This window comes from Flavobacterium sp. RSP15 (assembly GCF_003968755.1).
Taxonomy (GTDB): domain Bacteria; phylum Bacteroidota; class Bacteroidia; order Flavobacteriales; family Flavobacteriaceae; genus Flavobacterium.
The window spans coordinates 115,343-173,013 of the sequence record NZ_RYDL01000004.1 but is presented as its reverse complement, the minus strand read 5'-3'; the positions used below and the strand labels follow the sequence as shown (position 1 = coordinate 173,013).

Here is a 57,671-nt window from a genome sequence, read left to right as displayed (position 1 = left end):
CAGACATTAAATCATCATCTACCTCAACAAAACTTCGTTTGTTGTTGATGCTGTTTGCTTTTGCCTCTTGTTCCGTAGCTTTTGATTTCCCTTCGTTAATTTCAGCAATTAGCAGTTCAATGTTGAGTCCTTCGGTTAGGTAAAATAGATTTTCAAAAGCATCTGTTGGGATATATTTTTCACTATCACCTAATTCATTAAGGTCTTTTAGACTACGAACTAAACTTAATGTTAGGGATGGCACACCAATTTGTACTAGCTGTTCGTTTGAAAAACCATCAAATAAACGTGGTGTTTGTAAAGCATCAGTTAGTGTGTTAATTGTAATTTCTGCTTCAGGAGCCGTAAATATTTGAGCTGTATCGGTATTGTCATTCCAATGAAAGACTTTGTTTTTAGCCCAATCCATTGCTTCGTCGTGATTGTCAACCCATAGCAAATAGTAATTATCTCCTGATACCGGAGCTTTTACGATTGCTCTGTACTTATCATCAATTCTTGCCGTTCTTAATTGTTGGTCCTTGAAAGTAGAAATGGACTCGAAATTAATAGCACTTGATTTTGAGTTTTCTCTAAATTTTCTTTGAAATTCAAGCACCTTTTTTTGGGTGGATTTTGGCAATTCAAATAATTGCTCCATACATTTATCGTGAATGAAAAGCTTCATCATATTATTTGATTTATATTAAATTCATTAGTATTTATTTCTTGGTAACCAGCCTTTTTAAAAATTTTTCTGTCTTCATCGGAAAGTGGTTGTATTACTATTTTTATATTTTCAAAGCCGAGCATTGCTTCGGCATAAATGCCTTCATATTCTATATAAAATCCGCCTTCTTCATTAAATGGAATATTGTTGTCTATCAATTGTATCACAATTTGATGCAATTCCTTTTCGTGGTATTTTAGACAATTGTATTTATCTATTGTTTCATCCGTATTAGTTGGTAAAATAGTAGTATCAATAGTTTCATTTACCAATACGCAATCCTCTTGAATTAAATTGTAAAGTTGCCAAAACAGCTCCCAATTTTGTTTTTCAAGATTTTCTTGCAATTCGGTTACGCTACAGGCTGCTTTTATTGATAAATCATTTAATCGAATACCAAAAACTAGACTTGCAAAATCATATTTTAACTGGTTGTCAGGAAGGTTATAAAAATTCCCTTGGTTTTTATTTGTAGCCTGTACTGTTGGGTTAATAACAATCGAAGGCTTATTTAAAACTTCAATTAATTCGATAGCTTCCATAGATGGAATTGCAAATTTGGTTTGTTGTATTGCTAATGCTAACCCTATTTTTTGTTTTGGAAATTGCTCTTGCAGTGGATTAGACAACAGCCAGCATAATCGATCCATTGCGTTTTTTGTTTGCATAAAATCACTATTGTAATTATTCCAATAAGGTATTTTTTTGAAAAACTCAATCGTTGTTTTGTATTTGATGCTATCCACTGCTAAGGCATCTTTTTTAAATTGTTTTGAAACCTGATCGCTTTCTTTTTCAATAGCATCGAATTTTTCAATATCTGACCACGAAAGTGACCAGGTAATTTTATCACCCGATTCTACTATTGCATTTCGTTTTTGCAAATCATTATAAAAACGGCAATTTTCTTTAGTAGCGTGGTAGGTATATCCATCGAGATATACTGCAATATTCTTTACGCTTGTAATTTTGTCATCGCTTAAGGTAACGCCTTCTTTCTCAGCGCTTGTTAATGAAATGTAAAAGTCTGAACGTGTTTTGTATTTCACGTTTTCCGCAGGTCCTAGTTCCAATTGGGGTCTTATTACATAGTAAAAAGTATAATCCCCGTTAACTGTTTTTAATTTATAATTAATGATAGCATCTTCTACATAACTTTCGAAAATGAATCCTTGTTCTGCGTTTTTAGCACAATAATTCCGTAGGCTCCTGATAAAGCGATCTTCCAGTTCACTTTCTTCAATTTGACCGTTACCTGACAATGAACCTAAACCTGAGGAATAGGGTTCCCATCCACTTGAATTATCTACAATTTTTTTGAATAAAATTTCTGCTTTATTTCTGCTTAAATCTTCTTGAATGTATTGATTGGAGTAGGTATAAATGCAACGATAACAACCATCTTTTCCGTTGTGCTGGCAATTACATTCTTTGATTGCTTCATAAGCTTTTTTAATTACTTCGGTAAATTCAGATGGATTGAAAAGTTTTTCTAAATATCCTGTACCGCCCGGAATGTTATCGAGTATTACCAAGTATTTATCAAATCGGCTGTTTTGCTTATTGAATTCGGAATAGTTTACAATATTGAGGTGTTGCGGATTTCCTTTGTAATATTTTTTTAATCCCAGTTCTAAACCCGCTTTAAACATATTTACTTGGGCTTCGCTTTCCAAATCTTGAACAGGTAACAATACTTTGAGCGCTTCTGTTTTTATTTCTCGAAATAAGAAAACTTCTTCAAAAACGGCATCGGTTTTACCCTGGTAATCATAGTCTTTATTTTTGCAATAGCCGTAATGGAATTTGAAATTATTATTCTCTTTATTTTTTGCTTTGTGTGGTGTTGAGCTGCTTTTTCCACAATGTTTGCAGGTTACAAAGCCGTGATTTGGAATGTCTTCTAAATTATTGATAGTAATTTTATTTGCATCCGTAACTGATGATAATCCTAAATTAACTTCTGTTATATCTACATTTTTCACATATTCTATACCGAATGGAATATTTTTCATCCCCCAAGCACCTTGAAAGGTATTGTAATCGAATTTTATATGTTTTGAAATTCTATATGTAATTACATCTCTATCATCACTACTATCGTCTAATGTTGCATTTTCTCGGGTATTGATTGATTTTACGCCACTTATTTTCACAAAAGTGTGTTGATTTTTTGCTGAAGACCAAGAGTTGTCACCACATTTGGGACAATTCGTCTCCGTAGTGGTCGCATTATTTTCTATGTGGTCACAATTGGAACAAAAACGTTTTTTAATTAAAACATCAGCATCTTTCCAATCGAAAGTATTTAATCCTGAAATGGCTAATTTATAACCCTGTGAATAAAATACATTGTCAGGTGCTAATTCTCTTATAGCTACATTGGAAGACCTGATTATCTCAAATTGTTTGTTTGTTGGTAAACCAGTACTTGCTTTAGGTTTGTTAGCATTTACCCAAGCATTTAATGTAACTCCTGTTTCTGGAAAAGCATAGTTAGGCAATAAACCAACATTAGTTAAATGTTCTAATATTGCCCTTTTTTCTATTATTTTTCGTAATCCTGATAGTGCTTTTTTATCTCCTTCTAAATTTTTTCTCTCCTCATCAGTTTCAGGTAAATTGTTTTTCTTGATGATTTCATCAATCTCTTTTCTCTTCTTTTGAATGCTGATCAATTCTTCTTTTACTTTTTTGAATACTCTTTTTATTCTTTCGTAAAACACATCTTCTGCTAAAAATAATTTCAGTTCTTCTAATACTCTGCTTTCGTTATTGAGGTCTGGTTTATAAAAATCGATAAATCGATTTACTAATATCAGTTCATTTGATTTGATGTATGAAATAATTCGGTTGACAATAAATTCGGCAGCGTTAAGATCAGTATTAGACAACCGTAATGCAATAATTTTTCCGGGGATGGTATTGTTTTTAGGGTCTGCTGTAGCCCAATTGTCCAAACAATAAGCCAAAAAGTGTCTGTATAAAATTTCTTTGGCTTCAAGATAACAACCGGGTGTCGCTATTTCACCTTCCATCATATCAGAGGGCTCTTCAAAATAAAAAAGATCGTGTGCTTTGCTTTGGGCAAATGTAGCTATCATAGCCGTTCCAGAAGAACGCCCAGCACGTCCCACTCTTTGCAGAAAATTAGATGTTAGTGGTGGTACGGAATTATTGATAGCAGTATTCAATGTTCCAATATCAATACCCATCTCCAAAGTGGAGGTGGCTACAATAGTATTTAAGGAGTTGAAATTAGGTCGTTCTTTGAAATCAATTTCTTTGTTCTCTCGGTCTTTTCGTTCTAAAATTCCTGTATGCTCGGCTGCATAAATTCTAGGAGACCGATTTCGATTGTAAACTAACTGATAATAATTTGGTTTTTGCTTTGTATCCGGTTCATAAACACCATTTACACAGGTGTAATCTAAGCATCTGGTATTCCTAGTTGAAGTATCCGAAGCGGCTACATTTAAAAAGGAGCCACAGTTGTTGCATACGTGTTTTTTAACTTTGTTCTCTATTATGATGGCGTTGGCAAGAATAGCATAGTTATTATTGCCTTCTAATACCACTTTATCCAAGATTTTCACTTCTTCCAAGCTTTCCAATAATCGGCTGTAGAAGTCATTAATGATAGCTTGATGAGCTGATGCCATTGGGAAGGATTTTATAAAATAACTTCTGTACCAATTGTTTGTATTGGTAAAAGTAGTATCAATAATTTCTCCTGATTGTTTACTTGCACTTATTACTTTTGGAAATCTCGATCTACTTCCAAACATTTTATTCAAGAAATGTCTGTTGTCTTTGTACCAGTTCAGATCAAATCTAGTTAATCTTCCCGTTCTGGATTTATTTAAATATTCGTGATTCACTCCACCACGAATTCTTATACGATGCAAAATTCCATTGATAAACGGCAGTAAGTCGGTTTCGGTTATGGAGATTAAATTGTTTTGGCTTAACCAATCTTGGAGTATTGGAAAAATAGATTTGATTTTTTCTTCATCAAATTTTACTGCTGAAGCACCCGATTTTTCAAGAGTTCGTCCAATTAGGGCATTGTATCCGTACTCGGAAACAATTTCCCAACGTATTCGTTCATCAAATTCTTTTTTGAAATCCTCTGTAAACTGGCTTCCAATTCGATAATCTTTATCCAATTCGATTTTGCCTTTGTAGTCCTCCGGAAAAAATCGATAATAATAAGCCAGTTCATTATTTTGTTTAGTTTCATCGGAATTCATTTTCCAATAGCCAATAAATTCCTTTTGAAGTTCTTCTAAAGTTACCGGTCTGTCCAGTTTATTTATCACTTTTTGAAGTGAGGAACGAAAAGTAAAACGATAGTTCCTTGCTTCCACGAAACCAGCTTGGTGTGCAGCATCTTGCACACTATTGGTAAACGCTAATATTTTACGGTACTTGTCCTCTCTTGGGTCAAGATCTGATGACAGTACTTGGCTTACAGTAATGGATGATAATGTGGCTATCTTAGTTCCAATAATGCTTAATGTATTTTCAGAATTGCACTCCGGACAAATGTGTTTTGCTCTTGTTTCGTTTAATTTTCTAACTGCTTGAATTTTGAAGGTATTGGTTCCTTCTTTTTCTTGCAGTTGTAATGTTTTTGTTCCAATATAATCGTTTATGGTATTGGTTGGTTCGTATTCCTCAATGTGTTTGTGATTGGTTGTATTGATGAAATAGATGTTTTTATGGTTCTCAAAATAGTATTCGTACACTTTTTGAGGATCGGTATCAAAATGATTTTTATTATCATCCTTAATTCCTAACCATCCACTGGAGCCACAATCCCTACAGAAGTAAGCGGGTAATGCTCTTGGGTCATTCTCGCCAGCTACTTTATCTTTCCAAGTAAATTTAGGTGTTTCACTCATTTCTCTCAACACACCGCTTAGTTCTCGTATCCAAATTTGTATTTGAATAAACAAGAGGGGAAACTTTTCTTTTCCTGTTTTGGCTGCACTTATTAAAGCCACAATTGAATTCACCACTTCTTCGCGAGGGTTTAACTCATTTGCTTCATCCCATTCAGCAAGGGTTTTGAATTCTGAATTTCTATCGGAGAGTTCGTATAATAATTGATGTAAAGATTTAATGTTCGTACTGGTAAGTGCTATTAAATCTTTAACAATTTTGAGTTTCTTCAATTCATTTCCTAATGCAACAGTATCAATAGTTTCGGGGATTTGCCATAGTCTTTTTTGACGATTGATGTAGTTTTCGTAGGTTTCATTTTCCTGTAATCTACTTTCCAAAAGCCCAATTTGTCTTGGTATAAATCGTTCCAGATTTTCTTCATCTCCTTCAAAAAAATCGTCGACCGTAAGTCTGTTTTCGGTAATAATTGCCTCTTCTTTGAACTCTTCTCCAAAAACTTTCTCGGCATATTCACAAAGTAATTTTTTCGATTCCTCACCAGAACCAATTGTTGCCGATGTCCCAATGGCACATATTTGTCCTTTGGGAATGTCTAATTTTAGTTTTAAACGTCTTATTAAATTGGCCACATCTGTTCCTTGTGCACCATCGTAAGTATGTAATTCATCCAATACCAAGAATTGCAATAAGGAAGGGTCTTCCAAATTATAGCTCCAAAGGTTATGAAATTTTGCACGCATCAAAGCATAATCCAACATTTTGAAGTTGGTTAACAAAATGTCCGGTGGACTATCCAAGATACTATCTCTATTTTCGATGATATGGTTTTCGCCCATATCTGTAGGGTATTTGGCTTTGTCTTTTCCTTCTCCAATAAATAAACCTGCGGCTATTTTTCCTTTTAATAATGGCTCATTCCAAATGGCTTCTGCCAAACGTTTTGCCTGATCCGTTGCCAAGGCATTCATTGGATATAATATAACCACTTTTATTCCGGGACGGTGGTTGTTTTTATGGCAAAAGTCAAGAATAGGATATAAAAAACATTCCGTCTTACCCGATGAGGTTCCCGTGGTTATTAATGTAGATTTTGGGATATTGTTGTTTGTTGTATTCAGCCTTTTAAACGATTTGTATTGATGATCGTAAGGCGGAAAACTAGGTTTTATTTCCAATGGCATTATATCGGCACTATTAGCCGTTACAAAAGGTAATTTTATGGACACATAAGGGCCTTTGAAAATCCCTTCTTCTTCCTGTGTAATGAAATCATAAAATGCTTTGTGTACCACTTTGTCCTTAAAGCTAAAAGTAGCTTTAAGGTATTCCAGTATAGAATGTTTTACTTCGTAAGCTTGTTGTAGTGGTAACATAAAGGATTATTTTTTGGCATTTATTTTTTGTTGAATCTCTGTAATTCTTTCCATCAGGTTTTCGAATGAAAGCGAGTTGCCGTAAATCATATTCTGCTGCATTATTTCGTAATCTTTTTGCCATTCCTTTAGGATACTTGCTGGTGGAATAATGCTGATTTTTGAGGGAGTATGATTGGCATAATTAATGCCTCTAATGGGAGTAACGGTACTTCTATGATCCACAATTCCTTGATACAAAACATTATCTGTAATTGCTATTTGAAAATAAGGCGTATCCATTAATTTTTCTAGGTCATACAAATGTCGGCTCAATCGATCCGTACGAATTTTATCTGGCTTTTTTTGAAATTCTTCGTGTAAAAGAAATACTTTTTCCAGAAAGGTACGTTCCGGATTTACGGTTGCTACCGTAATGGGTTTGTCTGCAAAGGATTGGTCGGGATAGTGTTCTCCTACCAATGAAGAGAATACTCTGGGTGAACAGGGCTCTCGTAAGGAGCGACTACCGATTTCGACTAAAATTCGTGGTTTTAGGTACTCTGATGTTGGACTTACTTCTGGATAGTAGATTTCAATAATTAACGGGTCTTGGTCAGTATCTTTAACGGCAGCCAATTGTATTTTTAAATCGGTGAAACCTGCTTTTTCAAATTGCTCTTTTAGTTGGGAGAAGAAAATAGTGGAGATGAATTGGAAGGACGCTTTACGCAATTTACTGACTTGGGATTTGCTCATTTCGGTATCAAAACCTAAATATCTTCTGTCCAGTGCCAAGTCGATATCTTCGGAGAAACGTTCAATAACATTCCAAGCTTTGCTTAATGAAGTGCCCCCTTTAAAAACAATGTGCGGTGCGCAATCCATTGCAAAAATTAATCCTAATGTTTGTGTTACCCACCAATCCTTTTCAATGGCTTGAATGGGAAGTCCTGTTTTGGTTCTGATTTGTTCAAAAATTACTGTTTTCTCTTCTTTATCGAGTTGTAAAAATGTTTTCATCCGATTATACTATTTGCTTTTTATTGGAAGATGGAACACCTATAATCATATCCCTGTGTATCAATGATAATTTTCGTGGGCGTTTCATTCGGTTGGTATTGCTTTTTTCAGAATAGTTGCAATCCAGGCTGGTGCTAGTTTGCTATCGTGAAGGATGTTTTCTGGTTTTTCTTTTTTTAATTGTTCCAAGATAATCGTTTCGCTTTTTTCCTCTAGTTTGTCTTTTCCTATGGTTTTTAAGGCCTGAATTACCAAACCACTAATTTCTCCTTTGGCAATCAGATTTTTGGGTATTGTTTTTTTTAAGTTAATGGTTTGTTTTCCAATATGTATTGTTCTTGGAGCACCATCCGTAAGATAGACCAATCTCATAGGTACTTGTGTGCTCAATCCCAATAAATGTTGTGCTTGTATGCCTGTAGGTACTATTCGGAATCGGTCTTTTTTGGCAATGGCAGCCATTACTTCTTCGGCACCGGGTATTATTTTACCCACGAGTTCGCTTTCTTTTGGGATTACATAAATACCTTGTGCCACTCGTACTATTTTTTCGTTTTCTTTTAGGCGTTGTAACGCCTTACGAATAGCGGTTTTTTCGGCTAATTTGCTAAATTGTTCAATAAAATACAAAGTGCCCGGCTTGGTTCTTTTCATTTTATTGAATACTTTTTGTTCTATATTTTGTGGTTCTTTTTTCATATGCTGATATTTATTGTTTTTTATCGGTCATATGTAATTCACATATAATCATTCGTGTTTATGACTAATTTATCGGTTATGCTCATTTCATGATCTTGTCACAAATATAGTAAATATTTGTGACGAAATATTTTTTAAGCATAAACAATTACAAACGGAACAATCTCTTATTTTATATAGCTTTACTCTAAATTAATTGTCGCACATTTAGGCAATATTTGCGACAAAAATTAAAACGTTTTTTGAAATTACTGTTTTTGTTAGAAAGCAATTTTAGACACAAATACTATCCTAATTTATCCTCACCCCCAGCCCCTCTCCAAAGGAGAGGGGAGTTATTGGGCTAAATTATATTTCGTTTGGTTGTAGTAAAACCTTTCGAACTTTACGCTTCAAAAACCTCTTCAAAATGCTCCCAAGCCAGTTTATAATCTTCCACCCTATCACACTTATCAAATGGCGCGAAATACGTCATTTTTTGACCTCTGTACAGTTCGCTTTTTTCAATGGTGTGTTCGTAAGTTTCTCCAGATTTTAGGTTTTTGATGGTGTCCCAAACTGGGCGGTCTAGACCAACACCAGTTAATCCTTTGCTGCACGTAAACACAATATTTCCTTTGGTATCGTACCAAGTGTCGTCTTCGTTTTGTTGCAGTACCGGGAATTGCACGTTGTAAATTAAGCTTAATTCCTCTAGCGTTAAACCCAATGCCATAGCAGTAATTACATCTATTTCTACCAAGGCTTGGCGGCGCTCAAACCAGTTGCGCAAGGGTGTGCTCCATTGCCATTCTTTGCTTAAGGTGGCAAACGGTTTTAAACGAGTATCGTTTTTACTCCAACTATCTTGGGTAAAACTCTCCTGCCAGTTGTCTTGCCATAAAGGAGCGTAATATTTGTTTAAACAATTGAGTTGCAAAGTACGATTGAACAATTGCGATTTGTATTTTTCTTCGATACCTAGTGGAAAAGCGGAAATTCTGCTATCTGCAAGGTTTGATGCACCAACCGTTTTAATGAAAAAATCGAGAGTGATAGACGATGTTAAACCCATTAATTCAATTAAATGGGCATTATCTTTAAAAATTATAGTAATTATTCCGTGTATGTGGCTTGTTTTTGGAGGAAGAATTGCCCCACTTAATGTTCTTTCTCCTGCCTGATTTAGCATTTTTCTGAAACCCACTTTGTAATAATTAATCCAATTGTCATACACATCATTTCCGACTTCGTCCTTTTTACCTGTCTTAAAACCTTTTATCAATTTTGGAAAAAGCTCAGTATGTTGGTCTGGAACGTAATTAGTTCGGGCAATAAAATCTTCTGATATTAAATGCCCATATATGGTGTCAAAATGATCTTTTTGTGTGCAAATTTCTCTGGGTGTTTTGTACAATGGGTTTGAAACAAAAATATGTGGACCACTATAGACCATCTCATATTTAGCAATGTCAGGAAATTTTGTTTCTCTTAACAAAATTCCATCTCTAGGTGCATTTGTTTCATTGAAAGCATCTGTTATTTTTGATTCGAAATTATTAATTGAAGACTTAAAATCACTTAATTTCTCCAAAACAGTAATTATCGATGATGAATGAATTGAAACTAACTTGGCTGTTTTTCCTTCCTCTGAATTTTCAAAAGTTTTGGATAAAACTTGTAACCGACTTTCTGTGAAATTCACAATCCGTTCTTTATGAGGCTTGACATTCCAAATAAAGCCATCTTCTCCTTCTCCTTTTATTTTAATTCCTCCACATAATCCCTTCCCATCGTGAATAAAACAACCATCAATGGTAGAAGGATGAAATAAATTATTAATCGAAAAGAATGAAATATCCATTTTTTGTCCACCGTAAATATGAGAACCATATTTTTCGCGATGTGCTACTTCGGCAAATAAGTTGAAAGCATTTTGAAACTGAAAATGATATTTTAATCTTGGGTAGATTTCTTGACGTAAAGCTTGCCCGTTTGGATCATCATAAACTGTTTCAGGATGAATTAAACCCATAAAACCTTGTTTCCGCATCAAATCAAACCCATTTTGAAGAACACATTTGTACAAATTATTTTTCTGTCCTAATAAAAGAGGGTAATTTTGAATTGAACATAAGAATCCCTTTGTAGAATCTGCCCATATCATTTCATTGATATAATCTCTTTTTAAATTTGTATTATCGTTTAGAATTGTTTCAACTTTATTTTTAATCTGTTGTGCAGAAAAATTACGAATATCAATTTCTGGATGAATTTCAGACATTATACCTGCTTCATCCATTTCAATATTTACCCACGGTGGGTTTCCGGCAATCAAATCAAAACCTCCACGTTCCCAAAACACTTCCAGAAACTCCAGTTGCGGGTGAAAGAAAAAGTATTGTTTGGCGAGTTGGCTTACCAAAACTAGTCGTTGGTTTTTGTCAAACAAATCCTGTTGTTGGGTGCTGTCAACCACCACATCGGTAAAAGCTTGATTTTCTACAGCGGAGGTTCCAGGTTCTAACACCATACTCATTTGCACACCAGTTTCAAACATAGATTGTTGTCCTCGGCGGTCTTCGATACCCTCAATGGCTTTGTTTACATCAAGCTTCAGGATTTCTTCAATGTCTTGCCAGTATTGTCTGCGGTTGGGTATTGCAGCTGCTTCACGCACATCCCAAAACCATAAACTGCACCAATAATCCATCACCATTTTTAGTTTGAAATAGGGTGCGTTGTGGCGGTTGCGTTGATCAGCAAGGCGTTCTTTTTCGTCATAACTGCGCATTTCGGCCGTAATTTGTTTTACGGGCACGCCAAAAATATGTTGTTTGGTAGCAGTTGCTTGGTTTATGGAGCGTTGAAATTTGTAATACTCCGTGAGCAGTTCGTCTATTTTGGTGCTAATGGTTCTTAGTTTTTCTACTTCGGTTTTGGAGAGTGGCTTGCACCATTCTTTTTTCCAGTTGGTAACTGCTTTGTTTTCGTTTTCAAAGGCCGCTTTCAGCATTTTAATCCCTGCAGAGGCCAACATATTTTTATCAGGCAACAAGAAATGATAGATTTCGTCCTGCTTGCGGTTGTGTTTTATTTTGTCGTAATCAGTAGAAGGTTTGAATTCCAATAGACGAGGAGCTTTGTCCCACCATTCTTTTTTGGATTGTTTTGTAGCTACAGTACCATTTTTGTCTAAATCTACCATTAAATCTTTAGCATCATAGACTTTCAACCAAGCACCCACCACGGCATTACCTACCGCCAAACGGTTGCTAAAGAAAGGCGTTTCCATATCTTTATGAATCACGTTGAGCCACAAAGAGAGTTTACCCAACTCAATAGCCGTTGGGTTTAAATCGACCCCGTAGGTATTGTTGGTAGCGATGTAAGCTTTTACACGTTGCAGTTCTTCGAGGTATTTGTCCGGAGCTACACGCCATTCGTTTTTGCCACTGTCACGGAGTTCTTTTTGGCGGTAGTTCAAATAGGCATCGGCTACCTGATTGATCATTTCGTTGTGAAAGGCAGCAGCACCCATTGCCGGTTCCAATAGTTTTAGTTCCAGTAATTCAACGGCTTTCATTTCGCCTTTTTCCAACTTTTCCAAGATGGGTTTTAGGGTGTATTTTACGGTACACTTGGTTAATACCTCAGGTGTATAATAGGAAGCTGATTTTTGTCGGTCACGACCACTCAGGCGATAGACAAAAGTTCCTTTTTTTGTAATGATGTCTTGATCCTTATTGTCTTTCAGGATTTCGTTTTCTTTGAAATCGTCTCTGCGGGAACGTGGCACCATATACGTTCCTTCATGCGGTTTCCCTGCTTTGTGAACTTCGATATAATCTTGTTCGGCATAAAAACCTCGGAAAGCCAATAAACTTTCGTACACGCTACCCAACTGGTTAATTCCCAGATTGGCATACGAAATACGCCCACGAGTTTTGTTTTTTTGTTGTCTGGAAAGTGACAATTGACAAATGATATCTTGCCAGGTTTTATTACGGAATTTTACTTTGTGCAAATGATAGAGTTTGCGGTCGTCAAAAATTGGGGAGTCGATGTGGCGCACGCGGAAACTTTTGTTGTTGCCGTTTTCACTTTCACGATAACCGGAACTCAACACATAGAATAATTTACTCAAGGATTCGTGAAAAAAATAGCCATTGATACTACTTTCGGAATACAAAGGAACTTGTTCGAGTTCACGCAACATTTCGAGCGAATAACCTTTATTATAAATAGGGTCATTGCTTGGCAGAATGTCTAACTCTTCTCGGCTTTCGGCATAGAAGATAAAGAGTAAACGGTAGATAATGCGCAAACAGTCGTCCTTGATTTCCTGTTCGAAGGTATCGTCTGTTTCGTCTAGGTCTTGTTCTAAAGCTTTGATATTATTATGATACCATATCGCTTCGTTAGCCAAAGCTTCGACCGCATTGATGATACCTGTTTTTAAATCTTTGGTAACTTCATAGGCGCTTTTGTGGCTGTCTTCATCCAATTGGTCCAGCAAAACCATATTGCTGTCGGGAGCCAAGGTTTCTTTTCCCAAAAGGAAATAAAACAGTGCATAATTATTGGCATTCCGGTTTGCAGTTGCTTCGGTGAATAATTCTTCCAAGTCAATTTCTAAATAACTACCACGGAACCATTTTTCCTGCTCTAAAAGAAAAACTATGTTTCCAGCCAAAAGCATAATGTATTTCGGGCGGTTGTGTTGTTCCAACAGAAACAATTCAGAAATGGCTTTATTGATAATTACCGGAGAAATGCTAACACCAGTTGGCGTAGTGAAAACCTTATCCCATTGACTGCGGTGGTAGCGTTGCGGGGGATTGGACAGTTCTTCTTCGGCTACATTGTATTGTTGTTCGAATAGACCATCGGGTTCGGTATCATCTTCACGGATTAGAGCTTGCATTTCCATTATCATCACGTGTGGTTGGTCTCCACGATACAAAATATGACGCACCGGAATCACATCCTTTTCGGTTAGATGGAACAGATTTTTATATTGCGGATAGTCGCCATCATATCCCAACACATTTAGTAGGAAAGAATGAAACTTATGGGTTTCTTCAATTTTATCTTTGACACGTAGTTTTCCCTCAATAAACAATTGTTTGAATCGGAAGAAACGGTCTTTTAAAGACGTAATTTTTTTATTGAATTCTTTGATATCCTCTGCCGCATAACCCGTTTTAGACAACACTTTAGAAGTGAAATCTTCATCAAAATAATTGGTAGAGAAATAATCTCCGGTATTTTTTAGAAATTTAAGCATATCTGATTATGAATTATAAAAAACAGCAATTACTTTTAAATAAGGTTGTCCTTGCAAGGAAGTTAAGTCTTGAAAGTATTGGCTGGAACTGCTTAAAATCGTTTCTATTTCCCGCTGTTTATTGTCTTTCATCTTTGCCCAATAATTACCCAAGGATTTATCTGTAAAATCAATTTCTAATTGTTCTATTGCTGCTGCGTGCCAACTTTCGATCTTGGTTTGGTAAGTGGCCATTTTGGTCTCCATATTACCTTCCAACAATTGTTGTTCTTCCTGCATACGGCTGTGTGCCCATTCTACGGCATCGGGCAAAATGCTTTGCAAGTTTGCAAGATCTTCTTCTGTTATGGTTTCCGTAAACAACTTTTCTGACAATTTAAACTCTGAAATGAACTGATTTAAATCGAGTGTTTTTCGATGAATAGTTCCGTCGTCATTCAATCCTACCACATAAAAATCGGACAATACCGGTTGTCCAAGATTATTGGCAATTTGTCCTTGAAAAATATACCAAGAAGTTTGAGCGGGAAATATTTTAGATTTGGCAACTAATGCCACATCTTTATCCACGCTGGCTTCTAATTTGGTCATAAAATACCGTACGACAGGATGTAAATCATAGAGCACCTGAAATTCAGCCCAAGCTCCTTTTTTCTTTCGGGCATCTTCAATGGATTTTTGGACTAAATCTTTATCCAATGATAATTTGTATAAACTGCCAATAGCCGGTTTAGATTCTGGTGGCAAATCGAATAAGATTTGGTTAAGGTCTTTGGTGTTAACAATTTCAATATAATCTTCGGCTACCGTAACTTCCTTGTGTTGTAATTGTTTTGCTGAGTCTAATTGCTCGAACAAAGCCTCGTAATATTTAAAATCAGAAGAGTAGATAGAGGTTGGTTGTTCATAAGGATTGTCAGTAACCAATACGGCTGTTTTATCATCCTCATTGTTAAAAAGCGTGGAGAAGTCAAAATCGACCATTGCTTTGGCGGTGCTGTCCAGAAAATTTTCATTTTGTTTTAAAAATGCCTGTTCTATAAACTTTTCTTCTTTATCGGTATCGTATAACTTCATTACAGAACCAGCATCCCCTAATGTTTTATAGACTTCTTCTTCTTTTTTGGTCAATCGATCTACAATGTGTAAATCGGTTTTCAATCCATCAATATCGGATTCGGCAATAATGTAATGAATAAAAGGAGTCTTCTTTTGCCCATAGCGATCAATACGACCGTTTCGTTGTTCTAGAGTAATCAAGGACCAAGGAATGTCATAATTGAACATACGGTTACAGAAATAATGTAAGTTAACCCCCTGAGATCCTGAATCAGAACACAATAGAATTTTTACTGTACTATCTTGTTTTCCAAAATCTTCCACGATGTTTTGTTGTTCACTATCCGAAAGACCACCGTGAAAATAGGCAATAGCCTCATCCGTAATTTTGAAATCATTTTTAAGATTGTCTCTCAAATATTCCAGCGTTTTGATGCGTTCCGCAAAAATAACGTATCGGTCGTCCTGCTTTTTGCCAGACCATCCTAAACCTAGTAGCGTTTCTTTTAATTTTTTGTATTTTGTATCTGATTTTGCAGATAGAATTTTTTCGATTTTGGTTTTTAAGGTCTCCAAGATTTCTACGTTATCCTCAAAACTATCATCAGAATTGTTTTTAACTTTGACTTTTTCCAATCTTCGTTTTACACTTTCTAAAGCAGCAAGAGGCGATGACATAAACCCCTTGAATAAACCTATAGAAAACAGAAAATCGTTTTTGGATTTTTGTTCGTTTCCTTCTTTTATTTTCTCAATAGCCAGAAATTTAAGTTCTTGTTGGTATTGTAAAAAATCATTTTCATCAACACTTAAGGAAGCAGAGGAACGGACAATTTTTCGTTCCTGAAAGTTGGCTCTAACTGTTTCATCTGCAATATCATTTTTGAATCTACGCACATAGTATGGCTCCACGTGACTTTTATCGTACTCGCCATTTTTTGGAATGGCAGTTGGTTCAATCATATTGATGAGGTTGGCAAAATTTTCTTTTTTACCATTGTGTGGTGTCGCAGAAGTAAGAATCAATGATTCGCATTTTTTCGCAATGAATTGTGCCAAATCTCCTTTTTGGCTTCTATCATTAGCCACTGTATGACATTCATCAATAACCACAACATCCCATCTCGATTTTTCTAAATAATGACGAAACTTTGCGTTTTGCTTCAAGGTGTCAATTGAAATGATAGTTTTATCGTAGTATTCAAAAGGATTCTTGTTGGCTGGTAATTGTGATTTAATTTTCGCAATTCCATCAGAATCTAATCGTACCAAAGGAATAGCAAAACGGTTCCACAGTTCTTGTTGGAATTGTGCTAGTATTGATTTTGGAGCCAATACCATAATGCGTTTTCCTTTGCCTCTTTTGATCATTTCAGCTAGAAAAATACCCACTTCGATTGTTTTTCCTAATCCAACACCGTCTGCGATTAATAGGCGAGGTCTTGGTAATTGGAGTGCTTTTAGGGTAGGAGTTAATTGGTATTCTGCTGCATTTATAGCAGCTTTTGTAGCAATCGTTATTTTATCTGAAAATATAGCTGAGTTCCGGATTTGGGTTTCTAGGAATAATTTTGTTTTTCTGTAACCACTGTCGGTATCAGGAATAAGTGTCGTGAAATTGGGGTCAATAGGTTTTATGTCGGTATCTAAATTGGTATCAAAAGAAAATCGTTTTCCTTTCACCAATTCACTAATGCCCTCAGCTTCCAATAATTGTGAACCATCGTGATTTGTGTTAGTGCCCGTAACAATAAAATCTTCTCCTCTAGTAGATATTCTTTGTCCTATGGTTAGATTATGATTTAGAGTAGTGGTTTTTTCTGAATTCATTTAGTGCTAGATTGCTTATTTTTTCTGAATACAATTAAAATTTGATTTGAAGCCTAATCCAAGATTTTTCAGTTCTAAAATCAAATTCATTATTGGTTACTTAAATATTTTCTAATTCCTTTGGGTCATTTAAAAGCAATGGCAACCTCTTGTATATCAAATGATAATCAGGGATACTTCCAATGATGTTTATGTCTGTATTGTAATACATAAATTATTAATCAGATAATTTTTTAGCCATTATAAACTCTTTATGAAAATCTAAACCTAAATGCTGTACTTGTTCAGGTATTGCTAATGCCCAGGAAACATAATAAAATGCCAAGACTTGATTTCCGGAAAAGCGTTTGTTTTTGATGCTTGAAATGATATAGTCTTTTTTGTTGGGATCAATACCTTGTGTTCCTAACATTGCCAATTCGAAAGCGGCTTGTTTTATGAGTTCAGCATCTTTTTCTTTGAAATGTTTTAGGGCTTCGACCATAAACATCACGATTGCCATATTGGTTCCAATCTCTTCTTGGTGTTTTTGGAATTTTTCCATTTCTCTTTTTTGAAATGGGTCTTCTGTTTCCTCCAGTCCGAAAGGGTCTTGCTGCAATTTGTTTAGGAAATCATCGATGTTGTTTTTATTCTCGAATTTGGCTTCGCTTTCGAGTTCGAAAAAGGTGTCTAAACCAAGGTCTTGTGCCCAGTGCTTTATCAATTCGTATTCTTCTCCTGGTTTGCGATCCTCACGGTATTCGATAAATTCTTTGTAAAATGCATCTGCGAGATCTAGTTCCGCCCGAGTTGGTTTGAATTCTTGAATGGTATCGATGCCAAATAATTCCTTGAATTGCATAGCATTAACTAAGCTGAACGTTCTTGTTTTTGAGATAACACTCTGTGGTGCAATGTCTAGGATTCGTTCATCAGTCACTGCTTTTATAGCTTCTTGAAGCAAACCGAATAAGGATAGGAATTGGAACGGTCTTAGTTCTGCATATTCTTTGTACAGAAAATCTTCAATGAATACATCGATAGGAGTATTGTAGGTTTGCAAGTTTAAGCCAGAGAATACACTTTCTATAAAAAAGTCTATTGTGGACTGGTCTTGTATTTTTGATTTTAAATTATTGATTGCAGGAAGGATGGTTTCAATAAAATTGTTTTTGTTTTGTTGGGTTGAAATGAATACTTGGTTAAGGTTTTCTTTTCGGGCTTGGTTGACAAAATCTAAATGCACCAATTCGTGCATCACTAAATGCTCAACTGCAGGATATGTACTTTTGTATTTTACTATGTGTTTGTTACGGTTGTATCTTTCTGCAATTTCTACTTTGGCAGCTGTTTTGATTTCGTCATCGGCATAAATTTCTATTTCTGTTCCACCTTCACCTTCCAGTTGGCTTCTGTAAGCAGAAAATATTTTTTCACCATCAAGATCTCCTGTAATTTTATTTGCTGTGTCAAAGGCTTGTTTTACCGCGTTGTGGTATAATGCGTCTTTTTGTTTAGAAAATTTAATTGCTTGTAAAGCACTATAGAAAGCAGAATGTAAATCGTTTTTTGATTGGGCGATTAACGAAAGGATAAAATGCGCATTCGGGTATTTGTCATTTAATTTTAATGTTTCATATGCGTATTTTTTAGCGTCTTCGAATTTGTTTTCTTGAAAAAGTAAATAGGCAATATTCGCCAAAGTAATGTGATCTGCAGTATTGGCCACTATCGCTTGGTCATAATATTTCATCGCTGTTGCACTATCTTTTTTATGTCTTGCGAAAATATTTCCCATCATCATTAACGCCCAACCGTTAAATGAATTCCAGCGCAAGGCATCAATTAAAGCATTTATTGCTTCATCCTGATCCCCTTGCTCTGAAAGTACTTGCCCAAGTATTCTGTGGTATTCTGAATTTGAAGGGTTTTTAAGGATGAGTTTCTCCAGGATAATCTTTGCTTCATCAAACTTTCCTTTTTCGCACAAAGCGATTGTTTTATTGTAATCGGCATCCTGCGTGGCAATGATTTCTGTATCTACTTCAACAGTAACACTGCCATTATCTATCGTAACTTTCGGCACAAAAGGGCCATACGTGTAGTATTTTTGAATTGCATTGAAGATTTCCATTTCATTGGCATTTTCCAATTCTGGAAAAATGATGAACAGAAAATCATTTATTTTATGGACTATTTGCATTATTGTGGTGGTAAAATGAAAACGTAAATCTATTAATTTTAATAATACTAACCTATTCAAATAATGAACAGGTTCGTATGGTTTTTTTTATAAATGACAGCTCAACATTTATAATCAGCCATTTGTACTCAATAAAATCAAAAATAAACTTTGGGTTTTGTTTTACCTTACGGTTTCCCACATTTTGAGAAAATAATTATTTAAATCTACACCGTTTAGATTGTCCAGAAACAATTGAAAATCGTATAATTGAATCAATCCCTCCTTGTTATCCGGTACTTGTGCCAACTGCACAAAATTGATGTTTTGGTACAGGGATTTTTCTCCTACAATGTCTTGCATGATGATAAAAATTGCTTGCTGTAACGTCTTTGTATCGCAATACAAATTATAGTTTTTTAGAAAAACTACAATGTCTACCTTATGCGATAATTCATGATACTCAACAGGTAAAAATTTGAGTTCGCTTGCTTTTAATGTAATCTCATGAAAGATATAAGGCTCGTCAAATCCATCAATAATTTTGTCAATTCTTTCGGTTGGTTGTATGAACGCGGTAAATTTCCAGTTCTTCAATTGTGGTGCATTATCGATTAAATCAATTACCGGGTTAAAGTATTCCGGGTTGCCATTGGCAGTTATGATGAGTTCGGATTTGGTATTGCCATTTTTTGGAAATACAATTATGAAGTCAATTTCCTTGCAATAGTAGCTGAGGTTTTTGTTTATCCAAAAGCATATGTGTTTTTGATTTTTAGGGATTTCATTTATAAGGTTTTGGATGGTTTTGTTGTTGTCTTGGAACCAGTTCCAGAAGGTGTTGATTTTTTTCATGATAGAAAAGTTTAAAGTTTAAGGTTTGAAAAGTTTAAAAGTTGCTTCTCGATACAATTTTTACGCAAAGTGATAAGATTGCTTTGCTTCGTGTCTCGCAACTCCTCGCAATGACTTTAGCGTTTGTCTTTCGTTCTACTATCAAATGTTATTAAATTGAACATTTGTCGCATTCTGGAGCGGAGTCGGTTGCCGTAGTTGTTTTCGATTTCGGAGGCGGAAAGGTTGGTGGTGATGTGCGTGACGGATTTGTTTTCAACAAACTGTTCATAACGACTGATGAGTACTTCAGCCATTACGTTGCAGTCGTTACCGAAGTGTTTGATTTGCTGTTCGGCACCCAAATCGTCAAAGCAATAACCGGTTAGTTTTGATTGATTGGATTGCTTTAGCGTGTAGCAGTTGATGGCCTCAAAGCCATTTTTGGCAAATTCAAACGAGACTTCCCTACATGTTTTGATTTTGTACTCAGACGCATGATAGGCAAATGGACGTACTAAGTTCATTAGGGATGTTTTTCCGCAACCTATTGAACCTGATACTAAAATGCCTTTTGTTAAGTCTATATTTTGGTTTATGGCAGCTTTCTCATCTTTTATCATATATATCATCAATTTGTAGATGGTGGGGTGATCCATTTCGCTGATTTGAAACGAACTTCCATAGGTTGTTTTTCCTTGGTTCTCTAGGTATTCGAGACATTTTTGAAAATTATACACTTTGAAACCTTTGTGGACCAAGAAGGTTTCATGGACTGATTTACAATGGTTCGTCATAGTTTTTCTGGGTTGCTGTGTGCAAGTGCATAGGTTTTGGTTGGGCGTTGTAATCGGTTTTTTGGGTGTTAGCAGCAAACTTAGCTGTGTTGAGCATCCAGTTTCTTGCTGCAGCTTTCCAATCTTTCATTTTTGTTTTTCCGCCTATGAGCCAACCAATGCTGGAGTAGTAATTGAAAAATTTATTGGCTTCTATTTGGGAGCTTTCCTTGAAAGAGAAGTATTCCAGTATCATTTCGAGTGATGGCACTGTGGTTTCAAAAAATAAATCGAGTTCAACCACTTTTTCTTTTTTGGCGCAACTTTTTTCTTTTTGCTGCCCGGTCTTCGTTTTTATTTCTATCTCTTTTGGAATTATTATAGGATTCAAATTTTGAACTGGTTGATTTATTAAATTTTTTTCTATATCTATTTTTGTATTGTTTAAATTGTTTTTAACTGTTTGTTTTTTATTATATATATAGAGCTGTTCATTTACCTGTTCAATGACATGTTCATTTTTTGATTCGGTCAAATTGTGAACGGGTTCATTTTTTGAATGGGTTGAGTGTGGTATTTTTGAAATTGTTTTTTCTTTTTCAGAAAAATTGGTCATAATGATGTTGGAGCAAGCGTGTGGATTGAATGTTGGATTGTATACCATAAACCCTAAAAGTTCTAATTCTTTCATGCATTTATGATACGTTGCTTTTGAATTGATCTTGCTGGCTTTCATTATTTCTTCCCTTGAAATGCCTGTTGGATTCTTGAATCGATTTACGTTCCAACATTGGAAAAGTGCCAAATAGAGCGAAATGTGTGTTGGATTTAGGTTGGGTTCATAATTAATTTTATTGAAAAATCCGGTGAGGTGTTTGATGTAGTTCATTTTTGTAGTGAAAAGTGAGTTGTGAATAGTGTCTCTCGACTGCGCTCGAGATGACTGTGAGAAGTGAGTAGTGTCCTTCGACAAGCTCAGGATGACAGTGAGTGGTGAGTAGTAAAAAGTGTCTCTCGACTGCGCTCGAGATGACGAGAAATGATAATTTGATTGCTTCGTTCCTACCAATTATTTTACTTGAAAAGTGTAGGGAGGGCATTTACTTTATTTCCGTTTAAAAGTTTTTCTATATCAGTTTGGTCGTAATACATAATTCCACCGATTTTGGTATAGGTCAGTGTGCCGTTAATGCGAAGGTTTTGTAAAGTACCTGGTGAAATATTTAGCAGTTTCCGGACCTCGTTGGATTTGAGCCATTGTTTCTGCTGGAGTGGTTTGGATTGTATGATTCCTTTTAAATCATTGAGAAGAAGACTTCGAAATTCGTTTAAGTCTTCCATTGTAATTAATTGCTCGCGGTAGATTCTGTTTTTAGTAGCGTTGGTGGAGCTGTTGCTTTCAAGTGCCATAACTTATGTTTTAGGTTGTTATGGTACAAAAGTGTTGGTATTGGTTGATTTTATATCACAAGTGGTTCACAAGTTGTGAAAGAAAAAAGGAGCATTTATTTTGAAATGGTTGTGGTTATTGACTTTTTTTAATAAAAATATAAGAGCGGATATAAGAAGTACGTTTACGTAAGTACTGATTTTTTGTTTGAAGAAATCTTTACTTTTTTCCTTGATGAAAAAAGTAACAAAAAAATCAAGCCTGCCTACCCCTGTCGGTCAAATTAGTTTTCGAGTGCTAAAAGAGGCAGCACTCGCTGCGCTCAAACAGCTTTTCTTTTTGCGCATTCTTCAAACATTTGACACTCGACTGCATATGCTAATGACGTTTGGGTCTGGTAAATATTAGCGAGTTGGCTAAACATATTTAAAATCTTAAACGTCATTTTATATTGCTTTTTTTGAAATAAAATTTATGCCTTGAACTGACGTTTTGAATAATTATACCCAGCGGGTTATATGAGTGAGTAGAGCTAATTTTTTCTAGTGTTTTTTGAGTGTATAAAAATCATACCAAAAAAATATTTTTAATTGTTTACTGCTATTGATTTGTTTAATTCCGTACAGAAGTAGCTAGGGGATATTCCTGTACGGGATTTAAATGCTCTTGTGAAGTTTTGAGTAGAACCAAATCCAGCTTCTTCTGCTAGAGATTTGTTTTTGTAAATACGGTATTTATTCTCACTTTTAAGCAATTCTATGATATGATCAATCTTAAGATCAGTGATATATTCAATGATTCCTTTGTTACGGTATTTTGCAATTATTTTTGAAGCATATTTGGTATTTGTATTCAATAAAGAAGCCAATTTCAATAAATTCATCTCTTTTTCGAGATACTTTTTACTGATTTCGAATTTTTCCAATTTTTTTAGGATTGCAGCAACTACTTCAGGATTGATATCGAGTTCCTTACTTCCGTTTGCTACAAATAATTTCGATGTTGCCGGTTGGCGGTTCATCAGCTCTTGGAATAATTTTTTAGATCTAAAATGTCTGTAAACAAGGAATGAAATTATTGACATCAAGACTGCTGTGGTACTAATGGCAATAATAGTTATGGAATTATTGGAGTTTTCTAAATTACGTTGCGTTTGCAGTAGTTTTTCAGTATCGTATACTTTAGTTATTTTTCCTGAAAGGTATTTGTAATTGTGTTCTAATAATTGATCGATTTTTAAGAGTTGATCTACGTAAATTAAATGTGCTTTTTTATCATTTTTAATTAGAGAATAATCAATTAGCAGTTCATAAGCCTCCCTTAATTCCGGACTTATATAGTTTTGCTGTTGGAAAATTATATCTACTTTTTTGAAATAGGCTACGGCTTTTTCTTTTTGATTTTGAGACCAATAATTTTTACCGATATAAAAATAAGCAAGAGTTTCATTGGCAAAATCTTTATTACTCTTAATATCCGGTAATGCCAACGATAATTTTTTTATAGCATCGACATAGTTGTGTTTAAAAGATTGGTTTATACCTTCAGAAAATAGAAAGTATGATTTCATTCTGAAAATTTCAAATTGAATTGCCGCTTTTATTCCTATTTGATTTATTTGACTGCTTAATTGGTATTTATTAACTCTGCTGTAGCATTGACCTAATGAATATAATGAATTGACATAGGCGTGATCATTTTGCTCTTTAAAATAAGTAACGCACTCTTTGAATAAACTTATTGCTTCGTGATAAAATCCAAGATAATATTTAGTTAGCGCTTTGCAGTATTTTAATTTGTAAATAAGATATTCGTCGTTTGTCTTGGAAATATAATCATCGGCAATGAGGTAATTGTCCAGTGCTTTCATCATCTTTTTATCATCATAATATACTATTCCTTTTGTCATATAAGCGGATCCAATCAATTCAGCACTGTTTGTTCTTTTAGCAGCAATAACCAAACTGTCAGCATATAGGTGTCGGAGTTTTTTATCGAATTTATATATTAAGGATTTATAGGCGAGAGCTATTTGCTTATCGTTTCTTTCGGATTTGGCTTTAGCTAACCAAGACTGTGCATATAAGCGTTCTTTTAAACTATCACTTTCCTTATAATTTATTTTTTCATTGAAGTAGTTACAGTCTTTATTTGAGAGACTATCTGGAATTATAAACTTTTTTTGAGCGTTTAAGCTGATAAAAAAACAAAGTAAAAGTAAGATTAAGTAGTTTTTTTTCATGTTCTAAAATGGGGATTATAGCGTTTTAAAAACAAAATAGAGGAGTTGGGTCTCTATTTATCAGGAATAAATGTAGCTAAAAAACTTCAATAATTAAGACAATTAACCTGAGGGACCCTAAATGTATTTTTTGAATGTTAAGTTGTTGGTTATGTACTAATTGTTTATGAATTGACTGTTGTCAATTCAGGAATTACACCTATTAAATTCCCGAATTGAACAGCAGTTGTGTTGTGTGTTACGGAGTACACATTTAGTTTTGCCCTGAATTCGAATGGTTTTGTTATGAGCAAAATCGCCACTGTTCCCATTACCCCGGGTGAAAAGAACTGATGAAAAAAGTAATCAGTAACATTTAAAACATTTACAAAAATGAAAAAAGTATTTTTATTCCTAGCCATTTTAATGTGCTATTCCATTTCGCTTATTCTGCAGTCTTGTAGTACTGATTCTGAATCAACTATTGACAATGCACCCAATAGTTTTGAAAAGAGAACGCACTACACTAAAGACAAATCAATAAGTAGTCGTATCATTCCAGCTAATAGTGCTAATCCTTATGATGAGGCAGGAAGAAGACTTTATAAGCAAAAGGCTTATGTCTTTCTTCAAAATCTACAAAAAGGTAGTGTAATTAGCAGCATGAAGAGTAGTGATACCAATTCTTTATCATCAGGAAAAGTATCGCCTATTCTTTTGGCTAGTCTGTCTGAATTAGTTGCTAATTGGGATTTATCAGTAGAAGCCAAATTAAGTTTTAGTCGGTTTGTTAATTCCTTGCTGCTTCTTTCAAAAACGGAAGAACGATATGAAGTTCTATATGATTTTATAGTTGCTTATGAAGCGAGTGTTTTGATAAATGAGACGTTTACGGAAAATGATAAAGAGGTTGTTTTAACGAATTCATCTGTTGTTCGGTATGAAACTTATGAGGAGTCAATAACACCTCCAAAGAATAAAGATCCTGATTGGACTATTCTTTTTAGAGAAGTTAGTTCATCAAAAAAGTACTAGCTGTTGATTTGTAATAGAAATTTTATTTTTAAATAATTAGGTTGATAGGGCTGTCCAGATGGGCAGCCTTTTTTTAGTTTGTCAAATTTTTATTTTAAATGGTGTTCGCAGGATCTTTGATTTGTATTTTCAATAATGAATGGTCTCTGATTATAGATTTTACTTTTTTACATGATGAAAAAAGTAACAAAAAACTATTCATGGTTTATTATTGTTTTTTGGTATTCATGACCCGAGCCTGAAAGGCGAACGGATGAAATAATCTTCGATTTCACTGCCTGAAAATTCAAAACGTAAAAACTACCTGAAAACTCCATTCCGCGCCCCTAGCCGTTCGCCTTTCAGGCTCAGCTTGCGGAGCACTGCCATTCCGTTTTTCGTTGTTTTTTGATGTTTTTAATTTAAGGGCGGATTTAAAAGCCCAAATTTAATTCTCATCTGCATCATCCATGCGGATTGTGAGTTTGTTTTTGAGGGTATTGAGGAATTTAGTTCTTTCCGTTTTTCTGTTTCGGATTTCGAGAAAGACGCGGTGGAATTGCCCTAAATCAATATTAAAAGATGACTCGAAAAAGGTTGTGACTTCTTTTAGTCCTGAGGTTCCGTTATTAAAAACGCCTTCTGTATGGAGCGCATAAATCAATTCTATCAGATCTACTTTTGATCCCGTCCATTTTGGGCCTTTAGAGAGTTGAGAAGGTGATTGTGTTGTTATTGGCTTTCTTTCTAGTTTTTCCATTTGCTCCACCAGAAAATTTTTTATTTCTTCGTTCGCTATTATGCGAGCCATCTTATAGTCGTGAGAGGTCGCGAATCGATGGTCTATTTGAAAATAAACACTGTCCATCATTAATTTAAGGTCGTATTTTTCGCGTATATAATATTTGCTATCGAGACAGCTGTTAGCCGTGCGACAGTAACGATAAAATTCCTGGTTTTGTTTGAAGAAAACTTTTAATTTAAGAAGTTCTGAGTTATAATATTTAGCTATTGTTTTATGGGAACCCAATGGCTTGTTGGTTTCTATAGTATAGATTTCGCTATAGTAAATCAGTTTAGCCGCAAACTTTGGTTTGATATCGCGAAAGAATTCTATTTCTTCTTTCTTGTTCAACGATTTGTATTTTATGAAAGAGGATTTTAGTCTCTCTAAGGCAGTAACGCTACTTTTAATGGCTAATTCGGCCGATTGAATTGGATTTTCTGTTTGCAGATGGATTACTTTTAATTGCTGCTCTAATTGAGACATCAAGGATTCAGAAAATAATTTCATTGAAGCGGTTTAAGATTTACAAATTGACTTGTTTGGTAATTGGATAGGGCTGTAAATCTATTTGATGGTCGCTAAGCGTGCAAATGGTGTGGTGTTCGATTCCCGAATTGAATAGTGAAATTCCCGAATTGCATACTTTGTTTTTTGTACTACTACGGTAAACCAGCTTTATATTTACCGCAAAAATGCGGTGATAAATAGGAATAATCACCGCATATTTTTTTTATTTGCTGTATTTCGGATAAATGGGAGTTGTTCGAGGGCGGGAGACTCGTTGAGCTGGGTCACGGAATGTAATTTCGCCATCGCGTTTTAGTTATCCTCGTTAAAAACGCTCTGTTTTTAACTTCTAATAGTACTCGATGCAAACGAGCGGCAGAGCTATGGAGAAACGGGTATCAGAGGAATTTATTTCTCAAGGGATCTATATATTTACGAACCATTTCTGCAGGATTTGAATAAATTGATGATATTTTAAAAAAAGTTTAAATCGGAATCTCACTTTTATAAAAAAATAATATAAAGAAAATTGACAATATGAAAAAATCCCCTTACTAATTAATATCTTTATTTTTCAAACACATTTTATAGATATGCAACCTTTATTTACACAAGATTTTCTTTCAAATTACATTCCAAATTTCAAATTATCCAATGTGCCTAATATAAGGTTAGCTAGAAATATTATTGACGGTTTAATAAAGGAACTAAATTCAGGAAAAATAGGAAGTTTAAAAGAAGAAGAATTTAAATCAAGATTTTTAAACGAATTTTTTGGTGATATTTTAGGGTTTAATTACGGAAACTCAAACTATTGGACTTTAAGAGAAGAAGCAAAAACAATAGTAGACGGAACTAAACCAGATGGTGTATTAGGTTTTTTTTCTAAAAGTAAGGATCTTAATGATGTTAGAGCAGTAATTGAAATTAAAGATGCTAGTATTGACCTTGATAAAAAACAAAATAGAATCGAATCCAAATCGTCCGTTGCGCAAGCATTTGAGTATGCAACCAAAATGGGAGAAAATTGTAAGTGGGTAATTGTCTCAAATTTTAAGGAAATAAGGTTTTATTCTTCAAAGTTTCAAGGAAAATATCAAGTATTTTTTCTTGAAGATTTAATAAATGAAGAGAAGCTTAAAGAAATTTTATTTGTATTTCATAAAGACCGATTTATTACTAAAGGAGAAAGGTCTAGTACAGATAAACTTTATGAAATTAGCCTTAAAAAATTAAAAGAGAATGAAAAACCTAGACACATTCTTGATGAAATATATTCTTCATTGATTCAGTTTAAAGGATTAAATTATATTGATCCTAATTACTTGGCAAGTATAAAACCTTTTAATATTTTAAATGAGAATATATGGCATTATAGAGATGGTAATTTACTTACCATAAATCCAAAAATTCACGAATTATTTAAAGGTTTAGATTTTAATGATGGTTTTGTAATTATTTCAGATAAATTAAAGACAGAATTAGAAGATAGTAAAGTAATTGATTATCAGGGTAAAATAAATGAATTTATAAAAACTCTAAACCATTCACAAATAACAGAAGTAAGCTGTATTCAAGATTACAAAAAAATAATTGTATCAAGATCAAATGGAATAGGCTTTTCACATAAGCACCATTTTCATTTTTCTAAAGAAGAAGGTTATACCAAAAGTATTGATATATTAAAATATACTTCTTGTGATTGTGTTTCATGCAATTTTGACACCCTTGATTTTAAACATCTTTTAAGAAAGCTTAAAGTTGCAAAGAATAAAGAAGAGCATTTAACATTAGAATATGCGTATGGTAATTATCTTGTTTCTGCAAACAACTATAAGGATGCTTTTAATATTTATAAGACTTTGAGTGAGAAAATCCAAGGAAAAGAGGGTTTTGAGGTTGAATATTTTTTAGCAAAACTAAACATGAAATATTTGCTAAATTTAGTTTGGGAAGATGAGAGTTTACAAGATAGTTTTGAAATTAAAGAAGAAATACGAAATATTGATTTAAATAAAATTCTTTATGAAGAAATAGAATATAGTATAAGTGATGATGTTAGAAATTATCTTCATAACATAAAAGATAATAAGTTATTTTTATCTGTAAACAATGAAGTTGATAAATTATTAGAGCAGATAGTTAATTTAAAAAAATTATATGATAGAGGGGACGATCATAGTCGTTTTGGTTCAAATTATATTTATGAATTAGCAATTGAATATAATCGACTTCAATTACATCTAAACAAAAATAGAATTATTTATAATGTATTCCATGATTATAAATTACTTATTGGCAAAATTTTTAAAGGCTTTTTAGAAAGTTATCTAACAAAGGGAGAAGGATTAAATTCTTTCAATTCATCCACCTTGATAGAGTTTCTCGTCAATGTAGATTCTACTGAATTTAAAAAACTATTTTCAAAAATTGAATTAATAAAAATTGATGAAGACAGCGAAATAAAATTAGTAAATACTATAACAAACCTATTAAAATCATACTATGACAACGGTATTTTTGCAAATTCTCCTCATAAAAACAGAATATTTGAGGAGTATTTAATTGATTTACAGTTCAGTGAAAGGTACACAGGTTTAGTTTCTAATTCATTCACTCTTTTATCAAAAATAAATATTTCAGAAAAAATGTTTAGCTTATTTTCTAAAGTTATTATTGATTTTTTAAGTGTTGAAGATAATTTAGCGTGGTATCATCTACAAGAATTAGGGTATTTTATTAAGAAAAAAGGATGTTTTTTTTCACCTGAACAATTAATAAAAATATTGGAAATAGCTATTGATAGAGATAAACCAAATAATAATAAATATGAGGGATTAATTAAAGATACATCTTTAGCATTAAGTAAGTTCTTTCCAAATACAAAAATTAATAACAAACGATTAATAAATAAAGTAATTGGTAATATTGATGGTATTCATAAATGGAGGTCCGTATCATTTTTATTGAATATTGTTGATGATCAGTGTAAACAAATTTTAAACACTGAAATTGAAGAAATGTTGGATCAAGAATTTCATTATGAAATTTATGACGATTTGATTAGAAAGAAATTATATGATTATAGAAAGAAAGATTATTTTAAAAAATATATAGCAATAATAAAACTTAACAGAGAAAAAGGTTTTGAAAATGAGTTTAAAGAAGGAAAACCTGTTTTTGAAGGATATAGGTTTTATAACTTTATAATTTTATTAAACATTCTAAAAATTGATAGAAAATCAGAACTATTAGAGGGGCTCGATCATATTTCTGAATATGAAAAATGGTTATTAAATCCTAATGAATATGATTACACAAACTTTAATGCGAAATGGATATTAGCTGCCGATAATGTCTATATACTAAAAAGTCTTAAAGGAATTAAACCTTTAATTAATTCAGTGGACATTGAACTTAAAAGAGAATTCAACTCTAAAATTTCAGAGATATTTTATAAAAATTTATTGTGATTAATTATTATAAAAATTAACAATATATGCAAATTATAAGTAAACTAAATCCCTATGTTGTTATATAATCAAATATCTATTAATAGACACATTAGAATAAACAGTAATACTCAAAGACGGGAGGTACTTTGCATCATTTTAAAAACATATTTTGTGGAGCTGGGAGATACACACCAAACATATCTCATGAATACATACAAAACTCAAGTTCACTATAGTTTGGATAAAGTTCAAGTAAAGTATCAGCTCAAACAATTTCACTATTATGAATAATTCTAGCTTTATTCATAGTTCAAAAGATTAAACTTTTTTGTTTAAACTCCAATTGTTAGCAATAAACTTTGATACTTACAGTTAATGTCACTTACCACAGCTGGTTTGGAATTAACTTAAGTTTTTTTTAGGTTAAACACAAATTTTACAAATACAAAATCAAATCTAAATTAAGCCAAAAAAATCAATTGCTACAAACGTGTGCTACCATCAGTATTTTATTCAAATATTTTCAATAAACTCATTCTGTCTTTGTCAGAATTAAATTCAAACATTTTTTGATGATGATGTTTTCTTCCAGTTTTTTCGGTATAAATTTTTCTAATTATTTCTGAAGTGTCTAATTCTATTATAAGTGCTTTAATGTCTAAATTATAACATTCGGAATATGATTTGTGCTTTAAGGAAGGAAAATTGTCTTTAAATTCAATGTTGTACTTTGGTTCAAAGTATTTTATTAGCGCAGCTTCCGTAAAGTTTATTTTTTGTTTATCAGAAAGTAATAATCCATCATTTTCAAAAAGATGTTCAATTTTTTCATTTTCTAACTTTGAATCTTCTTCACTTACTTTTATTAAATCAAATCCCGCAGCAACCATCAAAGTCTGTTGAGTGAAATTTGTTAACATAATCCATATGTCTGAATCTGGATGTTGGTTTGAAGTGTGTGTATAAATTTTTTGTACTGTTTCATGTGAAGATAATCTATCTAAAGCAGTTCTTTTACCGTCTTTCCCGTAAGCTTGACCTATGTATAAAATTTCATAATCCAAATCTTCAGTTTTGATATTGTCAATTACTAAATTACTATCCAAGAGTGTACTTGGTCTAGCGACCATAAGTGCTTGTTTTTGGTCTCGAAAGGCAAGAATATTGTATGGATATTTAGTGAAATATTCTATTTTTGATTTTGCTTTAGGGAATTCACAACACAAATCTACTTCGCTAATTTGTTCTTTAACGTGTATCAGTAACTTGAAACGTGCTCTTTTTTTTTCAATTTTAATAGAGGTTGGGTCAACAGTTACTTTTGGTCTTCTCAATACAAAATAAATATTACAAGGATTTTCGTCATTAAATAACTCTTGATTATTAGCATAATCTTCTAAATCAGCACCCAAAACTAATTGGTATTGATTTAAGTACATCAATAGAAAGGTCTCAATTCCGTATCGATAGTCGTTATTTTCAAAGATATTTTTCATATTGCCTGTAACGTCAGTAAGTCTAAAACCTCCAAATGAACTTTGTTTTGTTAATTAAAAAGTAAATATACAGGGATGTAAACTTTAACTATTTCTCTTTTTAAACTCCTCTGGTTCCATTCATCAAAACTCTCATTATTAGTACTACACATGCAACGAAAAATTTAGTTGTTTGTATATGTTTATAGAGATTCTAGCCAGTTATTTAATCTTTTTATTCTGTCTAGATCATCAATATAATTTACAGCTTTGATGTTTTCTGGAAATGCACTTAAACGTATTTCGCCGATTTTTTGTTTTTTATTAAATATTTTTTCTAAAGTCTCTCCATAATTCCTATTTTTAATGGGTAAAAATACACAAAAATTTCTTGAACTTTTGTCGGTTTTTGCGGTAAAGATTACTAAAATTATTTCTAAACCTTTTTCACAAATGAAATGAACTCCATCATTCATAAAAGGTTTGTGAGAAAAAAAATAAAAGTTTTTTGGGAGCAATCTAACTTCTGGATTTAAAATTTGATTTCGAATAATATCGTAATCTTCGGTCAATATGATTTTATAACCTATATATTGAAAAAGAATAATATAAGCAGTTTTCAATACTGCAAAATCTAAATTATCAGGGATTATATTTTTGGTAACAAAACTATAATCAACAATCTTATCTTTTTTAAGTTCAGAAATGTTTTCCGCAAGTATGATTGGATTGTTATTCTTTTTTAAATGTGTAATTTTCATTATTGGATATTCCGGGTCAAACTGAACACCCCATTCCGGTTTAAACTGTACAGGTGATTCCGGAGCAAAGTGAACACCCCATTCCGGAGCAAAGTGAACACCTGATTCCGGTTCAAACTGGACAGTTTTGATGATGATTTTTTATCCTACTTTGTGATCTAATCACATCAGTATGGCCAATAAATCAATAGGATCAATTATGATACGAGAAATCATCAGAATGAAAGCCAATGGTCTTTCTAATAGTCAAATTTCCAAAAGCATTGGAAAATCAAGAACAACCATCGTCAAATATCTTGGTGTGATTGAAACTTCTGGGATTTGCTTAAAGGAACTCCTTGAACTCAAAGAGAACTATTTATCGGAACTTTTTGAAGTTTCCAATGAGTTAAATCCTGCCAATAGAGAGCAGATTCATAAGGATTTATACTCCTTTTTTCCTTATCTCGAAAAGGAATTAAAACGTGTTGGAGTTACCCGCCATATACTCTGGGGCGAATACAAAACAAAGCATCCACAAGGGGTTATGTACAGCCAATTCTGTGAACATTACAAAAAATGGAACCAGAAATCGCAGGGTTATATGCCCACTACCCATAAGGCTGGGGAAAAACTTTTCATTGATTATGCCGGTAAGAAACTCCATATCATTGACAGGGAAACAGGAGAAATAAAGCCCGTGGAAGTCTTTGTTGCCACCCTTGGCGCAAGCCAATATACTTACGTAGAAGCCTCTTTTTCTCAACAAATACCTGATTTTATAGGTAGTGTTCAAAATTGTCTGCATTATCTGGGAGGTGTTCCAGCCTGTATTATTCCCAACAACCTGAAATCAGCAGTAACAAAATCCAATAAATATGAACCCCATATAAACGAACAGTTCGCCTGTTTTGCTTCGCATTATGATACTTCCATCATGCCGGCCAGAGCCCTGAAACCCAAGGACAAATCCTTGGTTGAAGGTGCCGTAAATATCACTTACACTCGCATCCATGCAGTTCTCAGGGATAAAGAATTTTATGGTATTGCTGAATTAAATTTGGCTATAAAGGAGCTTCTTTTGATTTACAATCAAACCCCTTTTCAGAAAAAACAACACAGTCGTACCGCTCTTTTTTTAGAAATAGAGAAAGATGCTTTAAAGCCATTGCCTTTGGAGAAATATGAACTCAGAGACTACAAAATGGCAACGGTACAGAAGAATTGCCATGTCTATTATTCATCCGACAAAAACTATTACAGCGTTCCCAATGCCTACATTGGAAAGAAAGTAAAAATGATCCTTACTCAAAGTGTCGTGGAAATCTATCACAATCAATCCCGCATTGCGCTTCATCCGCGCAGTCGTAAAAGGTATCATTATGTGACACTAAAGGAGCACATGCCTGTGAATCATACCTACAATGCCGATTGGAGTTCAGAATATTTTATCTCTTGGGCGCAAAAGATAGGCGCTTCGACAAAGGAATACATCGAGAAAATATTGGATAAAAAACAGTATCCAGAACAGAGTTATAAGAGTTGCATGGGCATATTGGCCATGGCTACCAAAACAGGAAAAGAACGCCTGAACAATGCCTGCAAACGCGCCCTGAGCTACGATGCCGTAAGCTACAATTCTATCAAAAATATTTTAGAGAGAGGCCTTGATAAAGAAGAAGAACAGCTGGATTTATTCAACGTCTCGATCTCTAATCATGACAATATCAGAGGATCAAAATATTATGCTTAACATTTTAAATCAAATCAAAATATGAACACCAATGCCACTATCGAAAAGATGCAGAAAATGCGTCTAAAGGGAATGAAACGAGCGTATGAATCCTCATTCGAAACCAGAAATCAAGACACTTTTAGCAACGATGAATTTATTGCCTGGCTCATTGAATCCGAGGACAATCAGCGCAACAACAGCCGAACCGAGCGGTTACTCAAAAATGCAAAGTTCCATTATCAGGCATCTTTAGAGGAGATAAGCTATACCGATGACCGGAATCTCGACCGGAATCTGCTGAGCCGTTTATCGGACTGCTCTTTTATTGACCGAAATGAAAATGTTATTATTACAGGTTGTACTGGAACCGGAAAGAGTTTTTTGGCAACGGCCTTGGGACACCAAAGCTGCATCAAAGGATATAAAGTACTTTATTACAATTTGGGCAAACTCTTCCAAAAATTAATGATGGCAAAAGCTGATGGTTCCTACATTAGAGAACTCATAAAAATTGAGAATCACGATCTGTTAATTATCGATGACTTTGGATTGCAAGCCATCAGCAATGAAAAGCAAATGATATTGATGGATTTGGTAGAGGATAGAAATCAAAAAAGAGCCACAATTTTCTGCTCACAACTACCGGTGAAAAACTGGTATGATCTCATTGAAGAAAAGACAATTGCCGATGCTATTTTGGATCGAATTATACACTCGGCAATACGCTTTGAACTCAAAGGAGAATCCATGAGAAAAAAAATGAAAAAATAGTAAAAAAATTATCTAATTTTAACCCAAGAAATCATCAGCAAAACAACTGTCCACTTTGCTCCGGAATAGGGTGTCCACTTTCATCGGAATAGTCAATTATGCCATTGTCGTCAATATTCAACGAAGCATTAAAAATTTTGCCATCAATATAGGTCTTAATAGGGACATTAGTATTTGGTGAAAATTTTGAATTATCCAATTCATTCAATCTATTTACCAGATGATGATCGATTTTAATTCCTGCTTCATTATTACATTTCTTGCAGGTTAATGTGTTTTTTCGTCCTCCAATTGATTTTTGGGGAGCATCTTCCAATGTTAATGTAATTTCACCTTCAATGTTTTTGTATTTTTTCAGACAAATAGGACATAAATAATGGTTCTTTAAATCATTATATTTGGGATCTATCAGAAAATTATCAATTAGAAGATTTAGATTATCACGATATTTTTCAAAGATTGTATTGGATTTCATCAGTATTTTTCGTTGCTGTGATTAAATGCCTGCTAACGTCAGTTTGTCTAAAAACCTTAAATACTTCTCTTAGAATTACATATTTGAGATTTTTAAAAGATAGGAGTCCGAGAACAAAAACTCAAAATGGAGGTTTTTAGACAGTTTGACGTTTTGCTGCTTTGAGATGGTGGGGAATTCTTAAATGCTCAGTTTTCGGCTTAACGAAAACTTGATGCGAAACGATAATTCCACTAAATTCCAGCTAGCTCAAAATGGCTGTTGGCGGTTCGGTTTTATTTTTTATATTCTGTGAACCTAATTATAAAGCAAAATGCCACTCTAATTTAGAATGGCATTTTTTATTTATTTATAATTAATTTAAACTCCTGTTTTACCTAGCGTAAGTGATTTAGTTGTTTTCATAATGTTTTATTTTAAAAGTTATTTGACAAATATATATATAATTTATTAAATACGCTCATCTTTTTTGAATATAAAAATATTATATATATCTCCTGGCAAAGAAGGACTGTCTTTAATATAATGGTTTTTGTTATTTTGAAAATTATCTTTTTTAAATTGATTTTTTTCAGCACCGCTAAAAAAAATATCGGTTTTTTTACAAGTTTTTATTTCAATATTCAAATGGTCAATTATTTTACTACTTGAAAATGAAGATAGACGGTCTATACTTAAATCTTGCCTCATTTCAATTACTCTTTCAATGTAATAAATATCTTTACCTTCCAGATTAAGTGTGTAATTTTGATTGTTATTATCTACTGTATTATCAATAATTTCTTTTAAACAGTCATTATCTAAAGCTTTTAACTCTTTTAAACTAACATTATCAATCTTTGTACTTTCTATATCTAATTTTGTATATGTTTTTTCATTTGAATCGTCCGGTATTGAGCTTATTGAGAAGGTTACAGGTACTTTTTCGTTTGATGTTGGCTTGACGTAAAAAAAGTTTTTTTCGATAACTTTTACAATATTGTTTTCTAATAATTCAATATCTATTAATATTCTAAAATTGTTATAATAACAAACAAGGTTATTATCTTTAAATAATTCGTTTTCTAGAAGTGGTTCAATTTTAGGCATTAATTCAGGAAATTTTTTCTGATACTTACACAAGGTTAATGCTTTCCATTTTTTATCAATATTACTTAAATTTGAAAGGTATTCTGGAGAAAAATTTGCTTCAGATATTTGCTCAAATAGTATATTTTTAAATTTTTCAGAACTTAATACACTATCTATTTGGTTTTTGAAATAATGTAAATTTCCAAGATATTTAGCAGCTCCAATACCACTCCCTGTTATAACAAAAGCATACGATAAATTTTTAAGAAAATCATTATTAAGTATAAACTTCACAAATTCATTGTTTTCATATTCACTTGGTGATATAAAACTTTTATTAAGGATAATAAGTAATGGAAAAAACAATAATAAAATATATGTATGATTCACAAAGAATCTTTTTATAACACTTAAAATTGATAGATAAGGTTTAAGTTTATATTTTAATAGTATAATTATAAAAATTACTAAAAAAAATATGAGTAAATAATATTTAGGGATATACATTTTTAAAATTTTTACGCAAACTTAATTATTTTTTATTTCGATTATTTTATGAATTGGAATTCTTTTTTTATCTTCCGAACCTGCGCTAAACTGACCGCCAACTTGTATATAACATCGTAACGCTTTTTTTTAAAGTTTTACCATATAGTAAGCTATATATTCTAGTTCGTAAATAAAGTTTTTTTTAACTATTGTCACAATACCCACATTTAGTGATATTTTGACTTAAATTGAAAATACAATAGAAAGCTAATTTTACCACAGCATCTTTTTTCATTTCTTTCGTCTATCCTTCCAAATATCATAATAATGCCTATTCTTCGAGTGCTTATAAAATTTACCTCTCACATAAAGACCTAAGATCCATATCATAATTAGTCCTATAATTTCGTACCATTCCATATTTTGAATCTTTAAGTAAGTTCAAAATATGTGTTTTTATTTTTAATACGATATGCAATTTGGAAAATTCAATATGCAATTTGGGAGTTTTAAAAAATAAAAAAGATGCCTCTCTGAGCATCTTTTTTATATAATCTTATTATTTTCTATAATTCTAATATTTTAAAAAATTCCGACAACTTGATATTTCTTGATTCGCAAATTTTTTTAAGAGTATTAACAGGAATATTATAATTTGATCCTTCGATATTAAGCGAAGTGTTTTTAATTTTTCTAACGATGCTTTCTTCAATATTATGATCCAATGCAAATGACCTCTGAGATTTATAAGGCTGAATCCAGTTACTGAAAATATAGTTACAAATAATGTTGCTAGTCTCTGTCATTAATAACAAAGAAAAGTCAATCAATAAAAAATAGCGCGTACTTTAGTACGCGTTTCAAAGTATTTTGTTATATTTGTTTTATCATTACGAATATGTAATGTATTTTTGCGACTCTTCATATAAAATATTTGAAGCATTCGCTTTGAATCTCGGCTCGAAACTTGGCAGTTTAAAACCACGAGATGATAAGTAAGATGCTCACGTCTATAGGCGTGGGCTCACTTATTCGTGGTAGGTATGCCAAGTACCAGAGACGTTTATGCTGAGTTCCATGCCTTTTTTATTTTCAATAGGCACTACTTAAGCTTAATTTTCTCAGCATCGCTTCATCCTTTTTCATAGTCTCGCAGCAGTTTTAACCGCTAAAAAAACCATAACTATGAAATAAAAAAAAATACTATTTATTTAATGCCTGTGCTGTTTCTTTATTTTGAGTTAGTGTTTCAGTGCAGGTTCTTTTTTTTTTGATTGAGAAAAAAGCAAGAATTGTTATTTTGAATTTTGAATTGTAAATTTTGAATTGTAGGGAAGAGCACGCTGATGCTAAAAATCTATCTTCAATCTTTATAACGTACTAACACCAAATTACCCTAGCAATACAACTGGATTTACAACATCTAAATTTTCACTATGAAATACTACAAACAAATAAAAATAGGAATAATTATACTTTTTATAGCAACGATGTTCATGTGGTTTTATGGTTATAATAGCGTGAACTGAACTGATGTTAAAATTCACATCGTCAGGTGAATAGAGGTTATTAATTATTTTAAATTTTGAATTGGGTTAAAGAATTTAGAACGTAGAATATAGAGACAATAACATCGAATATAAATCTAATTAAAAAGTATGCCTATGATAGAATAATAATATTGAGATTGCATCGTGCCTCGCAATGACAGAGGCAACGCTTCGCTCGAGTGCTTTGCTTAGTGCCTCGCAACTCTTCGCAATGACAAAAAAGGCCCTCCAACCGTCTGGACAACTGCATAGAGGACCAATGCTAACAAAACTAACGTTTCATTTAACTAAACCAAAATTATGAATATATTTTCATTTTACAAGGGATGGCCGGCGATTCCTTTGCTTTTAGGAATTTGCTTATGCGATTTTCCTGCCCATGCCGCAACAATCAACCCTTCCGCTTTTGCGACGGTAACAAAAAAAATTATACCTCAACAGCAAGTGCAAGTCAGTGGTACTATCACTGATGGTACAAACCCTTTAGCCGGTGTGACCATTTCCGTAAAAGGAAAAGCTACAGCGGGAACTATTTCGGACTTTAACGGGAACTATAGGCTAACTGCATCAGCAGACGATATAGTAGTCTTTAGTTTTATGGGATTTGTAACCGTTACAGAACCTATAGACGGACGTAAAATACTAAACGTACAATTACAAGAAGATGCTACCCAACTACAGGAAGTTCACATCAATGCGGGTTATTATTCTGTCAAAGAAAAGGAGCGCACCGGAAGTATTGCCCGTATTACAGCTAAGGATATTGAAACACAACCAGTAACAAATGTGCTTGCTACGATGCAGGGAAGGATGGCTGGGGTTAATATTACCCAGACAACGGGAATGCCAGGTGGGGGATTTGATATCCAGATACGGGGACAAAACAGCCTGCGGTTTGATGGTAATAGCCCCATGTATATCGTGGATGGTGTGCCTTATGCTTCTGAACCCATTGGAAGCCTTTTTACGTCTGGACATTTGCCACGAAGAACGAGTCCGTTAAATAGCATTAATCCTGGGGATATAGAAAGTATAGAAGTATTGAAAGATGCCGATGCAACCGCTATTTACGGGTCGCGCGGTGCCAATGGTGTTGTGCTTATCAGCACCAAAAGAGGAAAAGCAGGCAAAACTAAATTCACGGGTAGTGTCTCTAGTGGTTCAGGCCATGTCACCCGCTTTATGAAGCTAATGAATACCGAAGAGTACCTTGCAATGAGGCGTGAAGCGTATGCCAATGATGGCGTGACGGATTATCCGGCTAATGCCTATGACATTAACGGAACATGGGATCAAAACCGATATACGAACTGGCAAAAAGAATTATTGGGAGGAAACTCCAGTATTAATACCATGCAAACCTCATTGTCAGGCGGTTCAAAGCAAACGCAATTTGTATTAAATGGTACTTATAATAAAGAGACTACTGTGTTTCCGGGTGACTATAAGTACGAAAAAGGCAATGTTCACCTGAATCTTAATCACGAGTCGGAAGACCAACGGTTCAGGATTAATTTTACGACGGGTTATGTGGTACAAAACAATACTATGCCGACAGCTGACTTTATGGGAACAGCTCTAAGCTTAGCACCCAACGCGCCTTCGCTTTATGATGTCTTAGGGAATTTGAATTGGGAAAACGGTACTTTTGAAAACCCGCTGCAATTACTTGCGACGGACTTTAAAGGGAGAACTAATGACCTTATTGCTAACTCACTGCTCTCCTACATTCTGTTTAAAGGATTCGAACTCAAATCGAGTTTTGGTTACAGCGATTTGCGTTACAAAGAATTAAATCTGTTGCCTTCAACGATGTATAACCCCGCATACGGTTTAGACAGTTCCTCATCGCTGGTTTTTGAAAACAATACAAGCCGTAATTCGTGGATTATTGAGCCGCAGGCTAACTACCAGTTGACAGCAGGCCAAGTCAAGATAGATCTGCTTGCCGGTAGCACTTTTCAACAGCAGATGTCGAATCAAGTTGTGCATATGGGCTATGGATTTTCGAGCAACGGTCTAATTGAAAATCCGGCATCGGCATCCCTATTCTCCATTATGAACAGTGATGCAACAATGTACAAATACCAGGCTTTTTTTGGCAGGGCAAATTTTAACTGGAAAGGCCGCTATATTATCAATATGACGGGTAGAAGAGATGGATCAAGCCGGTTTGGGATTGCTAACCGGTTTGCAAGCTTTGGGGCTGTTGGGGCATCATGGCTTTTCGGTGACGAACCAATAATAAAAAAACATGCAGAATTCCTCAGTTTTGGAAAGCTACGAGCCAGTTATGGTACCACTGGAAATGATCAGATAGGAGACTATCAGTATCTTGATACCTACAGTACATCTGGTAGCAATTATGAAGGCATAAGCGGTTTACAACCGACAAGATTATTCAATAAGGACTTTGGATGGGAAACCAACCGAAAACTTGAAGTAGCACTAGAAACAGGATTTTTGAAAGACCGTATTTTTTTGACTGCGGCTTGGTACCGAAATCGTTCGAGCAGTCAATTACTAGGTGTGCCTTTACCAGGAACTACCGGATTTAACTCGATACAGGCAAATCTTGACGCAGAAGTACAAAATAGTGGTTATGAATTGACCTTACGTACGTTGAACCTGCAAGGCGATAAATTGAGTTGGACAACGAATTTCAATTTTACTAGTGCTAGGAATAAACTGCTCTCTTTTCCGGATCTGAAAGGTTCGTCTTACCAATCTCAATTTGTCATTGGTCAACCTTTGAATATTGTTAAGGTATTCCATTATATTGGTCTTGACCCGCAGACTGGTACTTATCAGTTTGAGGACTTAAACGGTGATGGTCTACTATCGGCTAATGATGACAGGGGGTTTGTAAAAGAACTGAATCCGAAGTTTTATGGGGGATTGCAAAACCAGTTGAAGTACGGAGCGGTGCAACTGGACTTTTTGTTTCAGTTTGTTAAGCAGGAAAACTATACTGAAGCATTTGGAACCCTTTTGCCGGGAACCATGTCGAACCAGCCAGCATCATTTGTGTCTCACTGGCAAAATCAGGGAGATAGAGGTCCTAATCAGCTTTATAGTACAGGAATCAATCCTACTGCCCAGCGTGCAAACACTCTTTACTCCCAAAGTGATGCGGTTATAGCGGATGCTTCTTACATCAGGCTGAAGAATATTTCACTGACCTACGATTTGCCGAAACAATGGACAAAATCCTTTAGTTGCAAGCTGAGCGTGCAGGGGCAAAATGTACTTGTCCTCACTTCTTATAAGGGAGGGGATCCTGAATTTAAGACTGCAGGTTTCATGCCTCCTTTACGCGTTTATACTTCTACATTACAAATCACTTTTTAACTGAAGCCATGAAAAATATACTATCAAAGAAAGCAATGTTACCTATTTTGATTATAAGTATTGCTATACTGTTTACAAGCTGCGATAGCTTCACAGAAGTTGACCTTCCAGATTCACAGCTTACTGCTGATGCTGTTTTTGAAGACCGTCTTACCGCTAATGCCGCGATGACTGATATTTACACAAAAATGCGCGATAATGGCCTATTTACAGGCCTATTTACAGGGTTTTCGAACCAGTTGGGGCTCTACAGTGATGAACTTACCTCCTATTATAATCCAGGTAGTTTATCATTTAATTACGGTACTAATGCTTTGCAAGCATCGGGAACAGAAATAGCACAATTATGGAACAGTAGCTATAGCCAAATTTATGCTGCCAATGCCGTGATTGAGGGTGTGGATCATTCTGTTTCTCTGCCAGAACCTGACCGTAACCAATTGAAAGGTGAAGCTCTTTTTGTACGAGCGTTGATTCATTTCTATTTGGTAAATTCCTTTGGTGGTGTGCCGTATATTAGCACTACCAATTATGCAGCCAATCGCATTGCGCATCGTACTGCTGAAAATGATGCACTACTCTTAGTTAAATCTGATCTTGAACAGGCTATTGCACTTTTGCCCGACTCCTATATTAGTTCAGAACGTGTAAGGCCAAACCGCTGTGCGGCTTATGCCATGCTGGCGAGAGTTAACCTTTATCTCCATTTATGGGATCAGGCTTCCAATGCTGCTTCTGCCGTTCTGAACCAAACAGATGTTTATGTATGGGAGAATGATCTTGATAAAATTTTCCTTAAAGAAAGTACAACTACGATTTGGCAATTGATGCCTGCTATGATGGGAGACAATACAAAGGAAGCTAAAACATTTGTGTTTTTTAACGGACCGCCACCTTCATCATCACTTTCACCGACCATTCTTACTGCGTTTGAGGCTAATGATCAAAGAAAAGTACACTGGACAAAAATGATTACAACGGGTGTTAATAGTTGGTCTCACGCTTATAAATATAAAGAGTCTTCCAATACGGGGAGTTCTGTAGAATACTCGATTGTGCTCCGACTTGCTGAGCAGTATCTGATTCGTGCTGAAGCTAGAGCGCAGCAAGGTGATTTGATTGGCGCTAAAGAAGATTTGAATAAGATAAGGAATACAGCAGGTTTAGGGGATACACCAGCAACAACTAGTGCAGAAATTATCACTGCCGTGCTAAAGGAACGCCAAACGGAACTTTTTTGTGAATTTGGACACCGCTTCTTTGACCTAAAAAGAAATGGCTTATTGGATACTGCATTGTCTCCTGTGAAATTGGGTTGGAATACTACAGATAGATTACTTCCGCTACCTCAAAAAGAATTGTTGTTAAACCCAAATCTTGCCCCACAAAATGATGGTTACTAGAATAGTTCAGAGAAAGAAAAAACTTCGTCATTCTTTTTTTTTCCGCTTAACTACATATTGTTTTTTGCTAGTGGGCTGCACGGTAGTAGGGCAGGTTTTACAAAAGAAAACGGTACCGCAAGAAGATTATCATTTATGGAGTGATATGCTATCGCACAGTATTTCTGATAAGGGAGGTTGGGCAAGTTACAGCCTGCAATACGATACAGCTGATACGCTATTTGCTATAGCAACAAAAAGCAGAAAAAAATACGCATTTCCTCATGGTACAAATGGGGAGTTTAATGGTGAAAATTGGTTTGCGTGTAAGCAGAATAATACATTGGTTTTGCAAGACTTAACATCAGGAAAAGTGAATTACTTTCCGAAAATTAGCAGCTATTCATTTTCGGGCAATGGTAAATACTTAATACTGATTAGTGATGATCAAAGTGGCAACCAACGCTTAACTGTAAAAAACATGCTTGGTCAAACCGTGGCTAATGCTGATAATATCAACGAATGGATATGGAATATACGCAAGGATGCGATTGCCTACGTTACTGGAAAAGAGAAAGTGGAAATACTTGAAATCTTTGACAATTTTATAAAAAAAGAGATACCGGTTTTAACAGATGGCGCGATTAAAAACCTGAGCTGGCTTAACCAAACTATTGCCTTTATTCAAAATAATGGCTTGAGAGGCAAGCTGTATGCCTATCGGTTAGATACTGGGAAGCTTTTATCATTTGATCCGGAAAGCTGTTCCAATTTTCCTAATGATATGAGCATAGGTGCTGGTTTTAGTTCGATTACTATTTCAAATGATGGAAATCGGATCTTTTTCAAGTTGAAAGAAAATGTGCCGAATGAAGATACAGCCGAAGTTGTTCAAGTATGGAATGGAAATGACAAGCAAATCTATCCCAATTTAAAAATGTATGGAGACTTTACATTACAGGATAAAGTCGCAGTATGGTTCGTAGAATCGGGTCGGTTTTTGCAGATTAGCAACAGGGAAGAGCCCTCTGCACTAATTGGGCGTACCGCAGAATATGCGTTGACTTGGAATGAATTCGAATCTGAGCCACATTTTGATGGTATAGGATCGAGAGATATTTATGTAACTGCAGTTCAAACGGGTACAAAGCGATTATTGCTCAAAGGATATCCTGGGACGGGGATGGAGCCGGCATTTTCTCCCAAGGGCAATTACTTATCTTATTCAGTAAATGGTGACTGGTGGGTGTATGATTTCAAGAAGGACGAACACCGAAATATTACTCAAGATTTGGGCGTTCCAGTTCGTGATATCGATTATGATCGTGCGGGGCAAGTTCCTTTATATGGTATTGCAGGGTGGAGCATAGACGACAACTCTCTTTTCATTTATGACCAGTTTGATATTTGGATGATTAGCGCTGACGGAAAGGCAAAGAAACGGTTGACCAAAGGACGTGAAAATAAAACTACTTTTCGTTTTGCAACTGCCCAACGCAGGCTCCTCTCTAAGTTCGATTACATGGATCGGACGACTGTAATTATCAGTTATTCAACGCAGTGTATTTTATCTGCCCAAAATACTGCGACAGGGTATAGTGGATTTTATAGTTACGATTGGACAACTGGTGCGCGTCCAATTTTTTGGGAATACAAAAGAACTGACCGTGTGGTAAAGGCTAAAAATAGTAACGCTTTTACTTTTATCTCGCAACATTTTGATGCGCCCCCTGAGTTGCTGTTCGTCGATGCTCTTGGGAAAGTAAAAGAATTGTATCGCAGCAATTTTCAGCACCACAACTATTTGTGGGCTAAGGTTGAGAAGGTTTCGTATGTTGTAGATGGAAAACCCTTATCGGGTGTTTTAATTTATCCTGCGGATTTTGATCCTACGGTCAAGTATCCTATGATTGTTAGCATTTATGAAAGACAAGGAGGTAGTTTACATCGGTATGTTAAGCCGACGCTATTGAACGAGAATGGGATTAACTTTTCGGTATTGTCGTCAAAAGGTTATTTTATCCTATTGCCTGATATTGTCTATGAAATGCGGCAAACAGGTGAATCAGCAAAAAAATGTGTATTGGCTGCAGTTGATGCGGTGCTTTTAAACTTTAGTATAGATCCTGCAAGAATTGGATTAACAGGGCATTCTTTTGGTGGCTTTGAAACGGATTATATCATAACGAAAACAAATCGGTTTGCCGCGGCAGTCGCCGGGGCAGCTATTACAGATTTGGTATCAAGTTATCTTTATTATAACAGTAATTATGCGACTTCAGATTTTTATCGATATGAAATTGATCAGGAACGTATAGGAATGTCTTTATTTGAAGATATGTCAAGTTACCTCAACAATTCACCGGTGTTACTGGCTCAAAATGTAGCGACACCTTTATTGGCATGGACAGGAGATGAAGACAAACAGGTACATTATTTTCAAAGCATCGAGTTTTATTTTGCTTTGAGAAGGTTGAAGAAAGAACATACTCTACTTATTTATCCCGAGGAATCTCACACAATAATAGACAAGAAAAATCAAGCAGATCTAACAAAGCGAATTGAAGCCTGGTTTGCGAAATATTTAAAATCTTAAATTGAAAAGCCGTCACATTTTATTGTGGCGGCTTTTCTTTAAAAATTAAGGATTACTTCTAAACAACATGGTCGGACATTGGTTGTCGCTTATGCGACGATACAACTGCGAGTTATCAATGCTTGACTTACAAAGCTGACCTTGAACGTTATCACACGATTCTACAGGTTGACAAGGTTGGGCAGCACCAATTACCTTTTTATAACCCGTTTCACTAACTAGTACGGTTGCCTTTTTTTCCATCGCATTTGAGGATAAAGCACCAACTAATCCGAGAGCAACAAATGCTACCGGCATACCGAATTTTAAAATTTTAGTTTTCATAATCGTAAAAATTAAAAGTTTTGATCTACTCTTTTTTACAGGTTTTCGATCTTGTCCTGCTATTTGGCCAATAGATTGCTTAGTCGGGTTTACGACCGACTCTGTTTTTTATAATTAGCTGTAATTATGGGCTGTAGTTTGTAGCTTATAAGGTGATTTCCCACTAGGGTGTAAAGCTTATCACCATGTACTATTATATCACGTAACTTTTGTTTGTCGACATCGTAGACATAGAAGCTTTCGAGATAGCTATTTGAAGAGATATCATAGCTATCTACAATACTGGCTAGTTTCCACATTTCTAAGCTTTCATATCGACCGGGGATATTACTGTTTACAAAGAGTACATTACCATAAACAGCTGCATCTTTATTTACTAGCAACGGCTTTTTTGCAAATTTTCGCTCCCCACGTTTTTCTAAATCTACCAATTCAATATTTGAATGTGCGATCGTGTCTATTGTATTACCTCTATAATCTAAATTTAGTTTAGGATCGACGACGATAAATTGATTGCGATAGGCATACAAGTAAATTATTCTGTTAATTTCATTACTATACATTAATGAGCCATCAGTATCGAACAGGCCATCAATCTGTTTTTGCAATAAATTAGGGTTTAACACTGTCTTTTTAGTAGAGAGCAAGTCAACTTTACCTAATATACTTTCACCACTACCCCGTTTTTGAACGCGAACTGCCAAAGAGGTTGAGTCAATTGCTTCTGCATAGGTAAAGTACTCAGAGCCACTTTTGTATAACTTAGCCTTCCAGTCCGAAATTTTACCCCTAAATATGCAAGGAACCGTTCCGTCATAAATATAAAAATAGGGGCCGTTTACTCTAATTGTCAGTGAACGAAATGGCAGGTCGATTTTGTCAAGCGTAATATTGTGTATCGTTGTTTTATTTAACGCTGTATCTACAACGGTCATTAATAACTGCGAGGTTGTATTTCCCAAGTAAACATGATCACCATCTGCCCCAGCAAAATAGTACGACCTTAATTTGAGGTTATAGTCCTTGATTTTGGTTGCAGGGGCACTTGATAAACGCCGCACAAATTTATTGTGATAACTATGGATATTTTCCGAGATTAAAAATAAAGCAATTACTATAATAATACCTGTCAATGCAGAACTGGACACCACAATTAATTTCCTTTTTATAGTGATAGATGGTGTTGGTTGCAACCACAATCCAATCAGTGCCAAGAAAACAAATCCTATGTTAAAAATCAAATGCTCGTGCCAATTCATTTTTTCTAAAATACCTCCACAAGAACAAGGAACAAATACGCTATGATTTAAAATAATATAGATGTAAGCGGTAAACATTAGCATTAACACGAAAGATGATACCAAGGCTGGATACCTAAACTTTGGTAAAACCAATAAGATAACAATTAAAAATTCAGCTGACGGAACCGCCCATGCTACTTGTTCGGCAAAAGAACTCAACAGCGGTGACTGTCCTAGTTGCTGTTTGAAATTTTCGAAATCAAGTACTTTGTTGGTCGCTGCATAAGTAAAAAGCAAAATAAAGAGCCAACTTATGAAATTTACTATAACACTTTTAATTTTTTCAGAAATTTTCATAAGTTGCTTTTTTAGTCTTGTAAAATTCTACAATATAAAAGTATAATGTTATGCAAATCAGAACTTTCGTTATCCAAAATAGAGTTGAAGCTGTTCAGTATTTAATTAGCTTCATTCGGGCTACGATCCACTTCACTCGGTGCATACTTAAATTTTTTTTTAAATGCTTTATAAAAGTTGAGGTAGGTATTAAAGCCATTCATTATTGCAATTTCTTTGAGTGGAATCTTTGTTTGCTGGATCATCAAATGTGCTCTTTTTAATCTTTCATCGTGGTAAAAATTATAAATACTTGTTTTGAAAAATTCACGAAATCCAAGTTTCAATTTGTATTCATTACAATCAAAAAGCACAGCTAATTCTTTAAGGGTTGGCAGTGGTTGCTCCAAGTGATTTAATATGTAATCATAAAGATTTTGCATGACGATAGCTTCGGATTGTTTTTCCGGATTTATTTTTATTACATACTTCGGGTCTGACAGCAATTCTTGCAATATCGTAGTAATTGAGTTTACTATTATTTTGTCACTGTAGCGCAGCCGTGAAATGGTGCAAAAAGTTGGAAGTAATTTATTATTACCCGTTACAAAAATAAGATGAACGGTGCTATGGTAATTGTCATCTAGTGAAGCTTCTATCTTTTTTTGATTCCAAATACTGGAGGACTGTGGCGCGATAAATTTTCCAAAGTCTACCTGAAATAATTCTTCAGATTCATAGTATAGTGCTTGCAGAACGTGTGCATTAAAATTGCTGATAAGAAAGTTATCGTCTAAGATAAATGTTGTTTGTACTAAGTTTTGATAACTGTAATGAGGGTTAACGTAACTTGATTGGAGTAATATATCATGCATTTCTCCAGCGAGTTTATTAAGCATTTCAGACATCTTGCCGACTTCGTCGTCTTGATCTATTTTGATAATTCTAAAAGCGAGATTACCAGTTGCCATTTCAAAAAGCATTTGGTAAATCTCCTTTATGCGTTGTTGTGTTTTTTGATTTTCCATTAGATTATATAGTTAGGAATTGAATGCGGAATATCAAGACAAGTATTTGGAAAGACAGACAAAACTATAGAATGTAATTTTTATTTGCTAAAAGTATAGTGTTCAATTCGTGAATTGAATAGGTGTTTTTTAGTGAAAAGTGAGTGGTAAATCGTTTTTTAATTCCATAATCAAAGAGTAATTCTCGATGCGTTCCTTAGTTGAGGTATGGAATAATTTGATTTATTGTAGTTTGTTTTTTTAGGTCTTTACCTGAGATGGAATGTTTTTGAGTTTAGGAGGAATTATGATAAAAATGATAGTTGGAAGAGTAAGGGGAAGAGGTAGAAAGATGCTGAGAGGTGTCTTTTTTTGTTTTTATATATAAATGTATCTGAAGAAAGTTTTCTATCGTGGTTTAATTTAAATCGAATATCACTAAAAGTGGGTATTGTATTAATAATTTTAAAAGCTTTTATTTACAGCCATAGAAATATTGCTTGAGTTATGGTAAAACTTTAAATAAGGTGTTACTTCTTGATGTTATATACTAGTTGTACCTCATTATATATGAACCGACCATAAAACAAGAGCTAAAAATGGAAATGACTTGGAACAATTGTTTCTCTCCAAAAAGATTTGGAATGCAGAAAGGACAAGACGATATAAGAACTCAATACGAAAGAGATTGGGATAGAATCATTTTTTCAAGTCCATTTCGAAGACTTCAAAATAAAACGCAAGTATTTCCACTTCCCGAAGAAGTATTTGTTCATAATAGACTAACACATTCTTTAGAAGTTTCAAGTGTTGGAAGATCTTTAGGAAAAATAATTGGAAAGAAAATTTCAGAACTGCCACAAGTTAAAAGTGACGAGAATGCTCGGCCATTTTACAGAAACAGTCTTAAAAATGTTTTATCGTCTGCCTGTTTAGCACACGATCTAGGAAATCCTGCATTTGGTCATTCTGGTGAAGAAGCAATTTCTAAATATTTTAAGAAAAGAGACACAAAAAAACCTGAAGATATTGAATTTAAAGCTATGTTCTCAGATGCGGAATGGCAAGATTTAATTACTTTTGAAGGAAATGCAAATGCGTTAAGAGTTTTAACAATGCAACAACATGATAGAAATAAAGGAGGCTTTAGGCTGACATATAGCACAATTGGATCAATATTAAAATATCCGTGTGAATCTCTAGCATCAGATAAAAAAATACTTCACAGAAAAAAATATGGTTATTTCAAAATCGACGAAGAAGTTTTTCTTGATATTGCTAATGAACTAAATATGATACCTGACGATATAGCATCTAGAATTGCATACAAAAGGCATCCTTTTGTATATTTAGTTGAAGCCGCTGATGATATTTCATACAACATTATAGATTTTGAAGATGCACACAGATTAGGAATATTATCTTACGAAGAAGTTAGTTCTGCATTTCTTGAAATCATTAGCCATAATCCAAAAGATAACATAGAATGGGTAACTGAACAGGCGGAAATATTAAAAGGTGACCCAAATGAATCAATAGCATATTTGAGAGCTAAATCAATTAATGCACTTATTCATAAATGTGCAGATGTGTTTTGGGATAAAAAAGAAGATATTTTAAAAGGAATTTATCAAAAAAGTTTAATAGAAGACATTCCTGAATTACAATCGGTAATGCAACGAATTGAAAAAAAATCTATTGAAAAAATCTACAATGCTAGAAAAGTAGTTGAATTAGAAATCGCTGGATTTAGAATTATGTCTGGTCTAGTTGAAGATTTTGTTTTTTCTGCTTTAACACCTGAAAATATACGAGATAAAGAACAAAAGAAAATACTTCAGTTATTGCCTAAACAATTTTCATTTGATGAATCTAGTACTCCTTATGTAAAAGTTATGCATATTATTGATTTTATTTCAGGTATGACAGACGTTTACGCACTAAAATTGTACAGAAATTTGAGAGGAATCGAAATATAAATAACGAGGTACAACCGCCATTTGAGCTAGCTGGAATTTAGTGGAATTAATGTTTCGCATCAAGTTTTCGTTAAGCCGAAAACTGAGTTTTTACGAATTTCCAGCCATCTCAAAGCAGCGACACGTTGTAGGCAAGCTAAAAAAAACCGTACAAAATTGAATCTAAAATACACCATAACACAAGGTACAATAATTGGAGATGACAAAAGTTGTGAAATACCATTTGCTTTAGTTAGTGAAGAAAATGGTGTATATTTCATAGAAACTTTTCTTAAGGAAGGATTTTATGATGACACATACTTTTCAAAGCGATTCAGTTTAATTGGAAAAACAGAAAAAGGTTATCAAATCGAAATTGAAGATTTGACTTTTACATTATATAAACATCACAACCATAAAGCAAAATTTGTTTGTCGAAATTTTGTTAAGTTAACTGAAATAGAAAGAAATTCGTTAGATGAAGATTTCAAAGAAATTGAAGACAACATTCTTTTTGTAGAAATAGAAGGTTTTAAAACAAAGTTTGCAAATCACACTGATGTTAAGAAATATAGACAATATGGAAAAGTTGACGATTTCAATGTGAACTTTGATTATACTAGCTGTTCATTGTATATTCAAATTGAAGGGTATAAAGAGAATTATTTTCATCTGGTTTTTAGTCAGTCAAAAACAGATGATACAATCTTGATTGACTTTACAAAGAATGGAGGTTATGGTCTTTTAACATACAAACACTTTCAAGTATTTAAAAAACAATTTTTAGGTTTTCTCTCTTTTCTAAATGGAGGAAATGTATCTATTAGAAGAGAACTAACTGGTAATTTTTATACTATTGATGGTTCAGATTCTCACATTGTTTATAATTATTCATTTACTAAAAATTCAAATTCTTACACTAGCGATTACATTCCAATTAATGAGCATCATTCGTACAGTTCATCAATTTTCCAAAGAGCTTTTATCTATTCATTTAATGAGTTTTATCACAATGATTTAAAACTTGATTTTATCTCAACCGTATCATCATTAAATTCTGCATTTACAACTTCTGGAATGCATCAATCATATTCAATTTTAATTAATGCACTAGAAAAGCTTAGCACTAATTATCAAATATCACTTGGAAATTTCGATGAAAATTTAATAGATAATAAAGTTTGGGAAGAAAGTATTAAACCAGCTTTGATTAAAGTGCTTGAAACTCAAAAATCTGACATAAATTCAACAAATATAGATGCATTTAGAATATTTAAATCAAAACTTGGGGACTTAAACAGAAGGAAGAATAGTACAGTCCAAAAAATGTATGATTTATTAAAATGTGGTTGTATTCCAATTAATCAGAATGTTGAAAATTTGGTTACAAGCGAACGACATACTGCTGTCCATAATGGAGAGTTCGGCGAAAATTTCACAGAGATGTTTATCAATTTTCAAAAATTAGATCATATATTACGTGATATAATTTTGAATATTATCGATTATAGAAGTTATAGGAAACCTATCCATGAGTATGCTTCATTAGAAGAACGAAAGAAAGCTTATCCTGAAAGGATACAAAAAAATGTAACATATCTTTGTTCACAACCATTCAGAGAAGAATAAATAGCCAGCCTACAACAACTGTTTTGATATAGCTGGAATTTAGTGGAATTACCGTTTCACATCAAGTTTTCTGCAAAAAAGAAAGTTGACTGGTTACGAATTTCCAGTCATCTCAAAGTGGCAAAACGTCACGGATATAAAAAAAGAATAATAGTCGTTTTCAGTATGACAAACAAATTAAAAAATATGAGACCAGAATTTTTACAAACCTTATCACAAATCGTTGTTTTTGTTGGAATTGTATTGACTGCGATTGGAGGATATGGTCATTTTCATTATGGAAAAAAGATGGGGCAAAAAAGAGAAGTTGTAATTGATAGCAAACTTGACAGTATTCCGGTGAGTATAAATTCAACAAGTAATCAAAATACAGATAAAGTTCTTTTTGCGATTAAAGATGTAAAGCAGACTGTTGATGAAATTGCTTCTTCTGACGGTTCAAATATTAAAGAAATTAGCTATCCACGTTCTGGAGGATTTGGTATTAATATTCTTGACAGGAAAATTACAAGGTATATTGTTGGTAGTTATTCTATGCGAGTAGAAGTACCAAAGAAACAAGAAGTTATTGTAAAAGTATCCGGCACAAATTGGGTGTTTCCAGCTTTTCAATCAATTCCGGGGTGGAGAGATTTTGACTATGAGAAAGAAGGCACAAAAACGATTCGCAAATTTAAAACACTTAGAGGTGGGTCTCTTGACTTCGACATCAGATTTACAGCTGCTGATGAAATTGAACTTACGGTTTTTGAGAATGGGTCAAAAGAGCCGAGTTGGAAAAGAACAATAATAGTTGTAGATAAATAACTGGCGGTAACAGCTATATTAACTGACGAAAACGACAATGACAAACATAGAAAGATTTTCAAAACGACAAGGTCTTTTTGCATTAAAGGAAAAAGAGATTACCATTCGCGAGGACGCACCAGAAGTTCTTCGCGGATATATCAAAATGGCTTATTACGATTTAAATAAAAATCCTTCTGACCTTCGTGCAATAACCACTAGGGTTTTAAGAATTCCTCCAGATCATAATAATTGGTCTGAATTTCCGAATATAGATTACGAAGTTGGAGAACATTTAGAATCTTGTGATTGGTATCTAGTTTATGACATTGTTGAAACAATAATTCAAAAACTAAACCCACAAGAAAGAGAAATCTTTACAAACGAAATAAATGAATACTTCATTTCAAATGGAATTGGATGGAAAATTGAAAATGGACTTATAGAAACTCGTGGGGATGAAGTTTTTGAAACAGCAGTTAAGACTGTTGTTTCTGTTTTGGAAGCAGCAAAACTAGAAACAGCCAAGACAGAAATAAGAGAAGCACTTAATGACTTGTCAAGAAGACCAATACCTGACATAACTGGAGCAATTCAACATTCACTTGCTTGTTTAGAGTGTGTGACAAGAGAGGTTACCGGAGACTCTAAATCAACTCTTGGAGACTTAATGAAAAAATTCCCTAGAATAATCCCAACTCCACTTGACCAAGCAGTAACTAAAATTTGGGGTTTCACTTCAGAACAAGGCAGACATTTAAGAGAAGGGCAAGCACCTGAATATTTAGAAGCAGAATTAGTCGTTGAAGTTACTGCGGCCATTGCGACATATTTAGGAAAAAAACTTGGCGTAGCAAAAACGGAAAAAGATGACTTACCATTCTGACAAAGAAAATACGGCTGGTAAGACCTGCTAGAAAGGATTTGGGGTTTTTGCTTAATTTGAAAATGATTTTGAATTTGAAGAAAATAGGCAAACCTTCAAAATAGTGAATTTTAACACCGCTACACCGCCTAATAGCAGAACGTTATCGGCAACCCTAACCGACCAAGTAAACAAATAAACTGACAATGAGAATTAAGAAAATACAATTAAAGAATGGTTACAAAAGGTTTCACGATTTGACAATTGACTTAGGTAATGAGCCTAAAAGAATTATTGCATTGGTTGGACCTAATGGTTGCGGTAAAAGTAGTGTACTTGATGGAATGTTATTTCATAATAATGCATATGGTGCAATTGGAAATAAAGGAGGTAAAGACCATAACTATCATTCAATGACACAAACCCCTAATTTCAATTATCAAAATATAATCATAGACTTAGATGCAAGCAACTTTCAACAATTAAAAGAACAAAGAACAAAAACAGGAAAGGAAAACACCATTTTTTCTTTTAGAAGTCCATATAGATATAACAGTAATTTAAAGGTTACTCAATCTAAAGCAACTTCAGAAATTCGTCTAAATAATTATGGAGCGACGACCTCTACCGATTTAGATGATAAAATGGAGGAAAATTATAGGAGACTTTACATAAAGTTTAATAAATATCTTCACGAACAAGACTGTACGCCAAGTCAAGCTAAAGCAAAAATAATTGGAGACCTAAACAGCTCACTTAAGAATTGTCTTGATTTAGAAATAATGAGTATAGGAAACATAGAAGCCAATGAAGGGACAATGTTTTTTCTAAAAAGTGACCATCCAAAAGAATTTGAATTCAATGTTCTATCATCTGGCGAAAAAGAAGTTGTTGATATTTTACTTGATTTGTATTTAAGACAAGAAGAATACAATGAAACAATATTTCTAATAGATGAACCCGAACTTCATATAAATACCTCAATTCAAAAAAAACTCCTATTAGAAATAAATAAACTTGTTGGGCCAAATTGTCAAATTTGGGTTGCAACACACAGTATAGGATTTTTAAGAGCCTTGCAAGAAGATTTGAAAGACGAATGTCAAATTATTCAATTTCAAAAAGAAATTAATTGGGCATCAACTCAACAAACTCTTGTTCCAATAAAAAAATCACTTTCAAAATGGAAGGAAATTTTTGAAACTGCATTAGACGACTTAACTGGGTTGGTAAGCCCAAGAAGAATTGTTTATTGTGAAGGCAAAGACAGGCCAGGTGTTAATGGACTTGAAAAGGGATTTGATGCAAAAGTTTTTAATAACATTTACGGTGAAAAGTATCATGACACATTATTTATTTCAAGTGGTGGAAATACAGAACTTGACCAAAGAAGTGAAATAGCTCTTGCAATTTTAACAAAAGTCTTTTCAGAAATTGAAATTTTTGTATTTAAAGACAGAGACGTTTCTTCAGGCAGGCAAAATGACGAAAACGATAGACAAATATATCTCAAAACTAATCCTAAGCATTTCAGAATTATGAAGCGTTGGGAAATTGAAAATTATTTATTTGATAAAGAAGTACTAATTGCCTTTTGCAGTGCAAACAACTTAACTTTTAATGAAATTGAATATGATAAGTTTGTTACTAACATTAATGACAACAACATTAAAGATGAAATAAATCGCGTTAGAAATTTTTGTGGAATTAGCGCAAGTATTAGTGCAGAAAGTTTTAAACTGACTTTATCTGAATATATTACCCAAGATATGGAAGTCTTTAAAGAATTAGAAAATTGTATATTTAATAGAGAATAAAAAGGGCAACCGATAACAGAAGGGTTCGTTGCGTGCGTAGCGCAAACAATTAAACTCGTGTTGGACGGAAGCGGAGGTAGTTTTAAAAAGCAGTTTAATTATAGTTTAAATCCTATATATTTACTAACTAATTAACCAAATAAAGTTCGTTTGAGGGTTTTTAGACGAATTGACGTTGTAGGCAATGCTAACGCAGACCATTCAAAACATTTTTTTATATTAAACCAAAATGAACATTAGCTTTTTTTCTAACTTATTTCTTTGGTTATTATTAATAACTTTACCAGAAATTGTATTTTGTCAATCGGCTGACTTTACCATTCAAGATGTAAAATTTGAAAGCCAGGGAGTCACTCTTGCAGGCTCAATTTTAACGCCTAAAAAGACAGTTGCAGCAGTTGTAATTGTTCACGGGTCTGATCCTGTAAAAAGAGAAATGGACTTCGCAATACGTCTTGCCAAAGAAGGTATTGCTGTATTGACATATGATAAACGAGGAGTTGGGGAATCGGGCGGTGTATATGTAGGGCCATCTGTTGGTACTAATAATATTGACACTATTAATCTTAATTTATTATCTCACGATGCAAGTTCAGCAGTAAACACATTTCGAACCTATTTGAAAGATAAAAAAATACCAATTGGATTAGTTGGCTTCAGTCAAGCAGGATGGATAATCCCAATTGCTGCATGCAAAAATCCACAAATAGAATTTATGGTTTTATTTAGTTGCCCTACAATTACAACTCTAGAACAACTTCGATTTCAGTTTTATACTAACGGCAACAATAATTTTTGGGAAAATCATACAGAATCAGATGCTCGTGAACATACTAAAAATGACCCAGACAGGTATCAATTCGTTGCGACTGACCCAAAAATTTCTCTGAATACTCTTTCAATTCCAGGACTTTGGCTTTTTGGCGAGAAAGATATCCAAATTCCAGTAAAGTTATGTATAGAGCAACTAAATACATTCAAAGTTCAAGGTAAACCTTTCGAATATACTTTGTTTTCAACATTAGGTCACAATACTTCTTCCGGCGATATTACAGAAACTGTTGATATTTCAATTCAATGGATAAAACAGAAAGCTTTGAATATTAAGAAGTCTAAAGTATCAAAATAAAGCACTGCCTACAACAGATAAGGCTTCGTTGGGCTTGAAAAGCCAACAATGAAGCGTGTGTTGAACGGAACTGCTTATAAGTTTTATTTTTCTGATTTGATCTCTTTTATCATACGCTCGAGTTTTTCTCGCTGTTGTTTTGCTTTTTCATCATATGTCTTTTGCCTTCTTTCGAACGTGGTTTGATTCAATCGGAGCTCTTTTTCCAAAGACAAAGTTTTATTATAACTATAAATCAAGAGAGCCAATAACAATGCAATACTGCAGAAATAAAAACGATATTCCAATAAAAGAAATTTTAGTGATTCAATTATTTTTGTTAGCATGTTATAAGATTTAAAATGTTCTTTTGAAAAAATTTCCAGACTAAGATAAATGTACTACAAATTACCTGACTTGAACTATCGATTCTAAACTCATTATGTGCTATATTAGGAAAGTAGAAATTCTAATTGGCATTTTTGATAATTTTATCATTGTTGCAGTTTGACATTTTGTTTCGTAAAACCATCATATCTTCACTCACTTTTTTATCCAATATCTTAGCATAGTGCTGTGTAGTTCTGATATTTTTATGTCCTAACATTTTGCTCACGCTTTCTATTGGAACACCATTTGTGAGTGTTACAGTCGTCGCAAAAGTATGACGAGCAATATGGAAAGTTAATTCTTTTTCGATTTCACAAACACCCGCTATTTCTTTTAAATAGGCATTCATTTTTTGATTGCTCAAAATAGGAAGTAGTTTGTTTTGGTTGTTGCATTCCGGATGGTCCTCATATTTATCAATAATCATTTGTGTAATTGGAAGGATTGGAATTTTTGAAGCGGATTCTGTTTTCTGGCGGTGGGTGAATATCCATTTCTCTCCGTCGATTCCAAGGCTTATATGCGACTTTGTTAGGTTTTTGACATCAATGTAGGCTAAGCCTGTGAAACAGCTG

36 protein-coding genes (2 of these 36 running past the window's edge) are annotated in these 57,671 nt (G+C 34.0%); 13 read left to right on the top strand and 23 right to left on the bottom strand.

Annotation, left to right across the window (positions count from 1 at the left end):
- From EKM00_RS06915 to EKM00_RS06855, 13 genes are all read right to left on the bottom strand, one after another.
- Nucleotides 1-670, bottom strand: partial view of a 3'-5' exonuclease gene (locus tag EKM00_RS06915; RefSeq protein WP_199734612.1) — the 5' portion only. It extends 1,424 nt beyond the left edge of the window; only the first 670 of its 2,094 coding nucleotides appear in the window; the start codon lies at nucleotides 668-670; the stop codon falls past the left edge of the window.
- Nucleotides 667-6,993, bottom strand: a complete 6,327-nt coding sequence (locus EKM00_RS06910; protein WP_126515695.1) for a DEAD/DEAH box helicase — start codon at nucleotides 6,991-6,993, stop codon at nucleotides 667-669. Before EKM00_RS06910 ends, EKM00_RS06915 begins: the two co-directional genes overlap by 4 nt.
- Nucleotides 6,994-6,999: 6 nt before the next feature.
- On the bottom strand, nucleotides 7,000-7,995 hold the full coding sequence (locus EKM00_RS06905) for a nucleotidyl transferase AbiEii/AbiGii toxin family protein (protein WP_126515694.1): 996 nt from the start codon (nucleotides 7,993-7,995) through the stop codon (nucleotides 7,000-7,002).
- 84 nt (nucleotides 7,996-8,079) lie between these two features.
- Nucleotides 8,080-8,694, bottom strand: coding sequence for a DUF6088 family protein (locus EKM00_RS06900; protein WP_091256155.1), 615 nt, complete (start codon nucleotides 8,692-8,694; stop codon nucleotides 8,080-8,082).
- A 385-nt stretch (nucleotides 8,695-9,079) separates the two neighbouring features.
- A complete protein-coding gene (locus EKM00_RS06895) occupies nucleotides 9,080-13,963 on the bottom strand; it encodes an Eco57I restriction-modification methylase domain-containing protein (RefSeq protein ID WP_126515693.1) in 4,884 nt (1,627 codons plus the stop codon).
- A gap of 6 nt (nucleotides 13,964-13,969) precedes the next feature.
- On the bottom strand, nucleotides 13,970-16,852 hold the full coding sequence (locus EKM00_RS06890; RefSeq protein ID WP_091256160.1) for a helicase-related protein: 2,883 nt from the start codon (nucleotides 16,850-16,852) through the stop codon (nucleotides 13,970-13,972).
- Nucleotides 16,853-17,069: 217 nt separating this feature from the next.
- Entirely contained in the window at nucleotides 17,070-19,037 is a 1,968-nt protein-coding gene (locus tag EKM00_RS06885; protein ID WP_126515692.1) for a tetratricopeptide repeat protein, read from the bottom strand.
- A gap of 162 nt (nucleotides 19,038-19,199) precedes the next feature.
- Nucleotides 19,200-19,871 (bottom strand): hypothetical protein, encoded by a 672-nt coding sequence (locus EKM00_RS06880; protein ID WP_091256163.1) that lies wholly within the window; start codon nucleotides 19,869-19,871, stop codon nucleotides 19,200-19,202.
- 116 nt (nucleotides 19,872-19,987) lie between these two features.
- A complete protein-coding gene (locus EKM00_RS06875) occupies nucleotides 19,988-20,647 on the bottom strand; it encodes an ATPase (RefSeq protein WP_126515691.1) in 660 nt (219 codons plus the stop codon).
- A complete protein-coding gene (locus EKM00_RS06870; protein ID WP_126515690.1) occupies nucleotides 20,631-21,515 on the bottom strand; it encodes a transcriptional regulator in 885 nt (294 codons plus the stop codon). The genes EKM00_RS06875 and EKM00_RS06870 overlap by 17 nt, the downstream gene beginning before the upstream one ends.
- Before the next feature lie 185 nt (nucleotides 21,516-21,700).
- Entirely contained in the window at nucleotides 21,701-22,036 is a 336-nt protein-coding gene (locus EKM00_RS06865; RefSeq protein ID WP_126515689.1) for a helix-turn-helix domain-containing protein, read from the bottom strand.
- Nucleotides 22,037-22,602: 566 nt separating this feature from the next.
- Nucleotides 22,603-24,258 carry an AraC family transcriptional regulator gene (locus tag EKM00_RS06860; protein ID WP_126515688.1) on the bottom strand — a complete coding sequence of 552 codons (1,656 nt, stop codon included), beginning with the start codon at nucleotides 24,256-24,258 and terminating at the stop codon, nucleotides 22,603-22,605.
- A 164-nt stretch (nucleotides 24,259-24,422) separates the two neighbouring features.
- A complete protein-coding gene (locus EKM00_RS06855) occupies nucleotides 24,423-24,659 on the bottom strand; it encodes a hypothetical protein (protein WP_126515687.1) in 237 nt (78 codons plus the stop codon).
- 4 nt (nucleotides 24,660-24,663) lie between these two features.
- Between EKM00_RS06855 and EKM00_RS06850 the strand changes: the two genes are divergently transcribed.
- A complete protein-coding gene (locus tag EKM00_RS06850; RefSeq protein WP_126515686.1) occupies nucleotides 24,664-25,272 on the top strand; it encodes a hypothetical protein in 609 nt (202 codons plus the stop codon).
- Between the two features lie 427 nt (nucleotides 25,273-25,699).
- On the opposite strand, the gene EKM00_RS06845 is transcribed toward EKM00_RS06850, so the two are convergent.
- On the bottom strand, nucleotides 25,700-26,545 hold the full coding sequence (locus tag EKM00_RS06845; protein WP_126515685.1) for an RteC domain-containing protein: 846 nt from the start codon (nucleotides 26,543-26,545) through the stop codon (nucleotides 25,700-25,702).
- A 593-nt stretch (nucleotides 26,546-27,138) separates the two neighbouring features.
- Between EKM00_RS06845 and EKM00_RS06840 the strand changes: the two genes are divergently transcribed.
- Nucleotides 27,139-30,018 carry a type IIL restriction-modification enzyme MmeI gene (locus EKM00_RS06840; RefSeq protein WP_126515684.1) on the top strand — a complete coding sequence of 960 codons (2,880 nt, stop codon included), beginning with the start codon at nucleotides 27,139-27,141 and terminating at the stop codon, nucleotides 30,016-30,018.
- A gap of 491 nt (nucleotides 30,019-30,509) precedes the next feature.
- On the opposite strand, the gene EKM00_RS06835 is transcribed toward EKM00_RS06840, so the two are convergent.
- Both EKM00_RS06835 and EKM00_RS06830 read right to left on the bottom strand, forming a co-directional pair.
- Complete coding sequence (locus EKM00_RS06835) at nucleotides 30,510-31,496, bottom strand: hypothetical protein (protein ID WP_126515683.1); 987 nt, start codon at nucleotides 31,494-31,496, stop codon at nucleotides 30,510-30,512.
- Between the two features lie 182 nt (nucleotides 31,497-31,678).
- Entirely contained in the window at nucleotides 31,679-32,236 is a 558-nt protein-coding gene (locus tag EKM00_RS06830; protein ID WP_126515682.1) for a hypothetical protein, read from the bottom strand.
- A gap of 199 nt (nucleotides 32,237-32,435) precedes the next feature.
- Here EKM00_RS06830 and istA point away from each other — a divergent pair, with 199 nt between their 5' ends.
- Together istA and istB are read left to right on the top strand one after the other, a co-directional pair.
- Complete coding sequence (gene istA / locus EKM00_RS06825) at nucleotides 32,436-33,968, top strand: IS21 family transposase (RefSeq protein WP_233592251.1); 1,533 nt, start codon at nucleotides 32,436-32,438, stop codon at nucleotides 33,966-33,968.
- 21 nt (nucleotides 33,969-33,989) lie between these two features.
- Nucleotides 33,990-34,721 carry an IS21-like element helper ATPase IstB gene (gene istB, locus EKM00_RS06820; RefSeq protein WP_126515680.1) on the top strand — a complete coding sequence of 244 codons (732 nt, stop codon included), beginning with the start codon at nucleotides 33,990-33,992 and terminating at the stop codon, nucleotides 34,719-34,721.
- Nucleotides 34,722-34,755: 34 nt separating this feature from the next.
- On the opposite strand, the gene EKM00_RS06815 is transcribed toward istB, so the two are convergent.
- Together EKM00_RS06815 and EKM00_RS06810 are read right to left on the bottom strand one after the other, a co-directional pair.
- A complete protein-coding gene (locus EKM00_RS06815) occupies nucleotides 34,756-35,196 on the bottom strand; it encodes a hypothetical protein (protein WP_126515679.1) in 441 nt (146 codons plus the stop codon).
- Between the two features lie 450 nt (nucleotides 35,197-35,646).
- Nucleotides 35,647-36,657 (bottom strand): hypothetical protein, encoded by a 1,011-nt coding sequence (locus EKM00_RS06810; RefSeq protein WP_126515678.1) that lies wholly within the window; start codon nucleotides 36,655-36,657, stop codon nucleotides 35,647-35,649.
- 1,949 nt (nucleotides 36,658-38,606) lie between these two features.
- Between EKM00_RS06810 and EKM00_RS06800 the strand changes: the two genes are divergently transcribed.
- From EKM00_RS06800 to EKM00_RS06790, 3 genes are all read left to right on the top strand, one after another.
- The gene (locus EKM00_RS06800; RefSeq protein WP_126515676.1) at nucleotides 38,607-41,657 is read left to right on the top strand and encodes a SusC/RagA family TonB-linked outer membrane protein; all 3,051 of its coding nucleotides are present in this window, start codon (nucleotides 38,607-38,609) and stop codon (nucleotides 41,655-41,657) included.
- A 239-nt stretch (nucleotides 41,658-41,896) separates the two neighbouring features.
- Nucleotides 41,897-43,060, top strand: a complete 1,164-nt coding sequence (locus tag EKM00_RS06795; RefSeq protein WP_233592250.1) for a RagB/SusD family nutrient uptake outer membrane protein — start codon at nucleotides 41,897-41,899, stop codon at nucleotides 43,058-43,060.
- A gap of 70 nt (nucleotides 43,061-43,130) precedes the next feature.
- The gene (locus EKM00_RS06790) at nucleotides 43,131-45,635 is read left to right on the top strand and encodes a S9 family peptidase (protein ID WP_233592253.1); all 2,505 of its coding nucleotides are present in this window, start codon (nucleotides 43,131-43,133) and stop codon (nucleotides 45,633-45,635) included.
- A 45-nt stretch (nucleotides 45,636-45,680) separates the two neighbouring features.
- Here EKM00_RS06790 and EKM00_RS06785 read toward each other — a convergent pair whose 3' ends face one another.
- The 3 genes from EKM00_RS06785 to EKM00_RS06775 form a co-directional block, all read right to left on the bottom strand.
- Nucleotides 45,681-45,932, bottom strand: coding sequence for a hypothetical protein (locus EKM00_RS06785; RefSeq protein WP_126515673.1), 252 nt, complete (start codon nucleotides 45,930-45,932; stop codon nucleotides 45,681-45,683).
- 116 nt (nucleotides 45,933-46,048) lie between these two features.
- Nucleotides 46,049-47,557, bottom strand: coding sequence for a MauE/DoxX family redox-associated membrane protein (locus EKM00_RS06780; RefSeq protein ID WP_126515672.1), 1,509 nt, complete (start codon nucleotides 47,555-47,557; stop codon nucleotides 46,049-46,051).
- A 101-nt stretch (nucleotides 47,558-47,658) separates the two neighbouring features.
- Nucleotides 47,659-48,564, bottom strand: a complete 906-nt coding sequence (locus tag EKM00_RS06775) for a helix-turn-helix domain-containing protein (protein WP_126515671.1) — start codon at nucleotides 48,562-48,564, stop codon at nucleotides 47,659-47,661.
- A gap of 578 nt (nucleotides 48,565-49,142) precedes the next feature.
- Between EKM00_RS06775 and dgt the strand changes: the two genes are divergently transcribed.
- The 6 genes from dgt (at nucleotide 49,143) to EKM00_RS06745 (ending at nucleotide 56,727) form a co-directional block, all read left to right on the top strand.
- On the top strand, nucleotides 49,143-50,522 hold the full coding sequence (gene dgt / locus EKM00_RS06770) for a dGTP triphosphohydrolase (protein ID WP_126515670.1): 1,380 nt from the start codon (nucleotides 49,143-49,145) through the stop codon (nucleotides 50,520-50,522).
- 156 nt (nucleotides 50,523-50,678) lie between these two features.
- Complete coding sequence (locus EKM00_RS06765; RefSeq protein WP_126515669.1) at nucleotides 50,679-52,130, top strand: hypothetical protein; 1,452 nt, start codon at nucleotides 50,679-50,681, stop codon at nucleotides 52,128-52,130.
- Nucleotides 52,131-52,316: 186 nt separating this feature from the next.
- The gene (locus EKM00_RS06760; RefSeq protein WP_126515668.1) at nucleotides 52,317-52,937 is read left to right on the top strand and encodes a hypothetical protein; all 621 of its coding nucleotides are present in this window, start codon (nucleotides 52,317-52,319) and stop codon (nucleotides 52,935-52,937) included.
- 37 nt (nucleotides 52,938-52,974) lie between these two features.
- The gene (locus EKM00_RS06755; RefSeq protein ID WP_126515667.1) at nucleotides 52,975-53,802 is read left to right on the top strand and encodes an AbiJ-NTD4 domain-containing protein; all 828 of its coding nucleotides are present in this window, start codon (nucleotides 52,975-52,977) and stop codon (nucleotides 53,800-53,802) included.
- 185 nt (nucleotides 53,803-53,987) lie between these two features.
- Nucleotides 53,988-55,598, top strand: coding sequence for an AAA family ATPase (locus EKM00_RS06750; protein ID WP_126515666.1), 1,611 nt, complete (start codon nucleotides 53,988-53,990; stop codon nucleotides 55,596-55,598).
- Nucleotides 55,599-55,827: 229 nt separating this feature from the next.
- The gene (locus tag EKM00_RS06745; protein ID WP_126515665.1) at nucleotides 55,828-56,727 is read left to right on the top strand and encodes an alpha/beta hydrolase family protein; all 900 of its coding nucleotides are present in this window, start codon (nucleotides 55,828-55,830) and stop codon (nucleotides 56,725-56,727) included.
- Between the two features lie 83 nt (nucleotides 56,728-56,810).
- Here the strand turns inward: EKM00_RS06745 and EKM00_RS06740 are convergent, their stop codons facing one another.
- Nucleotides 56,811-57,053 (bottom strand): hypothetical protein, encoded by a 243-nt coding sequence (locus tag EKM00_RS06740; protein WP_126515664.1) that lies wholly within the window; start codon nucleotides 57,051-57,053, stop codon nucleotides 56,811-56,813.
- Nucleotides 57,054-57,175: 122 nt separating this feature from the next.
- Nucleotides 57,176-57,671: the final stretch of a site-specific integrase gene (locus EKM00_RS06735; protein WP_126515663.1), read on the bottom strand. The gene runs 752 nt beyond the window's last position; only the last 496 of its 1,248 coding nucleotides appear in the window; the start codon falls outside the window, past its right edge — the gene reads right to left on this strand; it ends in the stop codon at nucleotides 57,176-57,178.

Coding starts and splice junctions, on each gene's coding strand:
- EKM00_RS06785 (WP_126515673.1), bottom strand. CDS start 45,932: ATGCCGGTAGCATTTGTTGCTCTCGGATTAGTTGGTGCTTTATCCTCA.
- EKM00_RS06895 (WP_126515693.1), bottom strand. CDS start 13,963: ATGCTTAAATTTCTAAAAAATACCGGAGATTATTTCTCTACCAATTAT.
- EKM00_RS06900 (WP_091256155.1), bottom strand. CDS start 8,694: ATGAAAAAAGAACCACAAAATATAGAACAAAAAGTATTCAATAAAATG.
- EKM00_RS06885 (WP_126515692.1), bottom strand. CDS start 19,037: ATGCAAATAGTCCATAAAATAAATGATTTTCTGTTCATCATTTTTCCA.
- EKM00_RS06870 (WP_126515690.1), bottom strand. CDS start 21,515: ATGAACTACATCAAACACCTCACCGGATTTTTCAATAAAATTAATTAT.
- EKM00_RS06880 (WP_091256163.1), bottom strand. CDS start 19,871: ATGAAAAAAATCAACACCTTCTGGAACTGGTTCCAAGACAACAACAAA.
- EKM00_RS06840 (WP_126515684.1), top strand. CDS start 27,139: ATGCAACCTTTATTTACACAAGATTTTCTTTCAAATTACATTCCAAAT.
- EKM00_RS06750 (WP_126515666.1), top strand. CDS start 53,988: ATGAGAATTAAGAAAATACAATTAAAGAATGGTTACAAAAGGTTTCAC.
- EKM00_RS06815 (WP_126515679.1), bottom strand. CDS start 35,196: ATGAAATCCAATACAATCTTTGAAAAATATCGTGATAATCTAAATCTT.
- EKM00_RS06850 (WP_126515686.1), top strand. CDS start 24,664: ATGTGCTATTCCATTTCGCTTATTCTGCAGTCTTGTAGTACTGATTCT.
- EKM00_RS06835 (WP_126515683.1), bottom strand. CDS start 31,496: ATGAAAAATATCTTTGAAAATAACGACTATCGATACGGAATTGAGACC.
- istA (WP_233592251.1), top strand. CDS start 32,436: ATGATACGAGAAATCATCAGAATGAAAGCCAATGGTCTTTCTAATAGT.
- EKM00_RS06830 (WP_126515682.1), bottom strand. CDS start 32,236: ATGAAAATTACACATTTAAAAAAGAATAACAATCCAATCATACTTGCG.
- EKM00_RS06800 (WP_126515676.1), top strand. CDS start 38,607: ATGAATATATTTTCATTTTACAAGGGATGGCCGGCGATTCCTTTGCTT.
- EKM00_RS06845 (WP_126515685.1), bottom strand. CDS start 26,545: ATGAAATTATTTTCTGAATCCTTGATGTCTCAATTAGAGCAGCAATTA.
- EKM00_RS06745 (WP_126515665.1), top strand. CDS start 55,828: ATGAACATTAGCTTTTTTTCTAACTTATTTCTTTGGTTATTATTAATA.
- EKM00_RS06865 (WP_126515689.1), bottom strand. CDS start 22,036: ATGGCACTTGAAAGCAACAGCTCCACCAACGCTACTAAAAACAGAATC.
- EKM00_RS06860 (WP_126515688.1), bottom strand. CDS start 24,258: ATGAAAAAAAACTACTTAATCTTACTTTTACTTTGTTTTTTTATCAGC.
- istB (WP_126515680.1), top strand. CDS start 33,990: ATGAACACCAATGCCACTATCGAAAAGATGCAGAAAATGCGTCTAAAG.
- EKM00_RS06855 (WP_126515687.1), bottom strand. CDS start 24,659: ATGGCTAGGAATAAAAATACTTTTTTCATTTTTGTAAATGTTTTAAAT.
- EKM00_RS06755 (WP_126515667.1), top strand. CDS start 52,975: ATGACAAACATAGAAAGATTTTCAAAACGACAAGGTCTTTTTGCATTA.
- dgt (WP_126515670.1), top strand. CDS start 49,143: ATGGAAATGACTTGGAACAATTGTTTCTCTCCAAAAAGATTTGGAATG.
- EKM00_RS06780 (WP_126515672.1), bottom strand. CDS start 47,557: ATGAAAATTTCTGAAAAAATTAAAAGTGTTATAGTAAATTTCATAAGT.
- EKM00_RS06760 (WP_126515668.1), top strand. CDS start 52,317: ATGAGACCAGAATTTTTACAAACCTTATCACAAATCGTTGTTTTTGTT.
- EKM00_RS06905 (WP_126515694.1), bottom strand. CDS start 7,995: ATGAAAACATTTTTACAACTCGATAAAGAAGAGAAAACAGTAATTTTT.
- EKM00_RS06775 (WP_126515671.1), bottom strand. CDS start 48,564: ATGGAAAATCAAAAAACACAACAACGCATAAAGGAGATTTACCAAATG.
- EKM00_RS06910 (WP_126515695.1), bottom strand. CDS start 6,993: ATGTTACCACTACAACAAGCTTACGAAGTAAAACATTCTATACTGGAA.
- EKM00_RS06890 (WP_091256160.1), bottom strand. CDS start 16,852: ATGAATTCAGAAAAAACCACTACTCTAAATCATAATCTAACCATAGGA.
- EKM00_RS06875 (WP_126515691.1), bottom strand. CDS start 20,647: ATGACGAACCATTGTAAATCAGTCCATGAAACCTTCTTGGTCCACAAA.
- EKM00_RS06740 (WP_126515664.1), bottom strand. CDS start 57,053: ATGCTAACAAAAATAATTGAATCACTAAAATTTCTTTTATTGGAATAT.